Origin of the sequence: Paenibacillus sp. 2KB_22 (assembly GCF_052115745.1) — a bacterium.
In the GTDB taxonomy this organism is placed as follows: Bacteria; Bacillota; Bacilli; order Paenibacillales; family Paenibacillaceae; genus Paenibacillus.
Genome location: NZ_JBFRHG010000008.1, coordinates 115,343 through 173,013 on the forward strand (window position 1 = coordinate 115,343; position 57,671 = coordinate 173,013).

Consider the following 57,671-nt stretch of genomic DNA (forward strand, 5'->3'; position numbering starts at 1 on the left):
GTTCCATCGTTACAGACACGCGCATCTGCGACTGGGTCCTCGCCATCTGGCGTTCATGGTTGGGTTACTGGTGGCATTTGTCCTTGTGGATCTGGTCTACCAGGTTCCGGGTTATGTCATCATGGGCGAAGACATGTTATTCTTCCTGGTGTATGCGAAACTTACGACTTAATACGAGTCATCTCAAATGAAGAAAAGTCACGGACAACAGGCGTCCGTGGCTTTTTATTATGCAGCAAATTCTGGACAAGACTTAATAATATAAATAAAGCACAAATCTAATTTAATTTCTTCTATAGAATCTGTTAATATGAGACTATGTACAAGTGAATCTACCAGATCATATGGAATGGTCTTATTCGTTCGTAGATATGGGGATGACAATCAGGAGGGAAATCATTGAGCACACATCAAATCGGAGTTCCATTGGAAGGGTTTGCAGAGTTTAGTCGTACGGTTGCCGCTGAAGGAGCCGTTTTAGTCAGAAATGAAGGCCAAGTGCTTCCACTTCGTGAAAACGAAAACGTTTCAGTTTTTGGACGGATTCAAGTGAATTATTATCGCAGCGGCACGGGTTCAGGCGGTAGTGTCCATGTAGCCTACACAACGAATCTGCTCGATGGTCTGCGCAGCAAAAAGAATATAACGGTGAACGAAGAACTGGCAGCTGTCTATGAGAAGTGGATTGAAGAAAATCCATTTGATGATGGCGGAAAAGTATGGGCGGCCGAGCCATGGAATCAGAAAGAAATGCCTTTGACGGATGATCTGGTTGCACAGGCTAGAAGCAAATCTAGCAAAGCCATTATCGTGATTGGACGTACAGCAGGAGAAGATCAGGATAATGCGGATGCGCCAGGAAGTTACCAACTGACAGAAGATGAAAAAGCGATGCTGAAGCAAGTCACTGCGCAGTTTGAACACACAATCGTAGTGCTGAATGTCTCGAATATCATCGACATGAGCTGGTTAAACGAAACGTATCTACATCCAATCCAAGGTGTGATTTACTCCTGGCATGGCGGTATGGAGGGTGGCAACGCGATTGCTGATGTGCTGGCGGGAGACGTTACACCAAGCGGTAAACTGACAGATACGATTGCATATTCCATCGAGGATTATCCTTCGACAAGCAACTACGGTAATGAGTTCAAGAACCTGTATCAGGAAGATATCTATGTAGGTTATCGTTATTTCGAAACGTTTCGACCTGAGCGCGTTCAGTTTGAATTCGGTTACGGTCTGTCTTATACGACGTTCTTGGCTCAGCATGAAGAAGCGAAATCTGTGTCCAAAGACGGCGAAACCTACATTGAAGTTCGTGTCAATGTGACCAACTCAGGTACAACATATGCGGGCAAAGAGGTTGTGCAAGTCTATTATGAAGCCCCGCAAGGAAAACTGGGACAACCGGTGAAAGCTTTGGTGGCTTTTGGAAAAACAGGATTGTTGCAGCCGGGCGAGTCAGAACTTCTGACGATCAGCTTCCCGATCCATGCCATGGCATCTTACGATGATGCAGGTGTTACGGGTCATGCTTCCGCATACATTCTGGAAGAAGGCACATACCGATTGCATGTAGGAACCAGTGTGAAACAAGTGCAGCACGTCAGCGTTGATGGCCAGGATGGCTATATTATTGAATCTCTTCAATTGGTGGAGCAACTGCAAGAAGCGATGGCCCCAACGGAAGATTTTACACGGATGAAACCAGGTTCGCGCAAGGAAGATGGATCTTATGAACTGACTTATGCAGAAGTGCCGAAACGTAAGATATCCATGGCGAATCGGATTGAGCAGAATCTCCCGCAAACGCTGGAGCAGACGGGGAATCAGGGCCACAAGCTGAGTGACGTTAAGGCTGGCAAAGTGAGTCTGGAAACCTTCATCGCTCAACTGAGTGATCAGGATCTGGCAGCAATTGTCCGCGGCGAAGGTATGAGCAGTCCACTCGTTACTTCGGGAACGGCATCTGCATTTGGGGGTGTCAGCGACAGCCTGTTTAACTACGGTATTCCGGTAGCATGCACGGCAGATGGCCCGTCTGGTATTCGTATGGATAGTGGCGAGAAGGCAACACAGGTATCCATTGGTACGTTGCTTGCGGCGACATGGAACAAGGATCTTGTTGAAGAGTTGTATGTGATGGAAGGACAGGAATTGCTGAGAAATCAGGTGGATACCCTGCTCGGACCTGGACTGAATATCCGCCGGAGCCCGCTTAATGGCCGGAACTTTGAGTACTTCTCTGAAGATCCACTGATCTCGGGTGTATTTGCGGCAGCATGTACAAAAGGCATTATGAAGGGTGGTTCCAATGCCACACTGAAACACTTTGCCTGTAACAATCAGGAGAAACACCGCAGTAAAGTAGATGCTGTTGTCTCCGAACGTGCACTGCGTGAAATTTACCTGAAAGGGTTCGAAATCGCTGTAAAAGAGGGCGGAGCTAACTCCATCATGACTTCCTACAACCCGGTTAACGGACACTGGGCGGCATCCAACTACGACCTGAACACCACGATTTTGCGTGGCGAATGGAATTTCGACGGAATCGTAATGACCGACTGGTGGGCTATTATGAATGATGTGACCGAAGGTGGAGAAGCTGATCGCAAATACACCAACTGGATGATTCGGGCGCAGAATGATCTCTACATGGTTGTACCGAACTACGGCGCAGAGATCAATGGTTGGGATGACAACACGATTGAATCCTTGGAAAATGGAACATTGACTCGCGGAGAGCTGCAACGCTCGGCAATCAACATCTGCAAGTTCATCATGAATGCACCGGTGTCCGGCAGAAAGCACGAGATCGTAGAGAACGTCGCTTCGTTCCAAGCGAATGCATCTCTATCTTCTGCACAAGCTCAGGCGCTGGTGGAGAACGCACAGGTGAAACCAGCGGTAGCTGAACCCGTCTACATGAAAGTGGACGAGGCTGGCCATTATCGGATTATCGTACAGATCATGTCCCCAGAGCCGGAACTCGCTCAAAGTGCATGTAACCTGATCTTGAATGACCAGTTGGTAACCACCATCCAAACAAATGGTACGGAAGGCAAATGGATCAGACAGAAGCTTGTCAAAGTAGACCTTGAAGCAGGACTGTATGAATTGAAACTGGACTTCACGAAACCAGGTCTTCAGATTGATTGGATCGAATTCAAACAGGTGTAGGGTAATCAGAAATATCAGGTGATAGCAGCAGCAATCGAAAGGTTGTTCTGTCATCCAAAGCAGAATAGGTTGGTACATGACAAAGGACACTGCTCGCGGTGTCCTTTGTTGTAACACGGAATAGCTACTGTTATGATAGTGTTATGGGATTTTGGAGTTCTGAACAATGGGGTCAGGGGTGTTGCGAAGAATGAGAAATTATAATTTTATGAGTCCAATCCTGCTAGTTGTGGTGGCGCTGATTGTAAGAGGCCTGGTGACTAACCTGGGAGTTCTTTTTGGCTTATCACAAGAAGTGGCAAGTAATATTGCCATGATTGCCATGATCATTGCGGCACTGATTATGTTTAATCGAATGACGAAGGCTCGGCGTAAAAAATAGAAAAGCTCGGATAATCATAAGGTTATCCGAGACATGAAGACACCCTTGGGGTGTCTTTTTTTGTATTGACGTTCCGAACCTAACGTTTTAGACTATTGCTAATTGTTAATAACATTGTAGATAACAAAAATAACATAATGATTCAACAAAGCACGTAAAATACGTTGCACTCTCTATTTGCTAGTCCATTCTGGTACCCAAAGGAGAATCCATTCATGAAGATCATTGCCGACAAACAATATATCTTTCAGGAAGGTCAGCCTTTTCGGATTGCGCTCTGGAAGCTGACCGTTGCCCACAATGATGAAGAAGGACCGCAGGAGCGCTGATGAAGCGTTCAGTCGGTCCTTTATGTCATGGATCAGGCTGTGTGAAGTTCGAGTGATGGATATCGATACGGGGTAAAGGTGCGAGGGTTGGGTGAGAACTCAAGATTACACTTTAAGAAGTATCTACTTACGACTTCATGCCTGCTGATGATTACCTTATTACGCATGAATAATCTTCGATGAAGTGAAGGGAGCGATCCTTATGGAAAGACAGCCTGTATTGGAAGTCATTGCTGTGGATGTGGAAGATGCCAAGGCAGCTGAGGAGGGAGGGGCCGATCGGATTGAGCTGGTGTCTGCGATGTCTGAAGGGGGGCTTACTCCAAGTTATGGCGTTATGGAGCATGTCGTGTCCCAGGTATCCATTCCGGTGTATGTCATGATCCGTCCCCACAGCCGCTCGTTCCGCTATAGCGCAGATGACATCCACGCCATGACCCGTGATATTTGCGTTGCGAAGGAACTTGGAGCCGCTGGCATCGTGATCGGAGCCCTCACGGGAGAGGGTGAAGTGGACCTTCTATCCTTGCAATCATGTATGGCGGAAGCTCAGGGTTTGGGCGTTACGTTTCATCGTGCAATTGATGTGAGCGCAAGCCTGACTGAGGCACTCAAGGCCATTAACACATGGGGCAACGTGGAGCGTGTGCTTACATCGGGAGGGAAACGGACAGCGCCTGAAGCCATACTGGAACTGAAACAGATTCAGGAACTGGGGCAAACCTTGAACATCGCTGTCATGGCAGGGTCTGGGGTCACCATAGAGGGAATTGAAACGCTAGTGAGTCAGACGGGCATCACGGAGATCCATATGGGATCAGGTGTACGCCGTGAAGGAAGCTTTGACCATCCCGCAGATTCGCAGCTTATCGCTCAAGCCAAGCAGCAGTTATTGCACGCATCACAGCCATTCATGGACAGTAGTGCAATCCGTAACGGTCCAAAAAGCAAGGATGGTCCAGTGACATAGGAATGCACGAAATAAAAGGAGGGATAACACCATGAATCATGAACTGCAATCAGCCGAATGGATTACAACCGCAGCGCAGATCCGCCCATCCGAACGCCAGTTGAGATGGCAGGAGATGGAGTTTTACGGGTTTATTCATTTTACGGTAAATACATTCACGGATCGGGAATGGGGCACTGGGGAGGAAGACCCGTTGATCTTCAATCCTTCTGAACTGAACGCAGCGCAATGGGTGCAGGCATGCAAGGCTGCCGGGATGAAGGGGCTGATTTTGACGTGTAAGCATCATGATGGATTTTGTTTGTGGCCAAGCCAGTTTACAGCGCATACGGTCGCGGCCAGTCCATGGAGGAACGGTGCGGGGGATTTGGTTCAGGAAGTCGCCGATGCCTGCCGTGAGGGCGGATTAAAGTTTGGCGTGTACCTGTCTCCTTGGGATCGGCATGAAGCCACTTATGGAGATTCCGAGAGGTATAACGAGTTTTTCCTCCATCAGTTACGCGAGTTGCTTACGAATTATGGCGACATCTTCTGTGTATGGTTTGACGGCGCGTGTGGTGAGGGTCCGAATGGCAAAAGACAGATCTACGACTGGGACGCCTATTATGCGCTTATTCGTGAACTCCAGCCCGAAGCTGTTATCTCGGTATGTGGCCCGGATGTTCGCTGGTGTGGCAATGAAGCGGGGCATACGCGGGAATCGGAATGGAGCGTTGTGCCCGCACATATGCAGGATAATGAGAAGATTCAGGAGCAATCGCAGCAAGTGGATGATGGTGAGTTTGCCACAAGGATTAATACGCAGGACCGTGATTTGGGAAGCCGAGAGGTCATTCGTTCCCAAGGTGAGCAATTGATCTGGTACCCTGCCGAGGTGAATACCTCAATTCGTCCGGGATGGTTTTATCATGCCAGTGAGGATGATCAGGTCAAAACATTGGAAGAACTGCTCGCCGTCTATTACGGTGCAGTAGGGGGCAATGCCACCTTTTTGCTCAATCTGCCACCGGATACGCGTGGTCTCATTCACGAACGGGATGTGGAGCGACTACAGGAATTGGGAGATTCGCTACGCACCATTTTTCAGGAAAATTTGGCCTTGCAGGCGCTGGTAACAGCATCGGAGACGATGGATGAACAACATGTCGTATCGGAGGTGCTGACGGAACGACGGGATACGTATTGGTGTCCTCATGAAAGAACGGAGCGGGCTTGGATCGAGCTGGATTTGCAGGAGGAAACGACGTTTGACCGGGTGGTGCTGATGGAACATATCGAGACAGGCCAACGGATTGAGCGTTTTACACTGGAGTCACAGAGGGCAGATAGGGATTGGGAAGAATTCTACACAGGGACGGTGGTGGGGTATAAACGAATTTGCTGTTTCCCACAGGTTACATCGAGAAAGATGCGATTAACCATTCATGAATCCAGATGGTATCCTACGTTGTCCGGGTTAGGCATATATCTGAGCGAGCGGGGAGGGTTGTAAAATGGCGTTGCTAACGTATAAAGGTTCACAATTCATTTATGATGGCGAGCCCATTCGGATTCTGTCGGGTGCTATCCATTATTTCAGAGTGGTCCCCGAATATTGGGAGGATCGGCTACTCAAGTTGAAAGCCTGCGGTTTCAATACAGTGGAAACGTATGTGCCGTGGAATGTTCATGAGCCGCAGCCGGGGCAGTATTGTTTTGATGGCATGGCTGATCTGGAACGTTTTATCCGCATTGCGGATGATGTGGGTCTGCATGTGATTGTACGCCCAAGTCCTTATATATGTGCGGAGTGGGAATTTGGCGGATTACCTTCCTGGCTGCTTGCAGCTGATGATATCCGTCTTCGGTGTAATGATGCAAAATTTCTGGCGAATGTGGATCGTTATTACGATGTGCTTTTGCCCAAATTGAAACCCCTTCTTAGCACCCATGGTGGGCCGATCATCGCGATGCAGATTGAAAATGAGTACGGCAGTTTCGGCAATGACGCGAGTTACCTGCAATATTTACGGGATGGCATGGTGAACCGAGGTATGGATGTGCTTCTGTTTACTTCGGATGGACCGACAGATCACATGCTACAGGCAGGGTCGGTACCAGGGCATCTGGCTACAGTCAATTTTGGATCAGGGACGCAAGGAGCGTTCGCCAAGCTGCGTGAGTATCAGGCAGAAGAACCTTTGATGTGCATGGAATATTGGAACGGCTGGTTCGATCACTGGGGTGAGTCGCATCATACCCGGGAAGCCGCAGATGTGGCTGGTGTGTTTGAGGAGATGCTTCAGGCAGGTGCTTCGGTTAACTTTTATATGTTCCACGGTGGAACGAACTTTGGATTTTATAACGGAGCGAACTGTCAGCAGAAAGATCAATATGAACCCACCATTACAAGTTACGATTACGATTCACTGCTCAGTGAATCCGGGGAGCCAACAGCAAAATTTCATGCCGTACGTGATCTTATTGCTCGGTATATCAACGAAGATATGGGTGAGCTTGTGCTGCCAGAATCGAAGGGGACATTTGCCTATGGGCGAGTGGAATTGAACCAGCAGGCGTCATTACTTACACAATTGGACCGGATATCAGCCCCGGTGCAACGCACGAATCCAGAACCGATGGAGAAGCTGGGTCAGGATTATGGATTTATTTGTTATCAAACCCGGATATCCGGGCCCAGGGAGCGACAGGAACTGGTGGTTCAGGAGGTGCGTGACCGTGCGCTTGTGTTTGTTGATGGGCATTTTCAGGGCGTGTTGGAACGGGGGAATACAGCAGTATCGATTTCGTTTGAAGTACCTCCAGAAGGCGCAGATCTATTGATCTTTGTTGAAAATATGGGGCGAATCAACTATGGCCCGTACCTGAGAGATCCAAAGGGCATTACGGAGGGGGTGCGACATGGCTTTCAATTTTTATTCGATTGGACGATTCATTGTCTGCCATTAACCGATCTGTCGGGTCTACAATTTAGTGAGCAATCTTCGGCAGAAGGTGAAGAAAGAGAGAGATCAGGGGAAGGGCCAGCCTTTTACCGGGGAAGTTTTCAACTCACGGGTGTAAGAGATACTTTTCTGCGTCTGGACAGCTGGACCAAGGGTGTTGTATTTGTAAACGGATTCAATCTGGGACGCTACTGGAATAAAGGACCGCAAAAAACGTTGTACGTACCTGCCCCGCTCCTTCGCGAAGGTGAGAATGAAATTATTGTATTTGAACTCCACCAGACGGCTGATCTGGCCGTAACGTTGGTGGATACACCGGATTTGGGCTAGGAAAAGGAAAATAGGTGAGCCAAACGATTATTGAGAATTGTCGTGTCCGCCGGAAAAAGGTATACGTTGGGTATGGACAGCAACTACAGGAGAGGATGAGGAAAAATGAAAGTTGGACTCAGCACCTACAGTCTGCAACAAGCATTGGATCGTAAAGAATTAACCGTGCCCGATGCCATTCGCTGGATCGCCGATCAGGGCGGGGAACATGTGGAGATTGTACCGATGGGATTCAGTCTGATCGAACATCCGGAGTTGATTGATGAGATTAAAGCTGTGGCAAAAGAGGTTGGAATCGATATTTCCAATTATGCCATCGGTGCTAACTTTGCTGTGCAGGAGGACGCCGAAGCGTTGGAGCAAGAGATCCAGAATGTGATGCGACATGTGGATGTGGCTGCTGCGCTCGGCGTGAAGCAGATGCGTCATGATGTGGCTTTTCGCCCTGCACCAGAGGGAACCGTAGCCCAATTCGAGATTGACCTACCGGTACTGGTGAAGGCTTGTCAGCGGATAGCCGATTATGCAGCGGGTTTTGGAATTACAACAAGCGTTGAGAACCATGGGTACTATGTGCAGTCGAGTGAGCGAATTCAGCGTTTGCTCCACGAAACGGCGCGGAATAACTTCAAAACCACCCTGGATGTCGGCAATTTCCTCTGTGTGGATGAAGATCCGGTGAATGCTGTGAAAAATAACATTCCGTACGCGTCGATTGTGCATGCCAAAGACTTCTACTGGAGACCTTCCTACCGGAACCCCGGTGAAGGCTGGTTCGAAACCTCGCATGGCAATTACCTGCGCGGTGCCATTGTGGGCCATGGCGATATTGACATGCCTGAGGTATTCCGGGTGTTGAAACAATCCGGGTATGACGGATATATCTCGGTTGAATTTGAAGGCATGGAGGATTGCAAAACCGCCTCACGCATTGCCATGGATAACGTCCGCCGCCTGTGGGAAGAGGCATAGGGCTGAGTATTTGTTTTAAATGAAACATGACTTGTTATGTATGGCTCAAAAAGAAAGTTAATTCATTCAGAAAAGTATTGGAGGGGGCGAAATCGATTCTGAAGAAGCGAAGCGTGCGCCTTTATCCCCGGATTTCCCCTTTGCAAAAAGGTGAGTGAAGAAATCTGGGGATAAGAGTGATCGGAAGAACGATTCGCAACCGGAACGTCTACTCTGCAGAACTTTAATTATTTTATTTATGGAGGAATCAGCACTATGTCCAAATTGAAAGTCGCCGTCATCGGTGCCGGATCCATATCCGATTGCCACTTGCAAGCCTATGCCAGTAATCCTGACGTTGAGATATACGCTATCTGCGACCTGAATGCAGAACGTGCCGCAGAAGTCGCGAAGCAATATAATGCACCTCATGTGTTTACCGATTATAAGGAACTGCTCGCAATGCCCGAGATTCATTCCGTCAGCATCTGTACATGGAACGATTCCCATGCCGAGATTAGCATTGCTGCGCTGGACGCAGGCAAAAACGTGTTATGTGAGAAACCACTCTGCCAGACGGTGGAGGATGCCCTCGAGGTAGAGAAGGCCGTTCATCGCAGTGGGAAGCTGCTGCAGGTTGGTTTTGTTCGCCGCTATAGTGACAATGCACAGATTCTGAAGAAGTTTATCGATGAGGGTGAACTGGGCGAGATCTATTATGCCAAAGCCTCCAGTCTACGTCGTTTGGGCAACCCAGGTGGCTGGTTCTCCGATATCAACCGCTCAGGCGGTGGACCTCTGATCGATATCGGGGTGCATGTAATCGACATTTGCTGGTATCTGATGGGCAGACCGAAGGTGAAATCCGTCTCTGCTAACGTGTCCAACCGATTGGGGAACCGCTCGAACATTAACAATCTGTCGTTCTACAAAGCGGCAGACTATGATGCGGAACAGAACACTGTTGAGGATATGGCGAATGCCCTGATTCGTTTCGAGAATGGTGCGAGCCTGCTCGTGGATGTCAGCTTCACGCTCCATGCCAAAGCGGATGAGACTTCGGTCAAGCTATATGGTGACAAAGGCGGTGCCGAGCTGGAGCCGGAAATTTCGATTATTGGCGAGAAATTCAACACCATTTTGAACATGACGCCACAGGTGGATTTCAAATCATTCGACTTTATGGGCTCGTTCCGCAATGAAATCAACCATTTTATCGATAGTACCCAGGGCCGCAAAGAAACACTTAGCCCCGTCGAGGACGGTGTAGAGGTGATGAAAATGCTCTGTGCCATCTACGAATCAGCCCGTCAGGGACGCGAAATCACACTGTAAAGGTAGAATTGTATGGCGTTGAGACGCTGTATTGATACTTTACTGCTCCCGCGGCATTGAAAGTTATGGGCATTTTCGCTCCCTTCTCAATGAAAAGCTCCACTCCGGGCGAGATTCGGAATCGTCCTCTTTGCTTGCGGTTGGAGCAGAGAGCAGAGTAGGGAGCGAGTGCTAACGAATCTGAGGCGTCTTATTGAAGGATCTGAAGCCCCAGTAGAAATCTAAGGAACCTGACACACGCTATATGAGAATAAACAGCAGTTTACAGCATTATTTTCAGCTAATTTCGGGAAATAACGTGTCTGATGTTCCTTACAATTTAAAAAGAGGACCAAAAGGCTGAATAAGACGCCCTGAGTCTCTTAGAAAATTTTCTATCCATTCGCCAGGATCAGCCAGTTTACATTCCCCTAGAGGCAAGAGGAGAATGTGGGATTCATAGTAATTGGAGCCGGCACCATAATCGGACCGATGGACGGACTACGCCCTTTATATGTCGGAACTTACCATTTACGTCAAAACAGAGAGTACAAGAGCAATCCGAAGCAGCAAAGCGCGCGCCTTCCGCCCTTGGATTTCCCTATAGAAACGAGGGGATTAAGGTGTTCATAGGAGTTGGAGATGGCACCGCAATCGAAATAACAAAGTTACTACGCCCCTTAATAGATAAACTTACCGTTTACGCCAAAACGGAGAGTGCAGAACCAATCCGAAGCAGCGAAGCACTCATTCTTCTCCTCCCGATTTTCCAGAGGAAGAGGAGGAAATAAGGTGTTCATAGTGATTGGCGATGGCACCGCAATCGAAATAACGGAGTTACTACGCCCCTTAATAGATAAACTTACCGTTTACGCCAAAACGGAGAGTGCAGAACCAAGTCCGAAGCAGCAAAGCTAAAAGCTTCGGAAGATCCTATCACATTAAAAATGACAGGATTTAATATGTCCTTTTTAGTTGAACTAAACGTTTACACGATAACGGAGAGGGCAGAAAAAATCTGGAGAAGCGAAGTGTTCGCCTTTATCCCCGGATTTTCCCCTTGGGAAAATAATCAAAAAATCTGGGGATAACAGCGATCGGAAGATTATTCTGACCGCGCAGTGGCCGAGTGTAAATCTATGTGTTCAGCGTATGACATCGAATCCAAGGAGATGAATCAGGATGAGCGAAACCAAAGAAACCGTACTGGAGCAGGAAGAGCAGATTGTCGAAGCCGGGGTGCACAATTTTAGCAAAGAGGAAGAGTGGATCAGACCGGAGGAACCGCTGCTGAATGAACGGCTGGAGTGGTTCAAGGACCAGAAGCTGGGGCTGATGATGCACTGGGGGCCGTATTCCCAGCTTGGTCTCGTGGAGTCCTGGGCGCTGAGCGACGAGGATGGCGATTGGTCGCGTGATGACATCGACTGGACGGATGACATGGAAGACTTTAAACGGGAATATTTCGATCTCAACAAAACCTTCAATCCGATTCGTTTCCAGCCTGAGGAATGGGCACAGATGGCGGCAGATAACGGGTTCAAATACTTCCTGTTCACCACCAAGCACCATGATGGTTTCTGCATGTGGGATACGAAGACAACCGATTACCGGATTACGGGCAAGGACACGCCTTTTCATACCCATAAGTATGCGGACATCTGTCGAGCACTGTTTGACGCTTTTCGGGCTAAAGGACTCGGCATCTCAGCGTATTTCTCCAAAGCGGACTGGCATACCCCGTATTACTGGGCACCGGGTATGGAGCGTGGACGTCATATGTGGCGCGGCCCTTCGTATGATCCCCATAAGTATCCGTGGCTGTGGGAGAAATTCGTGGAGTTCACACATGAGCAGATCATGGAACTGCTGACCAATTACGGGCGGATCGAATGTCTGTGGCTGGATGCCGGCTGGGTGCGTGAAGGTCGCCATGGTCAGGATATCAGGCTTGGAGAAGTCGTGGACCGGGCGCGTCAGACCACTCAGCCCTGGCTGCTGTCCGCAGATCGCACTGTAGGTGGACCGTATGAGAATATTGTTACCCCTGAGCAGACCATCCCGGAACATCCGATGAACATTCCATGGGAGAGCTGTATTACCGTGGGCAACTCCTTTGCCTTCGGATTCGATGATCAGTATAAAACGGGAAGACAGCTGGCACATATTCTACTCGAAGTGGTGTCCAAGGGTGGTAACCTGGCGCTGAATGTAGGACCACAACCCGATGGTCGTCTGCCAAAAGGGGCAATTCGAGGCATCAAGGGCCTCGGTGAATGGCTGGGTACTCATGGAGCAGGGGTCTATGGAACCCGGATCTGCGGGCCATATTTTACGAAAGATTGGGCCTTCACGCAGAAGGAAGAGATCAATACCGTATATGCCTTCCGTTTGTACCGAAACGAACATGAGAGCGTACAACCACAGTTAGTCATTCCTTATCTGGAAAAGGTAGAGCGGGTCGAACTCATCGGTAGCGATGACGTACTTACGTATCAGCATACGGAAGACGGACTTCTCGTGGAACTTCCACAATCGGTTACAACCAGTGCATTACCCATCACACATACGTTCAGATTGATCACAAGCGCATAGAGATTGTTCCAGTGTGTTCCCCTTCTCGGTGCTGAATCGTTAACTTTTTGAACATGCATGCACAGAACGTCATGTTAATTCCGGGGGAGATCTAACCACCTCCGGGATTTTTTTATTGATACATAAGGAACATAATTTCCACCAAAAACAGCTCTTAATCGCTTGCCACACAAGGGTTTATGGAATAAAGAGAAGTCGGAGAAAATTGCAAATTGATAAAAGTTTACCGTGCGATGTACTATCAAATCAAGAAAGCGCTACCTGATATGAATGTTTACATCAATTATATTTAACAAGGGAATTAGATCAGAAAAAAGGATGTTTAAGGGATGTAAATGTAATGTATTATTACACTTGAGGTGTAGAAGGAGTGACGCAAATGAGTCGAGCCACGGAAAGCATATCCGCCAAGTTGGAACTCCAGCAGAGGAAACATGTGGAGCCCAAGCGGCAGCATCCATTCATCAGAAGCCTCAAGAAGCACTGGGAGCTCTACCTGCTCGTGCTACCCCCCGTGTTGTATCTGTTGATATTCAAGTACATCCCTATGGTGGGTGTCCAGATCGCCTTCAAGGACTTCAGTGTGGTCAAAGGGATCTGGGGAAGCCCTTGGGTTGGCTTCAAACACTTCGAAGCCTTCTTCCAGTCTCCAAACTTCTGGCTGTTAATCAAAAACACGATAGGCATCAGCTTCTATTCCTTAATTGCGGGTTTCCCCATTCCAATCCTACTGGCGCTGGCGCTGAATGAGATTCGAACGGGTTACTTCAAGAAGACCGTGCAGATGGTCACTTACGCTCCGCATTTTATCTCCACCGTTGTCATGGTATCCATTATCATTCTGATGCTCTCCCCACATGTGGGCGTGGTAGACAAGCTGTTCACACTGCTCGGCTTCCCGATGACCAACTTCATGGGCATTCCGGAATACTTCAAATCGATCTATGTCTGGTCAGGTGTGTGGCAGGGCATGGGATATTCATCCATCATATATATCGCAGCTCTTGCTGGTGTTGACCCATCCCTGTATGAAGCAGCGAGGATGGACGGCGCATCAAGACTTCGGAAAATCTGGCACATTGACCTTCCAACACTCGTTCCAGTCACCGTCATCATGCTGATTCTGAGTCTGGGCAGCATTATGGGCGTGGGCTTCGAGAAAATATACCTGATGCAGAATCCGCTCAACACAAGCGCTTCGGAGGTCATCTCCACGTATGTGTACAAGGTGGGTCTGATTGGTGCGAATTTCAGTTTCTCCTCGGCAGTAGGGTTATTCAACTCCATTATCAACTTGATCCTGCTGGTTATCGTCAACGGCATATCGCGCAAAGTATCCCAGAACAGCTTGTGGTAAAGGAGGAGCTTATCCATGTTCAACCTGATTAATCGTAACCGGATCAAGGACCCGCTCGGTGATCGCATTTTCATGACATTTAACTATATCTTTCTGTTTGCCATACTGCTAACGGTGTTTTACCCGCTCTTGTATATCATCAGTTCCTCGTTCAGCTCTTCCCGGGCCGTCACATCCGGTCAGGTGTGGCTGTTCCCGGTCGACTTTAACATTAAGGCGTACATCTCCATATTCAAAAGCCAACAGCTGATGCTCGGTTTCTATAATACGATCATCTACACCGTGGTGGGCACGTTCATTAACGTGGCACTGACTGTCATGCTGGCGTATCCCTTGTCACGCAAGTCGTTCTATGGACGAGGAGCCATTATCATTTTCATGATGATCACGATGTTCTTTGATGGCGGTCTGATTCCCACCTACCTCCTGATGAAGGACTTACACCTGCTGGATACACGTTGGGCGATGTGGTTGCCCGGGGCGCTCGCGGTGTTCCAAGTCATCGTGGCAAGGACTTTCTTCCAATCTTCCATCCCGGAAGAGCTTGGAGAGGCCGCAGAAATGGATGGTTGCCGGGATATCCGGTATCTGATCAGCGTGGTTCTTCCTTTATCGAAGCCCATTCTGGCGGTTATGACACTCATGTATGCCGTAGGTCACTGGAATGCGTACTTTGATGCACTGATCTACCTGCGCTCTGAGAAATTGTTCCCTCTGCAATACGTGCTTCGCAATCTGCTCATCCTGAACGCGGCTGATCCGGCGATGCTTGCCAATACCAGCCAACAGATGCGGGATCAAGGGTTTGAGCAGGTGTTGAAATATGCACTGATCGTTGTTGCGAGTATTCCAATTCTGATCATGTATCCATTTGTACAGAAGCATTTTGTTAAAGGGGTCATGGTTGGTTCCCTCAAAGGTTAATCCTTGTGAGTTAAGCCCGGTTGCCTCTTGAAAGGAGGTGGAAGGAACACGCCGGCTTCCGGGAGTGATTTGATACGTGTGCACTACAACCAATGGTTTGCCGTTATGAACAAAAAGGAGGAGTCAGATTGAGAAAATCTTGGATTTCGATGTTGTTTCTGGTCTTTGCTTCGATGGCTTTGTTGTCCGCATGTAGTTCATCCGAGGAATCGGGTGGAAGTAGCGACGGTAGCGGGGAGAGCGGCGGTCCTGTAACCATGACCTTCTTTGCTCCGCAAGGCAAAGCGTCCATGGAAGAGAATGAATTTACCCAATTTATCGAAGACAAGTTCGACGTTACCCTAAAATGGGATCTGGCCCCTACAGACGCCTTGCAGGATCGCAGACAATTGCTGCTGGCCAGTGGTGATTATCCGGAAGTGTTTCTTCACGGCAAGTTCACCACTTCAGACCTTCAAACCTATGGAAAACAGGGCGTGTTCCTTCCGCTACAAGATCTGATTAAGGAGTACGGTCCGAACCTGACCAAGATTATGGAAGAGAAGCCATATTTCAAAGAAGCCATTACGGCACCGGATGGCAACATCTATGCACTGCCGATCTTCAATGAATGTTACCACTGTACGTATGCACAGAAATACTGGATCAACACAGAATGGCTCGATAATCTGGGTCTGAAAATGCCAACAACAACCGATGAACTGTACACCGTTCTGAAGGCGTTTAAGACACAGGATCCCAACGGTAACGGGAAAGCCGACGAGATTCCACTTACGGGTGCACCGAACAAGTATGTATGGAATGGCAACATTGATGCCTATCTGATGAATAGTTTCATATACAATGACAACGACAAATACCTGATCGTGAACGATGGCAAGGTGAGTTTTGCCGCCAATCAGGAAGGATGGAAGAAAGGGCTGGAGTACATGAACAAGCTGTATGCAGATGGCCTGATTGATCCAGCTTCCTTCACGCAGAACGATCAGGCGATTGGACAACTGGGCAACAAAGAAGGCGATGAGGTGGTCGGCTCCATTACAACGGCGCTGGTCAGCTATCTCGTAAATACCTATGACAAAGACATCACTCGTCACCAACACTGGGATATTGTCCCTCCATTGAAAGGGCCGGATGGCGTGCAGACAACAGGCGCCACACAGAGCGTCGGTGAGTTTGAGTTTGCCATTACCAACAAAGCGACAGAAGCACAGCAGATTGCAGCCATCAAAATTGTGGACTACATGTTCAGTGAAGAAGGTGCACTGTACGCGGAGTATGGACCAACCGAAGGCAAGGGCTGGAAAAAGGCAGATGCCGATGAGAAAAACATCAATGGCGAGCCTGCCAAATACAGTTACTACAACCTGCCTGAGCGTGATCCAAACGTTGTTGTGAACGAGAGCTGGTCACAGATCGGAGCGCATGACTTGTCCAACACATTCCGTAATCTGTTTGCCGAAGGGCAGAACCCTTTGGAAGCAGAGGGTTATGGTACACGTCTGGCTCAAGCTACCAATGTGTATGAACCCTATGCACCAAAAGAAGTATATCCTGCGAACGTGTTTATCCGTCCAGAGGATACGGAATCAGCTGCACAATTGACTACTGCCATCAAGGATTATGTGCAGACGAATATGGCACAGTTCATTATCGGTAGCAAGAGCATTGATAAGGAATGGGATGCATATGTCAAAGGCTTCGATGGTCTTGGGCTGAGTAATTATCTTGAGATCTACCAGCGCGCCATTGAGAAGAATCAATAATTGTTGAAGGATTCCATATAGAGGCTGTCCCGTCTGTCACCCGTGACCGGGACAGTCTTCTCCTATGACAACCCCACGTCATCCGATATAATGTACTGAATATTTATGGAAAATTAGCGATCAGCACAAATGACTGTCGTCATTCAGCATGAACAGTAATGGTGGGGGGATCTCGGAGATGAACAACAATTGGTTTAGACGTTTGCTGTTATCGTATCTGCCTGTTTTCTTTATTGTGACGACCATTCTATTCTTTATTTTCTTCCAGGTCTTCAATGAACAGAACCGTAGAGAAGCGCTTAAGGCCAATGAATTCCTGGCCTCACAGGTCACACAATATCTGGACAACTCTTTGCGCTCCATTGACTTCAAGGTACTGCGTGAGATTTTGACCAACCCTAACTTGAAGAATTATTTCTCGGTATCTGGCAGCGATGATGTGTATGCCGGCATTCAGGCGGTCCAGGTAGTTGATGAATTGAAAATAGAGTATCCGCTGATCGATTCGATATATCTTGTTCGATATGGAGATGGCACGGTCTTCAGTAACGGGAAGGCTGTTCCGATTGAAGAGTTCCCGGATGCAGACTTTATTGCAGATAGCCGGACGAGGGATGAACAAAAGTGGGCAGGGGCACGAGCATTCCGGGCTTTCCCTTCACAAGCAACGGAGCAGGTGAGTACGATTGTGCGAAGTGTAGGGAACGGCAAAGGACTTGTAGTCACCAACGTGGACCTGAGTACCCTGAGGAAGTCCATCATGCAGATGTATGATCCGGAATTTACGTTTGTGAACATCTTCAACCGTTCAGGCGGCAATCTGTGGGATAGCAGCATGCCGGAAGGGATTACAGCTTCCACTAAAACCACGTCGGGAGAAGTCTTCTCTGAATTTACGTCGAGTTATAGCGGTTGGAAGGTGCAGACAGGTCTCAATAACGGCAAAATCGTCAAATGGGCTCTGCAATTTTATAATATCTGGTTTGCCTTTGCTGTAGTGGTTGTGTTGATTGGCGTGGTGTGGGTGATCTATGTGACTCGCAGAAACTACAAGCCGATTCAGCAGATTGTCACGTTAATTCAGACTGTCTCTTCGCAGAAACAATCCGGACTGAACTATGGCAAAGAGAATGAATTCCGTTTCATCCATACCACGCTGGAACGCATGATTGATCAGACGAGACAATATCAGGAGGAGCATGAAGAGAATCTGATTTTGCAGAAAAGGATGTTCTTTCAGGAGTTGCTTGAAGGCACACGAGATTTTACGAGCACGGATCTGACAGCAGAGATGAAAAAGTTCAAACTGCCTGAGCTGGAGCATCGTTGGGCCGTCATGGTAATTGAAATGGATCGGTATGATGCATTTGTGGCGGAGTATCATCATCAGGACCAATCCCTCCTGAAATTTGTGTTGTCCAGTATTCTGCAAGAGAGTGCACGCCATGAAGGAACGGAAGTATGGGCTGAATGGATCTCCGATCAGCGTCTGTACGCCATCCTCTGGATGCCGGATATGGAACAGGCCGAGGAGATGGAGCATCGATTGCTGGCTGGTTATCTGGATAGAATCGATCAGTATCTCAACTTCACCGTAACCATTGGTGTGGGTCGAGTTGCTGTCGATATTCGGGGATTGAGAGCTTCATTGAAAGAAGCTGTGCACGCGCTGGAGTACAAGGCTGTACTGGGGATAAATCGCATCATTCCGTGTAGCGATGTGCCGAATTCGACCAATGATGTGTATGAGTTCCTGAAAACCATCTCACTGCTGGTACAGGCAATGCGTTTATCGGACGATGTCTGGGAAAAGCATTTTGAAAGACTGTTTGAACAAATCAGTGAGTCCGTCTTGTCCCGCCAGGAGATTATGAATACGATCCAATTGTTATTCCAACATTACAATCGGGAATTTGCCGAACTTCCACGGGAATACCAGGATTCGTGGGCCGCTATATTCACCCCGCTTCTCCCAAGGCTTGAAGGCTGGGAGACGTTAGACGATTTGCGTGAGCTGTGCTGGGAAGGGTTCCGGGAACTGGCCCTGCAGATGAAGACGCTGCAATGTTCGCGTAAACACAGATCTCATATTCTAGAGATTCGCAAATATATTGAAGAGCATTACAATAATCCCGATCTGTCGCTGAACTACCTTAGTGATCGATTCGATATTAATCCGAAGTATCTGAGCAAGCTTTTCAAGGATGAGATTGGGGAGAAGTTCGTGGATCTGCTCATTAGTCATCGCATCGAAAAAGCCAAGTTGCTCATGCAGGAGACCGATAAGGCCATTCAGGAAATCAGTGAAGAAGTGGGATATACCAACTATAATTCCTTCAATCGGGCTTTCAAGAACGTGGTGGGTGTGGCGCCAAGTGACTACCGTAAGGCCATGTGACGCAAGTTCACGCGCCTAACTAATTCCGAACGCATAAGGAGAATGTGCATATGGACTACAAAGATGCTTCGCTTCCCATTCAGGAGCGGGTTCAGGATCTGATCGGACGGATGACAACGGCAGAGAAGATTGGACAACTCATACAGCCGATGGGCTGGAAGACGTATGTGAAGGCAGCAGATGGCACAGTACAGGTCACGGAAGAGTTCGAAGCGGACATGGAACTGGGCGGAGTCGGTTCTCTGTATGGTGTACTTCGGGCCGATCCATGGACTGAAGTAACGCTGGAGACAGGTCTGACACCACGACAAGGAGCCGTTGCCACGAATGTCATCCAGCAGTATGCCTTGGAGCATTCCCGACTGGGCATTCCCATTCTGTTCGGGGAAGAGTGTTCACACGGGCATATGGCAATTGGAGCGACAGTGTTTCCCGTACCGTTAACGGTGGGCAGCACGTGGAATATGGAGTTATACCGCAAGATGTGTGAAGCCATCGCTGTGGAGACCCGGAGCCAGGGAGGAGCGGCAACGTATTCCCCGGTGCTTGATGTCGTGCGTGACCCGAGATGGGGGCGGACGGAGGAATGTTTTGCCGAAGATCCATACCTGATTGGTGAATTCGCAGTAGAAGCCATGAAGGGATTACAGGGTGACCGTCTTGATTCCAACCAGACGATTGTGGCGACACTCAAGCATTTTGCAGCTTATGGCAGTTCGGAGGGTGGGAGCAATGCAGCACCTGTGCATATGGGATTACGTGAATTGCATGAAATAGATCTGTTGCCGTTCAAAAAGGCAGTGGAAGCCGGGGCTTGCTCTGTGATGACCGCCTATAACGAGATTGATGGCGTACCGTGCACGTCCAGTACGTATTTGCTGAATGACCTGCTGCGCGAGCAGTGGGGTTTTGATGGGTTTGTGATTACTGATTTTGGCGCCATTCAGATGCTGGTTCATGGACATAACACCGCCGAGAACGGGGAGCAGGCCGTAGCGCAGTCCCTCCAGGCTGGTGTGGACATGGAGATGTCCGGGTACATGTATCGCAAACATCTCGGTCAGGCGTTGGAGCAGGGACTGATCGAAGAAAAAGATCTGGACTTGGCTGTGTGGCGGGTGCTGGAGATGAAATTCAGACTCGGGTTATTCGAGCACCCCTTCGTTGATCCAGAATTTGCAGAGCAGGTCATCGGATGTGAGGATCATATTCAGTTGGCGAGGGAAGTTGCGCAAGAGGGGATTGTTTTACTGAAAAATGAAGGGGCGGTATTGCCACTCTCCAAAACTGGCACGAAGCTGGCTGTCATTGGTCCGAATGCGAACCATATCTATAACCAGCTCGGGGACTATACCTCGCCACAGCCGAGAGAACAGATCGTCACCGTACTGGATGGTATTACGCGCAAGCTTGGCGTGGATTCGGGTCAGGTGCTGTACGCACCTGGTTGCCGGATTAAAGGCGATTCCAGAGAGGGCTTTGCGCAAGCGCTCGCCTGTGCGGAACAGGCCGATGTCGTCGTGATGGTGATGGGTGGTTCCAGCGCCCGCGATTTTGGTGAAGGCACGATCGACTTGCGGACAGGAGCGTCTGTGGTAACCGATGACCCATGGAATGATATGGAGTGCGGCGAGGGCATTGACCGGGCTTCCCTGAATCTCATGGGTGTTCAATTGGAGCTGGTGCAGGAGCTACATAAGCTGGGGAAACCCGTTATCGTGGTCTATATCAACGGCCGTCCCATTGCTGAACCTTGGATTGATGAGCATGTTCAGGCCATTGTGGAAGCATGGTACCCAGGGCAGGAAGGTGGTAACGCGATCGCAGATATTCTGTTTGGCGATGTGAATCCATCTGGCCGTCTTACGGTTTCCATTCCCAAGCATGTTGGGCAGCTCCCGGTCTATTATCATGCCAAACGCACGCGTGGCAAGCGGTATCTGGAGATGGATCTTGCGCCGCAGTATCCGTTCGGATATGGACTGAGCTACACCGAATTCAAATACGAGAATGTAAGGGTAGTGCCGGAAGTGATCGGTCCGGAAGATGAAGCACAGGTGATGGTTGAAGTCACAAATACCGGAGCGGTTGCGGGAAGTGAGGTTGTACAGTTGTATATCACCGATGTATCAGCTTCGGTCACGCGGGCTGAAATGTCACTGAAAGGGTTCCGCAAAATCCATCTGGAGCCAGGACAGACCCAGACCGTTACATTCCCTGTGCAAAAAGAACATCTCGCACTGATCGACTCCCGTCTCCAGTCTGTTGTGGAACCAGGTGAATTCAGACTCATGGTTGGCCGCAGTTCTGCTGACTGGACCGCTTGCAGTCTGCACATTCAGAAGGTGGGGGTGGAGGTATGATTCGAATTCAACGATTCATTGAGGATATGAACCGGTCGCAGTGGCTGGATACGATCGAGCTTCCAGCGTGGGAGATGCAGAAGGCCAGATACATTCGGCCAGGGGAATACGAGTATGAGCAGGCGGACAAGGCAATGCAAAGCTTGAATCCGCTGAACAGTGTACACGGAACGACGTATTTTCTGAGTAAATGTGTGGAGATTCCAGCCAGTTGGCAGGATCAAGCCATTGGGTTGATTTTTGAGACTGGAGGAGAAGGGCTGCTGAAGGTGAATGACTTACCGTATCACGGACTGGATCGGAATCACGGATTCGTACCTCTTCCGAGAAGTCGAGTAGGGAATACGCCGCAGTTGGAGATTGAACTCTACGATCCGATCCCGGAGCCACATGATCCACTCAATCGACAAGCTGTGATTCAGCCGCCTATTCAGGGCATTCGTACAGCATTGGTTCATATCAATCAGCCCTTGCAGAGCCTGATGTACAGCGTGACGGTACTCGCCGAGTCGCTCCGGGCATATAACGAGAAGGAGCCCAAGCGGATGGCACTTGTTCAGGCCATTCACCAGGTGATGGATGAGATGTACAATAATCCGGACCGCTGGAGTGATGCAGCATGGATACAGAATTTTGAACATGGACTGGTACAGTCAGTGCAGCAGGAAGACCCGGAGGAATATCGAAGTGGCTTCATGCATCTGGTTGGACAATCCCACATTGATATTGCCTGGCTGTGGCCTGTGCGAGAGACGGTTCGCAAGTCCAGTCGCACGTTCTCGACCATGTGTACCTTGATGGACACGTATCCGGATTTTGTGTATTCCCAGAGCCAGCCGCAGCTGTATGCCTTCGTGAAAGAGCATTACCCGGAGTTATACGAGCGAGTGAAAGCACGCATTGCTGAAGGTCGCTGGGAGTTGGTTGGAGGCATGTGGGTGGAGCCGGATCTGAACATTCCGAGTGGCGAGTCGTTGGTCCGGCAGATTCTGTATGGACAGGACTTCTACCAGGCGGAGTTTGGCAAACGCTCTAACATCGAGTGGCTGCCCGATACCTTTGGCTACTGTGCTTCCTTGCCGCAGATGCTGAAGCTTGCGAATATTCCTTATTTTATGACCACCAAGCTGAATTGGAATGACACCAATGCGTTTCCTTATGACCTCTTCGACTGGGTAGGCATTGATGGTACTTCAGTGCTGGCCTATCTGAATCATGGGGTGAATGAGCATACGCGGCCCAAAGATGTGGATGAACATTGGCAATCGTACAAACAGAAGGATGTGCATCCTGAGCAGATGTTGCTCTACGGACATGGCGATGGTGGCGGCGGTGTGACGAATGAGATGGTGGAGTTTGCGGAGCGATCCCATTTGATGGTCGGGCAGCCAATCAGCAAATTCAGCACGGCAGGTGCTTTTTTCGAAGACATATCGTCCAATAATCCAACGTTGCCAAAGTGGCACGGGGACTTGTACCTGGAGTTACACCGGGGAACCTATACGACCCATGCGAGGAACAAACGTAGCAACCGAAAGGCAGAGGTATTGTACCGGGAAGCGGAGATCTGGGGGCAATTTGCCGGAGCTTGCGCTGCACACACGAAGAATGATCTGGATGAAGGCTGGAAGCTGATCATGCTTAACCAGTTTCATGACATTATTCCGGGAACATCGATTCCTGAAGTATATGTAACGTCCACGGAGGAGTACACGAAGGTATTTTCACTCGGTACATCCGCACTGCGAGAAACGCTGGATATCCTTGCGGAGAACATTGTAACCGATGAAGTTGATGGTCTTCCCTACATTATATTTAACAGCCTCGGCTGGGAACGTGGAGAAAATATCACCATTACAGGCGATGAACACCTCGCCGGGATGGCTGCATTCGATCGTCAAGGAAACCGTCTGGCCAGTGATCTGGAGCAAAAAGAAGACAAGTATACGTTGCTTGTGCATGTTCCATCGATTCCTGCTTTTGGGTATACAACCATATGGCTGCGCGAGGCACCGGATGTTATCCTTCCAGGAAGGGAAGAAGAACCCTTCCCTTCCACATGGGAAACTGAATTTTACACGCTTGAGTTCAATGACTTGGGAGAGATCACCCGATGGTATGACAAAGCGGTAGGACGCGACTGGCTGAAGCCCGGTGATCGGGCGAATGAGTGGCAGTTTTTCCATGATAAACCGACGTACTGGGATGCCTGGGATATCGATCCGCGGTTTGAATCCCAGCGGGCAGGTGCGGTGCAGTTAGTCTCCAGAGAGGTTGTACAGCGCGGAGCTACGCGAGATGTGCTGCGTTATGTGTGGAAGCTGAATCAATCGGAGATCAGCCAGGATATCATTTTGCATCGTCACCAGCGGCGTGTTGATTTCCATACGAAAGTGAACTGGAATGAGAGTCATAAGCTGCTCAAGGTGGCATTTCCGGTGGATCTGGTGGCAGCGAAAGCAGCCTATGAGATTCCGTTTGGAGCATTGGAGCGTCCAACCCATAACAACACCAGTTGGGAGCAGGCGCAGTTCGAGGTCTGCGGGCATCGCTGGGCGGATATCTCAGAAGGCAATAGTGGTGTCAGTTTGCTGAATGATTGCAAGTATGGATACGACATCAAGGATCGGACGATTCGCCTGTCCCTGCTTCGTGCCCCGAAATGGCCGGATGAACATGCTGATCAGGGCAACCATGAATTCACATATTCGTTCCTGCCACATCAGGGGGATTGGCGACAAGCTGCTGTCGTTCGCCGCGCAATGGAGCTTAATCATCCGGTGGAAGTTGTTGCAGTGAGTCCGTCTTCGGGTCACTTGCCGTCTGAACACGCTTGGGTTCAGTTCCATAGTGAGCATGTCATTCTGGATGCAATCAAGCCCGCAGAAGATGGCTCGGGAACGGTGCTGCGTTTCTACGAATCTTCAGGAGGTCGGGAAACGGTACATGTCGAATGGGTTAAAAGGGAAATTAAGGCGTCTGTCATTAATCTGCTGGAGGATGAGATCCATCCGTTGGCTTGTCCGAACGGTACATTCGAACTGACATTCAAACCGTATGAAATTAAGTCAGTGAAACTTGTTCCAGTGAATCCAAATACGTAATCTTCAGGAGGTATGACATGAAATTAACGAATAAGATCGGTGTCATCGTGGATAGCTTTGGCGTAGGTGTACGGGAAGGGTTGAACAAGGCGAAGGACGTAGGTGCAGAAGGTGTGCAGATATACGCCGTCAAGGGAGAGATGGATCCTGAAAATTTGTCACCTGCGGCGCGCAAGGCGCTGAAGAGTTACATCGATTCATTGGGCCTCGAAATTTCAGCACTGGTTGGTGACCTTGGCGGACATGGTTTTCAGGTGAAGGAAGATAATTCGTGGAAAGTGGAGAAATCGAAGCGGATTGTGGATCTGGCCCTCGATCTGGGTACGAACATCGTCACAACACATATCGGCATTGTTCCACATGACCCTTCATCGGAGGTTTATGCCACGCTGCATGCTTCTTGTGAGGAACTGGGCCAATACGCCAAAAGTGTTGGCGCATATTTTGCCATTGAGACAGGACCGGAAACGGCAGCTGACTTGAAAGGATTCCTGGATACACTGTCGACCAACGGGGTATCGGTGAATTTTGACCCGGCAAATATGGTGATGGTGACTGGAGATGATCCGGCGCAGGGCGTTCGTCTGCTCAAGGATTACATCGTACATACCCATGTGAAGGATGGTGTACGGTTGAAGGAAGTCGACCCACGAGATGTATACGGTGCAGTCGGTTATGCGCCTATGGATCACGATAAGATCGCTGAGATGGTCTCATCCGGGACGTTCTTCCGTGAGGTTCCACTGGGCGAAGGTGGTGTTGATTTTGACGGATACTTTGCAGCGCTTCAGGAGATTGGCTACACCGGTTATCTGACGATTGAGCGCGAGGTAGGCAATCAGCCGGAGGAGGATATTCGCAAGGCGGTTCGATTCATCCAACAATATCGATAGGGAGCTGAGTAGATGAAAGTGGGCCTAAGCACGTATAGTTTGTTGAATGATTTGAATTCCGCTGAGATGACGGTGCTGGATGTAATCGACTGGATTGCGGCAAACGGCGGAGAGCATATGGAGATGGTACCTTACGGTTATACCGTGGAGGATAATCACGATCTGGCGGATGCGATTCGGGAACGGGCAGCGTCTGCGGGGATTGAACTGTCCAACTATTCGATGCCAGCCAATTTCGTGCAGGAGACGGAAGAGGCGTTTGAAGAAGAGATGGCCCGGGTCAAAAGGCATGTGGATGTCGTACACCGGATGGGTGTAAAACATCTGCGTCATGACGTCACGGCGTTTACCCTGCCAAAGGAGAAGATGACCATCGCCTGGTTCGAGGAACATCTGCCTCTGATGGTACGGGGAAGCCAGATCATTGCGGACTATGCAGCGCAGTTTGGTATCACCACAACTATTGAGAATCACGGCTTCAGTGTGCAGGCGAGTGATCGGGTGCAGCGTGTGCTGCATGCTGTGGATCGTCCTAACTTCAGAACAACACTCGATATTGGCAACTTCATGTGTGTGGATGAGAACCCGATCATCGGTGTCATGAAAAATCTGCCGTACGCTTCCCTGGTCCACTTCAAAGATTTCTACTTCCGTCCTTATGATGAGCACCCAGGTGAGGGTGAATGGTTTACGACGGCCTACGGCAACTTCCTGCGTGGGGCCATCGTTGGGCAAGGGGATATTCCGATTCGCAAAATTGTAAAGTTGATCAAAAACTCCGGCTATGATGGTCACATTACAGTGGAGTTCGAAGGCATGGAGGAATGCAAATCCGCATCCAAAATCGCCATGGATAACCTGCGCCGCTTCTGGGAAGAAGCGTAACGAACATCATGGGGAGATAGTTAAGGGCCGCGTCCAGACGTGGCTCTTTTTCTCATACTATAGCAAGCAAAAAAGCCTATCAGAATATGGTTCTGTGCAAGGATTAAGTTACGAGCATCACAAGTGTGGTATAATGAATATATTCAGCCTGATAATAACTGGCTATGGATAGGAGATGTCACTGATCTATGCAGGTATTCGAGGACTGGAATCAGAAGGTAAAGAAGACGTTTAATGCTACGAACCCAGAGGTAGTGTTGACGGTATCGGAAGCTGGAAGTTTGCTTGGTTTGACCAAAGACCAGATGAAACTGTACGTGGACAAGAACAAACTAACGAAGGTCCCGATCATGAGAAGTGTTCACCGATACCTCTTATTGAAAAGTGAAATAGATAACATCGTTCAAGCACGATAACTTCATAGGATTGAACACAACCATTTTACCGACAGGATTCGGGAGAGTGGTCTTTTTTTTATCGGGAAAGGGGACAGAACGTGCTGAATAAAGCGTCAGACTGGTTCTATCAAAGGGTAAATTGGAGATGGGTTGTGGCTGCGGTTATTGTATTTGCCTGTTTTATTGCATTTATTCTGCCGCGTCTCTGATCATGTATCGTTATCCTGAACGTACGCCTGTGCTTGCTGAACTCACTCCGATATTTACCTTGTTGAAATGGTGTCTGATCTATGCCAGTTTTGCAGCACTGGTTCCGGGTGTTCTGATCAGTATTCTTTACTATATACGCACGCGAAAGAACTAGTGTAGAGAGGGATGGATTATGAATATGCTGGTAACCCTAATCGGGTAACGGTCCACAGAGATGAGTGCAGAAATATAAGCTTGTCAAAGGACAACTTGTTCATATATACTCATGTCGCAAGTAGCGTGAATCGTATAATTACATGAGCCCAAGGAGATGAAGAACGCATGTCGATCAGCTTGAATGTGTATCTGATAACAGACGGTAATGGACGTGAAGCGGTAGATTTTTATCAAAAGGCATTTGGAGCGGAAGTGCTTGCGCTTCAAACATTTGGTGACGGTCCATCGGACCCGAATCATCCCATCCCGCCAGAAGCGAAAGACCGTATTATGCATGCTTCTTTGCAGATTGGCAGCTCGGTATTAATGTTGTCCGACACATTTCCAGGCATGCCGTACACCATAGGTAATCATGTTAGTATTACTGTGAACACGGATACTGTGGATGAAGCCAAAGCTATTTTCAGCCAACTGGAAGATGGTGGCGTAGTGGAAATGGCGATACAAGAGACGTTCTGGAGTCCAGCCTACGGCTCGATAGTCGACAAATTCGGCGTACATTTTCAGATCAGTGCTAAACCGGGACAAGCTTAAGAGCGTACTCTTCGCTAATATAGCCTACAAACGGCAAAACCTCCGCGATCTGCTTTGAGCAGTTCTGGAGGTTTTTTGTTTTTCCCTATACGGCGTGGGATTACCCTTCCTTCTGAATCTTGGAAGGGTTGTTGATTTTATAAGGAACCGGGTTACGTGTCAGCTTCTTCTTGATGATTTTGGCTTCAAATGTGATAACGTCTCCCACTTCCAGTTCTTGTTTCTTAACCGTAGCACTGTGGCTCGACCAGGCTTCCCCAACGTCGATGACGTCTGGCTCCGTGATGGTAACTGCTTCATAGATGATGACTTCATCGTCATTGTCAGAGAAGTGATTCGGCACAGTGGTGAATTCTTTGACAACGGCACTCATCTTCACTTTACCTTCGGGCAGATCAATCTTAACGGCCTTGGCCTTACTCGCTGTTTTGGCTTTGGGTTTGGCTTCACTGGCTGCCCCCGACTGAGGTCCAACATACGCTTCTACTAGCCCATCCGGATCACCCTTCATCCCCGAGGAGAATTCATCTGTGTCCGTGTCGTCTGAATCATCCAGATCCGCCGGAATTTCATCCGGGATAACCAGGGCATCTGGAGTTGGCGTAACATCAGCAGAGACTGGTGCGACTGTATCCGAAGTTGTCGATTCTGTGCTTCGATCTGACCCAGCATTACTTATGCTTCTGGCGCTGTAACTGGACGCTTGCATTTCCTTCAGATACGACGGGTGAATGCAATGTTTTTGTCCATTATCCAGTTGAATAACGGCCGCCATATGATCGACATATCCAATGATGGTGCACGGCATGTTTAATCCGTTTCCTTTATAATAGAACGTTTTGAGTTTGGTCGCTTTACCAGAAAGCAGGCCCCACTCCTGACATTTCTCAATCAGCTCATCTTCGTTATCCAGCGCAATAAAATCCTGTGGTTCAATCATAAACGCGTATGTCATATGGAATTTCCGCCCTTCCAATCCATTCTTCATGTTCATCGTTTCCAAATTACAACCAGTGTATCACAAATGAGCATTTTGCTTAAATTCAATCACTGAAATCTGTACCTACAAATGAAGATTAACGAAGCTTGCTCACACAGGGCTATGCTATAATTTGATCAGAATATAAGGTTGGAAAACATAAAGCATTGATATACATACTTTGGGAAGGGAAGATCTGTATGGAGAAAAAAGTAAACCATCAGGCCGTATGGCTTGCCATAGGTACGGTTATGGGGGTCAGTATTGGCGCAGCTACACAGCAACTTGGACTCGGGATTGCTTTTGGCTTGGCGCTTGGCATTGTCATTGGTTCGGTGGTTAGTAAACGTACGGGTTCAGACTCGGAACATATGCTCAGCGAACATGTCCATGAATTGCACAAAACGGGTGACTGGCAAGACGCGCTTCAACGCTCGCAGGATCATCCGGTGCTTATCCTGAAGCATAGCACGACGTGTCCGATAAGTGCGAGAGCCTACAGAGAGTTTATCGCGTTTGTGGGCACCAATGCGTCAGATCCCAAACATCCCATGGATTACCGCATCGTCAAAGTGATTGAAAATCGCTCATTGTCCCGCCATATTGCGGAAGAGACAGAGGTTCACCATGAGTCACCGCAGGTACTTCTGCTCGATCAGGGGCAAGTTGTCAAACATACATCCCATGGCAAAATTACAAAAAAGAGATTATTGCAGTGGGCACAGCATCCGTTTGGATAAATAGATATCCTTCATAGACCCGTCCTTTTCAGCCCATAGCTGAGAAGTGCGGGTCTTTTTTACGCTTTTTTTACACCCGTGGAGGCATTTCTTTACCCCTTTTTTACAGTGTTTCATATTACGATTTTACATGTAGCAGGTGCAGAGAACGGTAGAGAGAGGGAGGAAGGGCGCATGGTGAATGATGCCACGATGATTGGATTGGTTGTGCTGCTGTTTGCGGTGTTTTGGGGATTTGTGAAATTCTGCGAAAAGGCTTGAGGGTAGAGAGGGGGAGCGGAATGATTGCCATCGGCATAATTGTACTCGCACTGGTGATTTATCTCGGTTATGTGCTGGTGAAGCCAGAGAAATTCTGATGCTGACACTGTACGTAATGCGGAACAAGGGAACGTCGAATAGGGAGGAAATGCGGATATGGGTATCGGTGTAGTGCAAGTAGCGGTAACGCTGCTGATCATCCTGCTGTTGGTGAAACCGGTGGGAAAATATGTAGTGAACGTGTTTGATGGACAGCGAACGGGGCTGGATCGGGTTTTTGGCGGGCCGGAGCGACTGCTCTATCGCGTGATGGGGGTACGGGAGAATGAGTCCATGGGGTGGAAAAAGTACCTCACGGCCGTTCTCCTCTCCAACTTTGTAATGTTGGTATTGATGTTTCTGGTGCTGCGACTGCAAAAATATTTACCGCTCAATCCGGATGGGATTGACAATATGCCAGCGGCGCAGGCATTTAATACAGCTGTTTCGTTCATGACCAATACGAACTGGCAGTCTTATACGGGCGAGAACGCCCTGTCGTACCTGTCACAGATGCTGGCAGTGACATTCCCGATGTTTACGTCGGCAGCGACGGGGTTCGCGGTAGCCATTGCGTTCATTCGCGGGCTGATAGGCCGCCGGGATAAACTGGGGAACTTTTACGTCGACCTTGTACGGTCGATTACACGTATTTTTTTACCGCTGAGCTTCATCGTGGCACTATTCCTCGTGTTCCAGGGTGTGCCACAGACGCTCGCGGGAGCGGTGAACGCAACGACGCTCGAAGGCGCGCAGCAGACCATTACACGTGGATTGGTCGCCTCACTGGAGTCGATCAAACATATTGGCACCAACGGTGGTGGCTGGTTTGGAACCAATGCTGCACATCCATTCGAGAATCCAACAGCCCTGAGCAATCTGGTGCATATCGTCTGCATGATGCTACTGCCAACTGCGTTAGTCTACGCTTTCGGCTTGATGGTCAATAACCGGAAGCAAGGTTGGGCCTTGTTCGCAGCGATGAGTTTTCTTTTCCTTGTGATGTTGACCACGGTATTTTTCTCCGAATATCGCGGTGTACCTGCGCTGGATGCAGCAGGTCTGCAGGGCAATATGGAAGGCAAAGAGGTCAGGTTCGGCATACCCGAGTCTGCTTTATTCACAGCAGTCACGACGGCAGCCACAACAGGTTCAGTCAACAATATGCACGAGTCGCTCACTCCACTTGGAGGCATGGTATCACTGGCCCAGATGATGCTCAACAACGTGTTTGGCGGCAAAGGGGTAGGGCTGATCAACGGACTGTTGTATGTGATTCTGGCTGTGTTTATCTGTGGATTAATGGTGGGACGAACACCTGAGTTCCTGGGCAAAAAAATCGAGGGCAAAGAAGTGAAGCTCGCATCCATCGCCTTGCTCATTCATCCTTTGATTATTCTTGCGCCAACGGCACTCGCACTTATGCGGCCTGAAGCAGTTGCGTCCATCTCGAACGGGGGCATGCATGGCCTGACCGAAGTTCTCTATGCTTTTGCCTCGGGTGCAGCCAATAATGGATCGGCCTTTGCCGGACTGAATGCCAATACAGACTTTTACAACATCGCGATTGGTATCGTTATGCTGCTCGGAAGGTACGTTTCCATGATCGCCATGCTCGCTATCGCGGGTTCACTTGCTACGAAACGGGTTGTACCTGTAACCACAGGCACATTGCGGACACACACACCTCTCTTTGCTGGCATTCTGGTCATGATGATTGTTGTTGTCGGCGCACTCACATTCTTCCCTTCACTTGCCCTTGGACCGATCGCAGAACACTTGGCAATGATTCAATGAGGGATACGACAGGGGAGTTACAGAGAAATTGGTGTAAGGACGTAACGTATGGAGGTGGCAGTGCACGATGAATGCAGTCGAACGAAAGAAGGAGCAGACGATGCAACACATGGATACAGAAATGTTTAGAACGAAGGGCAATGAGCCGGATAACAATCGCGGTCATATTCAACGTGATCCCGGATCGAAACGGTCGTTAAGCAAGGATATGATACTTCAGGCTTCACTGGATGCGTTCAAGAAGCTTAATCCAGTGGTCATGATCAAAAACCCGGTCATGTTTATTGTCGAGGTGGGTACATTCATTACGCTCTTGTTATGCATTAATCCCGATCTGTTCACCGCATCCGAAGCCGGGCGCGGGTACAACATCGCCGTATTTTTCATATTGCTGTTCACCCTGCTATTTGCCAACTTCGCGGAGGCACTTGCAGAAGGTAGAGGTAAAGCGCAGGCGGATACGTTACGCAAGACGAAGTCGGACACCATGGCCAATCTGGTACAGAAGGATGGAACAATCCGACACGTGTCTTCGACCCAATTGAAAAAAGGCGATATGGTACGTGTGGAAGTTGGTGAACTGATCCCCACGGACGGTGAGATTATAGAAGGCTTGGCCTCTATTGATGAATCGGCCATTACGGGAGAATCTGCCCCGGTCATCAAGGAAGCGGGAGGCGATTTCTCATCGGTTACCGGAGGTACACGTGTCGTATCTGATTACATCGTCATGCGTGTACAGACCGATCCGGGGGAGTCATTCCTTGACCGGATGATCTCTCTGGTTGAGGGTGCACAGCGCCAGAAAACACCCAATGAAATAGCACTGACAACCCTGCTCGCCGTATTAACGCTGATCTTCCTGATCGTCATACTCACGATGGTTCCGATGGCGAATTACCTGGGTATTCGACTGGATCTGGCGACCCTGATCGCATTGCTCGTCTGCCTGATCCCAACCACCATTGGTGGATTACTGTCTGCCATTGGTATTGCCGGGATGGACCGTGTTACGCAGTTCAATGTGCTCGCCATGTCAGGTAAAGCGGTGGAAGCAGCCGGGGATATCGACACGTTGATTCTGGACAAAACAGGAACGATCACATACGGAAACCGCATGGCATCTGAGTTTATTCCCGTTCAGGGCATTACTTCGTCAGAGATGACGCAAGCTGCTTTACAGGCTTCTGTGCGAGATGAGACCCCGGAAGGGCGTTCTGTTGTAGAACTGGCAGGCAAACAAGGCCAGAGCTGGCCGGAGACGGAGTATGCACATGCGGAAAATGTGGAATTCACGGCAGAGACCCGGATGTCCGGTCTCAATCTGAGTAGCGGAATAAAGATCCGCAAAGGTGCGGTGGATGCGATCAAAAGATATATCACTTCCGAAGGAGGCCGTATACCGGGGGATCTGGATGAGATCGCAAATAGAATTGCAAAGGCTGGGGGTACGCCGCTTGCTGTAGCTATCGATGGACGCATCTACGGTTTGATCTATCTGAAAGACACTGTGAAGCCCGGGCTGAAAGAGAAGTTCGCTGAGATGCGCGCCATGGGTATCAAGACCATTATGTGTACAGGCGACAATCCGTTAACCGCAGCGACCATCGCGCTGGAAGCGGGCGTGGATGATTTTATTGCCGAAGCGAAGCCCGAGGACAAGATTGCTGCGATCAAAAAAGAGCAGCAGGAGGGCAAACTCGTCGCCATGACGGGCGACGGTACGAACGATGCTCCTGCTCTGGCACAGGCCGATGTGGGCCTGGCGATGAATTCGGGCACCATGGCGGCCAAGGAAGCGGCCAATATGATTGACTTGGACTCTGACCCAACCAAGCTATTGTCGGTCGTCTCCATTGGCAAGCAGCTGCTGATTACACGCGGTGCACTTACAACCTTTTCGATATCCAATGATATCGCGAAATATTTTGCCATCATCCCAGCCATGTTCATTCTCGCCATGCCGCAGCTTCAGGCACTGAATATTATGAATCTGTCTTCACCGCAGTCTGCGATCCTGTCGGCGCTCATCTTCAACGCCATTATCATTCCGCTACTCATTCCTATCGCAATGAAAGGGGTCAAGTATCGGGCGATGTCAGCCGAACGGCTGCTTGGGCGCAATGTGTTCATCTATGGCGTAGGTGGTGTGATTGTACCTTTTATCGGCATTAAGCTCATTGATATGGTTCTGTCGGGGATTCTTTGAGAAACGATGTCATTTCGTAATCCTGAACTAAAGAGTGGGTACACCGCCACGCTTATCAACATTATTCTTTTATCCTAATGAATTCAGGAAGTGATCTGTATGAACATGTTCTTACCCGCCGTACGGCTATCCGTCGTGCTGATGCTGATCTGCGGTCTAATCTACCCGCTTGTAACGACTGGCGTAGCCCAACTTCTCTTCCCTGCGCAGGCGAATGGCAGTCTGATTACGCAAAATGAGAAAATTATCGGCTCGTCACTGCTGGCGCAGGAGATCCAATCGCCGGGGCTGTTCCAGCCCCGGGCATCGAATGCCGGTTATGACCCAACGGCTTCAGCCGGTTCGAATCGTGCCGTAGCTTCGGATGAGTATATCAGTGAGATGAAGGAAAAGATTACTCAGCTTAGGCAGGAAAACCCGGGATTGCAGCAGATCCCTGCTGATCTCGTGACGGGTTCAGGTTCGGGACTTGACCCTGATCTCTCTCCTGAAGCCGCTGAGGCACAGATCCCGCGCATTAGCGAAGCTACTGGGCTTAGTGAACAGCAGCTTGTGCAACTTGTAAATGAGCATACGGAAGGCCGTCAGATGGGTATATTCGGGGAACCGCGTGTGAATGTAACGGCTCTGAATCTTGCGCTGACAACAGAACTGAACTAACGAGTTAACATATTAGCCTACTCACGACATATCGTGAGGGGCTTTCTCCATTTTTTTATTTTATTTTTTAAGGGAAGGGGGAGAGGGACGTATGGAAGACAGTTTTAAGCGCAAGTCTCCGGAAGAGATGTTGAAGATGATTACGAAGCTACAGCAGGGTACACTCAAAATCTACATCGGCCCAGTGAGTGGATCGGGTAAAACGTATCACATGTTACGAGAAGGGAATACGTTACGCGAGCAGGGCATTGATGTAGTCATCTGCGCCGTCTCCACAATGCGCAGACCGGAAACGGTGGAACAGCTTGGCGCACTCGAACGGATTCCAAGCATTCACTGGTTACGCCAGAGTGATGATGCAGAGATGAAAGATCTGAACTTGGATGCACTGCTGGAGCGTAATCCGGAGGTTGTGCTGGTGGATGGTTTGGCACATCGCAACAGAGATGGCGCTCGATATGCTACCAGGCTGGAGGACATTCAGTTCTTGCTCCGAAACAACATCAGTGTCATGACAACGGTGAATGTATATGAGCTGGAAGGATATACCGATCTGGCCCGGCAGCTCACCGGTATCGCAGCAGAACATACGGTACCTGCGGATACACTGGAACTTGCGGATGAAGTCAAACTGATTGATGTCACGCCGGAAACCATACTGAGCCGGTTGGCAGAAGGTCATCTGAAGGGGCATGAGGGAGAAGCTGTATTTCGTCAAGGCAATCTGGGTATTCTGCGCGAACTGGCCCTGAGATTGGTTGCAGAAGGGGTCAATGAATCTCTGCGCGAGCATCGGGAGGAGATGGGAATTACCGTCACAACGGGCATCCTGGAACGGATTCTGGTGTCCACGCAATATCATTGGAACGGCTCGATCTATATCCGGCGCGGACAACAGATTGCCAAACGGCTGAATGGTGATCTGTCCGCGGTGGTTTTTCGGAATATGAAGCAGCCATTAACCAAGGAGGCAACCGTATTTCGGCGCAATATGATCAAGCTGGTGGAGAAGTTTGGCGGCCATATGGAGGAGCTGTCTGTATTACACCGTCGGAACATCCCGTCTACACTGGCACGTTACGCAATGGAGCACCAGATTACCCGGATTGTGATGGGGCACTCTCGGCGTACACGCTGGCAGGAATTGTGGCAAGGGTCCGTTGTGAACTCGCTGCTACGCAGATTACGTGGTGTTGATCTCTTTCTGGTTGCTGATCGAGCGACTCGGGAGGGTGAACATGTGGTACCGGTACCGGCCAAGGTAAACGATGTGGAGTCACTGACATACCGCAGACTAAGCGAGCAGGAAATGAAGGAACAGATTGGCCAGATTCAGCGTGGCACATTCAAAATATATATCGGAGCCGCACCAGGTGTAGGCAAAACCTACATGATGCTGCGGGAAGGCAATGATTTGCTCCGAAAGGGCATCGATGTGCGGATTGGCTTGCTGGAGACTCATGGGCGGGCGGAAACCGTCGAGCAGATGGGTCACTTATCTGTGATCCCCCGCGTGCAGCGAGTTTATCAGGAGACCCGTCTGGAAGAGATGGATACGGAGGCTATTCTGCGTCTCTGTCCGGAAGTGGTGCTGGTGGACGAACTGGCGCATACGAATATACCCGGAAGTGTCCGGCAAAAGCGTTATGAAGATGTTCTGCTCCTGCTGAATGCAGGCATCTCGGTGATTACCACAATGAACGTACAGCATCTCGAAAGTCTGAATGATGCCGTTGAACATATTACAGGTGTTCGTGTCCGCGAGACCGTACCCGATCGGATCATTCAGATGGCGGATGAGGTGCAGCTGATTGATGTGGCGCCCCAGGCCTTGCGGCAGCGCATGAGGGAGGGTAAAATCTATGCAACTGCCAAGGTCGAGCAAGCCCTTGCGAATTTCTTCAAAATCGGTAATCTGATTGCCTTGCGTGAACTTGCCCTGCGAGAACTGGCGGACGACGTGGATGAACGGCTTGAAGCACAACAAGCCAAAATCACACTTCGAGGACCTTGGCGCAGACAGGAAGCGGTCTTTGTATGTGTAAGCAGTGATCATCATGCCGAGCGGCTGATCCGGCGCGGATTCCGCATGGCTTTCCGTCTAAAAGCCATCTGGCACGTACATCATATCCACATCGGTGAGTCCATGAGTGACGAAGTGAAGTGCCATCTGGAAGTATTGGAGCAGCTGACGATTCGGCTTGGTGGTCAATTTCATATTCATCATAGTCCGAGGCTGCGGAATGTACCTGAAATTCTGGCAAGAAAGGCATCGGAGGCGAGAGCAACCCAGTTGGTGGTCGGGCAGGCAAGACGGGTGTGGTGGCTGAATGGCTACCGCGGCTCAGGTTCGGTGGTCAACCGACTTGTACGGTTGTCGCGGCATCTGGATGTATTAATCGTTGCAGATTACGATTATGAACGGAACGGGATGTGAATGGATTTTGTCTGAACGAATAAGAAAAGAAACGCAGGCATCCCATGGAAAAAGGGTTCCGGCATATGTATGGGTGACGCTTGGGGTGACGCTGCTAACTTTGCTGCTTCATGCCATTGGCATGAGTGGTGATCTGGTTAACGTAGCTCTTGTATACCTGTTTCCCGTTCTAGTGAGTGCTGTGTATTGGGGAATGGGTCCAGCTGTATATGCCGCGAGTTTTAGTGTCATTATGTTTGACTTCTTTTTTGTACCGCCATATCTGAGCTTTACGGTTGAGGATTTGAGATATCTCATCTCCTTTGTCGTGTATCTTGCGGTGGCGATCCTGACAGCAAGTCTTGCAGGTCGGTTGCGACAACAACTGGAGATGGTAAAAGCACGTGAAGCCACAACTAATTCCCTGTACGCATTGAGTCGTCAGATGACAGCCATTACGGATCTGAACACGTTGCTGGTTAACATTGCAACTCAGGTTTCGCTCACCTTGGGCAAACCAGCAGCTGTGTATCTTCCCGATGGTCAGGGGGACCTACTGGTTACAAGTTCTTCTTCACCCGCATCAGAAGGGGAAAAGGATAGCTGGGGGGATGGAGAGTCGGAGATTGCCATTGCCAAATGGGTGTATCATCACGGACAGATCGCAGGTAAGGGATCATCCGCTTTACGGGAATCTCCCGGACTATATGTACCTCTATGCACAGAGGAGCAGACACATGGCGTACTCGCCGTGAGCATGGACGCTGGCGAGTCTCATGAGCAGCAAGAGCAGCTTCTTCTGTTGGAGGCATGTGGTGGACTGGCGGCAGGTGCCATTGCCCGAGTGAAGCTGGCGGAAGAGGCCCGATTGGCGCAGATCACTGCTGAATCAGAGCGTATACGCACAGCGCTGCTGGACTCTGTCTCTCATGAATTGCGTACGCCCCTAACTGCCATTATCGGTTCGGCTACGGGATTGTTGGAGAATGATACTCTTTTTACACCCGAGGATCGGAGAGAATTAACAGGCAACATTCGGGATGGAGCCTTGCGCATGAATCGTCTCGTCACGAATCTGCTGGGTATGGTTCGGCTGGAGAGCGGCATGTTGCAACTGAACCGGAAATGGTGTGACGTGGGAGACATAATTAGCGTTGTACTGACACAAGTTCGGGAATTCAGTCCGCATCGCAACATTCAAGTTGAACTGCCTGATGATCCGGCCTTCATCTACGGAGATGAAGTATTGCTGGAGCAGGTGCTGGTCAATATCGTCAGCAACGCCATCAAATATTCGCCTGATGAGAGCCAGATTGTCATCACTGTGACGAGTAATAAGAGTCCAAGTCAATTGACGATCTGGGTAGCTGATCAAGGTGTCGGTATACCGGAAGCGGAAAGAATACGTATATTTGATAAGTTCTATCGCTCAGAGTCTACTCAGCATGTCACAGGAACAGGGCTTGGTCTGGCGATCTGCAAAGGCATTGTGGAAGTCCACGGAGGTACCATTGTGGCAGAGCCGAATCCGGGCGGGGGAACGAGAATGCGCATAGAACTCCCCATGGAGGCTCACGGATCGCGGTTTCCCTATTCAGAACAAGGAGAGGTTGAAGAATAACATGAACGCACCACTAGGGGCTCGTATACTGGTGATCGATGATGAGCCGCAGATTCGCAAATTGCTCAAGGTCACTCTTCAGGCACACCAATTCGAACTCCACGAGTGTGGAGAGGGCGAAGAGGGTGTTATTCAGGCGAGTATTGTACATCCGGATCTGATCATCCTTGATCTCGGTTTGCCAGGCATGTCTGGCATGGAGGTACTTCGCCGCATTCGCGAATGGTCGCAAGTCCCGATCATTGTGCTGACAGCGAAGGATCAGGAGGGAGACAAAATTGCCGCGTTGGATGGTGGTGCAGATGATTATGTGACCAAACCATTCGGAATGGGTGAGTTGGTCGCCCGTATTCGGGTGGCGCTGCGTCATGTAGCCAAAACGACGGATGAGCCAATACTGCGCTTCGGAGCACTGACGGTTGATCTGGCCCAAAGGCAGGTCGAACTGGAGGGGAATTTGGTGAAATTAACCCCAACGGAATATGAGATGCTGAAGGTGCTCGCCTCGAATGCGGGGAAGATAATCACCCAGCGTCAGCTTTTGCAGCAAGTATGGGGAGGGCATCATCATGAGTCCGACAGCCATTATCTTCGGGTATATGTGGGACATCTGCGCAAGAAATTAAATGAAGATCCAACCAAGCCCCGATATATTCAGACGGAGCCTGGCATTGGTTATCGCTTTTTGCTTCCTGCCGAATAAGGTTTAAGGGAGCAGCGAGACATTTCTTAATAGTGATGTGATGCACGCCTCAGCGGGTGAGCGTCATTGAAGAGCAAAACACCGTCCCCTTTGGCTGCAAAGGAACGGTGCTTTTATATTATGACGTGTATTTTGGCAACCAGTCGCCGTGAGCCTCAATCAACTCATCACACATCGCTACGATGTCATCGATAGACAGCTCGGCAGCCGTGTGTGGATCAAGCATTGCCGCATGATAGATATGTTCCTTTTTGCCCGTGATTGCCGCTTCAATGGTCAGCAGTTGCGTATTGATGTTTGTCCGGTTCAATGCCGCGAGTTGTGGAGGCAGATCTCCAATGTACGTAGGGCTGATCCCTGATCCATCGACCAGACAAGGTACCTCAACACATGCCTCACGCGGCAGGTTCGTAATCAGTCCGTTGTTCATGACGTTGCCGCCAATCTTGTACGGGTTATTCGTCTCCATGGCTTCAATAATATGCGATGCGTATTCACGGCTGCGGGTATGTTCAATATTTTCGCTGGCAAACAGCTTGGTACGCATTTCTTTCCAGCCTTCAATCTGGTTCACACAGCGGCGTGGATACTCATCCAGTGGAATGTTGAAGCGTTCAATCAGCTCCGGGTAATTCCGCTTGATGAAGTAAGGGTGGTACTCGGCATTATGCTCGGACGATTCCGTTACATAATAGCCAAATCGCTGCATCAACTCAAAACGGACCATGTCGTCATGCTGTTCTTTCTGCTTTTCCTTCGCCAGACGTTTAATCTCGGGGTACAGATCCTGCCCGTCTTTTGTAACTTCGAGCAGCCACGCCATGTGGTTAATTCCTGCAACCTTAGCCACAACACCTGTCTGATCCATTCCCAGTGCATCGAACAGATGTGGTACACATACCTGCACACTATGACACAAACCTACGGTTTTGATCCCACCATGCACATTCATGACGTTGGTAAGCACGGCCATCGGGTTGGTGTAGTTCAGGAACCATGCATCCGGACACACTTCCTGCATATCCCGGGCAAAATCCAGCATGACCGGAATCGTCCGCAAATTACGGAAAATTCCACCGATACCTAGGGTATCTGCAATCGTTTGACGTAGTCCGTATTTCTTCGGAATCTCGAAGTCCGTAATGGTACATGGATCATATCCACCGACCTGGATGGCGTTGATGACATATTTGGCCCCGCGCAGCGCTTCTTTGCGGTCCTGATATACGTTAACGACGCAACGACTTCCGAGTGAACGGGCCAGACTGGTCAGCAAACGCTCGGAATCGCTCAGACGTTCAGCATCGATATCGAACAATGCCAGCTCAAAATCCTGCAGTGCTTCGGTCATCATGACATCACCCAATACATTTTTGACAAAGACGGTGCTTCCCGCACCGAGAAACGTAATTTTGTTCATCTTAAGTTAAGCCTCCCTGAAAAATGTTGTACCCCAACTATAGGCCGATTCGGCACATATAACTATGGCTCAACCCCTCTCAAACATGGCATAATCCCATTTTTGTTTCCGTTTTCAACTAATATTTATGTCCTTTAGCTGTTATAATTTAATTAGACATACAGATGGTGAGCCTCGGAAGGAAACAAGGAGGGAGGGCATAAAATGAGAAAAATAGAGATGAATGTGGTAGCCACGGACTGGACACAGATGGAACTGGTCTTGTTGTTCTTCGGGTGGGAGGCGTGTGAACCCGCCCATTATTGGGGACCGGGTGTACGTGATTCCTATATTGTGCATTACATCCATGAAGGACGGGGCATCGTGTACATGGGGGATCAGGAATACAAGCTTAGCGAGGGACAGGGGTTTATCATTTTCCCGGACACGCTTATTCATTATGAGGCAGATCCGCAGGAGCCCTGGACGTATTCGTGGTTCGGCTTCAAAGGTGTACAAGCCAAAGCATTCATGCAACGTGCCCAACTGAGCCCGGAGCGCCCGATATATGATGCCCATGATACGATTACGATGGAACAGTTGTATACGGAGATGGTCCAAGCTTCCACGCGATCGGAAGGCGATGTGTTGAACCAGAGTCTCTTGTACCGTTTGATGGCAGAACTCATCTCTTCTTCACCTGTGAAGGAAGATATAGGGCAGCTCCTTTCGAACAAAGAAACGTACATCCGGCAGGCGGTGCAGTTTATGGAGAACAGGTACAGTCAGCGAACTTCCATTTTGGATATTGCCCAAGCTGTGGGGTTGGATCGCACGTATCTATCAGGATTGTTCAAAGAGCGATATGGCATGTCGCTACAGTCATTTTTTCTGGAGTACCGTATGAATAGGGCTGCCGAACTTCTCCAGAATCCAGGGCTGTCGGTCAGTGAAGTGGCCCATTCTGTCGGTTATACGGACCCCTTATTGTTTTCCAAGATGTTTAAGCGTGTGACGGGCGTATCTCCGAAGGGGTCGAGAATTCGCGATTAGACGCACCTAGTGTTTCAAATTTAAAAGAAAAGTTTTGATCATTAAACGTTGTCCCGCTATACTGATACAGAAGTGTAATTGAATATGTGGAACTTGGTGCTTTGCCCGTCAGGGTGGAAGCTTAATAGGGAAGTCCGGTGTAATACCGGCGCGGTCCCGCCACTGTAACAGAGGAGTCAGGTAGCGATAATCCACTGGTTTAGACCGGGAAGGAGCTGCAAGTGACGATGATTCTGGAGCCAGGAGACCTGCCAAGTTTAACAAACACAGTAGTACCCTACGGGAGATAGGAAGGTGTTTAGAGAGCATGATTTTTTCTGAAAATCTGTTTATTTAAGGCGTCCTCATCCAGTAACACGGAGAGGGACGCCTTTTTTGTTATGGGCGAAGAACATCATGACACATACATAGAGTTTTGGGGAAGGACGTTAGAGCACTTGAGCAGATATATCGTTAAACGATTAATACAACTGGTAGTCGTATTGTTCGGCATCACGTTCTTGACGTTCCTGCTAACCTACCTGTCTCCTGGAGATCCAGCCAGACTCATGCTTATGTCTACAGGGGTAACGCCATCCGATGAGCTGGTCAGGCAGGTGAGGTCGGAGCTTGGATTGGACGAGCCCTTTCTCTACCGATACGGGACATGGTTGGGACAGGTGCTGACTGGAGACTTCGGTACATCATATAAATACAATCGTCCAGTACTGGACGTGTTGATGGCACGTCTCCCGGCAACGCTTTGGCTAACAGGAAGCGCCATGTTTCTGGTTATACTGGTTTCCTTTCCATTGGGGATGCTGTCGGCTGTCTATCGTAACAAATGGCTTGATCACGTCATTCGTCTGTTCTCTTTTGCCGGATTATCGATGCCCAGCTTCTGGTTGGGTATGCTGCTCATGTTGGTCTTCGGTGTACAGCTGAAGCTGCTGCCGGTAATGGGTAATTCCGGATGGTATAGCCTGATTCTGCCTGCATGTACACTCGCGATTCCACTTGTTGCCCAGTACAGCAGACAGATTCGTGCGGTCCTGCTTGAGGAGACAAGCCAGAACTATGTGATCGGAGCCATATCCAGAGGTGTGAAGGAATCGATCATTATTTTGCGTCATATTCTTCCCAATGCCCTGCTGCCGATCGTTACCCTAATGGGCATGACAACAGGTGCTTTGTTAGGTGGTGCAGCGATTGTGGAAAGTTTATTTGTGTGGCCGGGCGTTGGACAGATGGCTGTAGATGCGATTTTCACAAGGGATTATCCGCTGATTCAGGGGTATGTCATCTGGATGGCGATCATATATGTCACCCTGAATCTGCTGGTCGATATATGGACTCATCTTCGTGATCCCCGAATCCGACTGGAAGTGGATATATAGATGAGAGCCTTCAGACTTGTATTACTGCAGAATCGCTGGTTCACCTTCCTGCTGTCTCTGACCGCCTTCTGGATTATTCTTGCCATGGTTGCACCGCTGCTTGCACCACACGATCCACTTGCAACGAACTTTGCCAAAGTGTTGCAGCCATCCAGCGCCGAGTATCCTCTTGGAACCGATCAACTGGGCCGCTGTGTATTATCTCGTCTTCTGTACGGTGCACGTACCTCGCTGCTGCTCACCTTTATGATGATTGGCATCGTGTTTGTGCTAGGTGTAGCGATTGGAGTCATCGCCGGTTTCGCTCGGGGTGTGACGGATATGGTGCTCATGCGCCTGTCTGATACATTAATGGCATTTCCGGGACTAATTTTTGCGATCGCTGTGGTGGGGATGCTGGGGCCGGGATTGTTCAATACGGTGCTGGCATTGTCGGTTGTCTGGTGGGCGAAGTATGCACGGATGGCCAGAAGCCTGGTGATATCCCTTCAGCAAAAGGAATATGTCGCTGCCGCTGCTTTCAGCGGAGCACGTAAAATACAGATCATTGGCAGGACGATCCTGCCCAATATGATGTCTCCAATCATCGTCATGGCGATGATGGATGTGGGTGGTATGATGCTGTCGATCTCGGGGTTGTCCTTTCTTGGGCTTGGCGCGCAGCCTCCGAACCCCGAGTGGGGGGCCATGTTAAATGAAGGCAGAAGATATCTGCAGACTGCACCATGGTTGTTAATTTATCCGGGTCTGGCGATATTTAGCACCGTCATTATTTTTAATTTACTGGGAGACAGCCTGCGAGATGTGCTTGATCCCAAGAAAAATACAGCTTAACTGGAGGAACCAGAATGAAGAGGAATATTCAAAAATCAATGCTGCTCACCCTCATATCCATGTGGGTTGTGTTCTTGCTTGCAGCTTGTGGCACCGCCAATAATCCATCGACCTCGTCTGGTGCAACGGAGAAGTCGGCGGGTGCGGACAAGGGTACTACAAGTGCACCAACTCATCTCAATGTGGCCTTGTTCTGGCTTGGCAGCAACCTGGACCCGGCAGAAGAATGGAACGGCTGGACACTCACGCGTGCAGCGATTGGGGAGACACTGATCCAGTTTGACGAGAATATGAAGCTGGTCCCTAAAATTGCAGATTCTTGGGAACGAGTGGATGACACGACTTGGCACTTTCATATTCGGGAAGGTGTAACTTTCCATAACGGAAATAAGGTAACTGCCGACGCGGTGAAAAAATCGATAGAACGCTCCATTGAGTTAAACGAGAGAGGACAAGCGACTGTACCTGTAGCCTCAATGACTGCTGAAGGACAAGATCTGAAGATTAAAACGAAAGAGCCTTATGCGTCCCTGCTTGGTAATATTGCCGAGCCACTGTTTGTCATTGTGGATACGAGTGCAGATACATCCAAATTCAAGAGCGAGCCTATTGCTACGGGGCCATTTATGGTGACAGGATATACGCCGGATCAGGAGATCCAGGTGAAAAAGTATGACGGGTATTGGGGCGGTGCGGCAGATGTGGACACATTGACGTTGAAATATATCAAGGATGATAGCACACGTGCTCTTGCCCTGCAGTCTGGAGAGATTGATGTAGCCAGTAACGTGGGACGCAGCAATTTGACGTTATTCCAGGACAAGAGTCAATACACCATTGATGAAATTCCTAGCCTGCGTACCCAGTTTGTATGGTTTAACACAACCAATCCACTGCTGAGTGATCCAGAGGTTCGCCGGGCGATCTCTTATGGTGTAGACCGGGAGATGTATGCGAATACGCTGGTGGGCGGTCAGGCGGCCAAAGGTCCATTTACCTCAGCGCTGCCTTTTGGCTACGACAAGATCAAAGGATATGATTACGAACCGGAGAAAGCCAAACAGCTGCTGGATGGGGCTGACTACAAGGATGCAGATGGGGATGGCATTCGTGAAAAAGATGGCAAGAAGCTGTCGCTACAGCTGATTCTGAACTCCGCTTACGAGTCTGATTCGATTGTGGCTGCTGCAATGCAGTCCCAGCTTAAAGAGATTGGCGTTCAAGTGGAGATGACCTCCTATGAGGACCTAACCGATCATCAGAAGAGCGGAAATTACGACCTTGCTTTGACAAGTATTAATACAGGCATCACGGGTGACCCGCAATATATTCTGGATTTCTACTTTATGACGGGTGCGGAATGGAATGTGGGCGGATATAGCAATCCGAAGCTGGATGAGGTAATTACTCGACTTCATTCCGAGTTTGACGTGGAGAAAAGGTATGCCCTTGCAGCAGAGGCCCAGCAGATGATTCTGGATGATGCAGCCTATATGTTTTTGACCTATACCCCGATTAATATTGTGAGTAAAAGTAACGTGCAAGGCGCGACGATGTATCCCATCGACTTCTACCTGCTGGATCGTAATATCAAGGTTGGGCAGTAATGGAGCCCTTGCTTAGTGTCAATCATCTGTCCGTAACCTACAAGGGAAATTCTCTGGCTCTACGGGACTTGTCCTTCTCCATGAATAAGGGAGAGATTATCGGGATTGTAGGTGAGAGTGGCAGCGGAAAGTCGACCCTTATTCGGGCTTTGCTTGGCCTGTTACCAGAAGGTGGTCAATACATCGGGGGAGTGATCTCTTTTCAGGAAAAAGTGCTATTACGTGAGTCACAGTCTGATTGGGGCGGAGTACGCGGGAAGCGGATCGCTATGGTGTTTCAGGACAGTGGATCGTATCTTAATCCGATTCGCAGCATCGGTAGTCAGTATATTGAAGCAATTTGCACTCACTTCACCGTGTCCAAAAAAGCAGCTTATACCCTGGCTGTGAGTATGCTCGCGAACATGGGACTGGATGATCCCGAACGAATTATGCGCTCCTACCCCTCGCAGCTCAGTGGAGGCATGAAACAGCGAACAGCGATTGCCATGGCGGTTACGATGGAACCAGAGCTTCTGCTTGCGGACGAGCCGACGAGTTCGCTGGATGTGACGACACAGAATGAAGTGATGAACCGATTGAACGAGCTTCGTTCCCGTCAAGGGACAGGCATGATTATCGTAACACACAACATTGCCGTTGCAGCTCATATGGCAGAACGAATTGGTGTGATGCAGGACGGTACATTGGTTGAGATGGGAGATACTTTCCGTGTCATATCCGATCCTCAGCATGAATACACTCGCAAGCTGCTGAGTGCTGTGCCTGAATTGGAGGGAAGCGTTCATGGCTCATGAGAGGTTACCGATTCTGGAACTGAGCAATCTGTGCAAAACATATGAGTTAAAGGGACACAGGGCAGTGGATGCCCTGAAAGCTGTTCATTTGCAGCTGTATCCCGGGGAATGTCTGGGGATTGTCGGGGAGAGTGGTAGCGGGAAGAGCACACTGGCCAGATGTGTAACCCATTTGGAGCGAGTGACTTCAGGACAGATTCAATATCGTCAGCATGATATTACCCGATTGAGTGGGAAGGCGTTACGCCAGCAACGAAAGCAGATTCAGATGGTCTTTCAGGAACCTTCGGCTATCTTTAATCCGCGAATGAAGATTGGAGCATTTATTCGGGAGCCGCTCATTAATTATAAAGTAATGAAGGGCCAACAAGCGGATCGGGAAGTGCTCAGGCTGTTGGAACGGGTAGGATTGTCTGCCGCAACGGCGGATAAATATCCGCATGAACTGAGCGGGGGAGAGCAGCAAAGAGCAGTCATTGCTCGTGCGATTGGAGTAGAGCCAGACATCATCCTGTTCGATGAGGCCACCTCCGCATTGGATGTTTCCATTCAGCAGCAGATCCTGGATCTGTTGGTGGAGTTGAGAAAGGAAACAGGGATCTCTTCTATTTTCATATCGCATGATCTTGCAGTAGTGCAACAGATCAGTGATCGGATTGCCGTGATGTACCAGGGTGAAGTGGTTGAGGTTGTGGAGAGTTCACAGCTGACAAGTTCAGCGAATCATCCCTATACCCGGAGCCTGATGGCCTCAGTGTTGTCCGTGAGAGAAATGAAACATAAGATGCAGGAGCGGGACGAGAAACTGGAACAGGAACGGGATCAAGAGCAGGAGCTGGACGAGAAACAGGATCAAGAGCAGGTGGAGGTTTTTCAGGAAAGTCTGTCAGGATGAAACCGATGCCGTAGATCCGTTAAAATTCGATTTTTACAAAAAGAAAGAAAATAAAAGGGTTACCCCGGAAGTCCATAGATGACTTTCAGGGTAACCCTTCGTTGATAACAGGTATGTTGTATGACACGTATGTTGTGTATAGCTGGGCCGTAATACCGGAGGGGCTTATTAATGCCTCATCGTATGTCATTCAGTTCATCATAGTTTTGCGTAGGCCGGATAGTACTTTGTCTCGTACTTCATACTTATTTCATCAGCATCGATAAATTGTTGGTTAATTGGTGTTATCTCTATATGCACTGTCGGTCTAATTTGGAGATTAACTCCCTACATAGATCTTCTGTCCACATGTAGTTGTCTACCTCTGCTTAGCCAGTTCATTGACATGAGCAGTGTAGTACTAGTGTGGTACCTGGGATTGGAAATCGTTCCGGCTGGACTGATCAGCATGGTAAAAGACAATATCACCATCCTTCAGAGGCCAGGTTCTGCCTTGGCTGTCTGTTGGCATTTTGTTGAAACCTTCCATCTGCCATTGATTCATCAGTGGTGCATGAATATATTGCAGATGGGGGGCAGCCGTATTTCCATTCCGCAAGCTCTCCATATTGAAGTTCACCACGATGTAACCATTCTTTAGAAAAATACTCGATTTCTCATCCAGCTGATTTTGTCGGGCGAGGGGCTCCAGATCCGTACCTTTTGGTACGGCATATACATCCGCAGGCAAGCTGTACTCCCCGTACCAGCGCTGGATTGCTGCATTAGCCCGGTCTACATTCACCCCGGAAGGAATGTCCGTTTTGGGCCCAATGAGTGTTCGAATCGGAGCAGACAGGATCATCCAGTCATAACGACCGACCCATGTTTTTTGATGGGAAGTCTGATCGACCAGGCGAACCATATGTTCCGCCAACGTACGTTGGTTGCTTTCTTCCGCTGACAGTTCATAAGTATACTGATAACGCGCGGTATCGCCTAACTCTGTGCCCGGTACATTCCGAAGGCGTGAGTTCAGGACAACAAATCGTTTCTCCAGATCCTGTACCGATCCGATGCGGATCAGGCGTTCCTGGCCTCGATGGTAGTACAGATCTACTTCTTGCCGGGAAGAACCGTCTTTACTCACAAAAGCAAAAGTGGGTGTAATTCGAATACCATCCTGTTTGCCAAACATATTGCCCTTGGTCTTCAGATCGAACTTGAAATGGTATCCTGTCTTTACAGTCGCGTTAGCGAATCCCTGCACTGGATGGCTTCCTGGTCGAATGGGTAATACAAATGGAGCCAGGTTACCCCGCGGATCACCATCGATGCTATTCATTCCAGCCCAGTAGCTAAGGCCCGTTGGTTCGGGACTGCCCAGTCGCTTGCGAAATACATTTTCCCAGTTGTAATCAGAGATATCCGTGACATGAAAATCATATAACCTACCGATGATATCTACCGGTACGGTGTCTGCTGCAACATGATGTGCCAAATTGGTATTAGCATCCTGTTGCTCGGTAAAGTTTGCAGGTGCATTCTCTGCAATATTGCGGAATGTAATGTGATATTTTCCTTCGTCTACCCATACAGGGAGATAGAATGTGGTATCCAGTTGATTGACCGGAATATCGACCCATGTCTTGGCAGGGATAAACTGACTCCGGTCTGCGTTGTAGACATCAAACGGGAATTGCACCTGTTTGATTCGAAAATATTTGGCATAGTCCCGATTCCCATAACCGGGATAACTTGCTGCATCCAAGTGCTGTCCCGATGTGGGAATTCGCACAATGAACGGACGTTCCAGAATGAGCGCAGCGCTGGTTGGGTCCGGTATGGTCTTCTGATTATGCGGCTGATCATCCGATACCCAGGCGTAGTTAACGACAGGGGTGTGTACCGTGACGGTGTTGATGCCGTTAATCGGTAATATTTTATTGGCGCCGCCATTCACGTTGCCTGGTAGCAAATCATAATAGATCTCACCAGAGCTTGTGGTGTTTGCTTTATTCAGCAGGGAATTGCTGATCATATTACCCGGTTTGTACAGCACATCGCGACCGATCGTCGTTGGATTAGGGATGTTGGATGGTGTTGGGCCATCTTTGGTTGCTTCTACATCATTCATAATGGTTGTACTATTGAATTTCACTAAATCATTATTCACTTTACTTTGAGGTGTGTTGGATTCAGCCATCCCTTTTAACCGTGATGTATCATCAGGCACACTGGGAGGTTGGTTCAAACCACCTGTTAATTTGGGTGGAGTATATGAGATTGAAGTGGTTTGCCCTGGTCGTACATGGCTTTCTACGGATTCATCATTTTTAGACTCCAGTGTTGGTGGTGTGTATCCTGATGGATTCATCGTAACGGTCTCACCGGGCAAAGCGTAATTGTTCATGGTTGCTTTAGCGATCTTATATACTTCCAGGTTATTAATTTTCCAGTAGGAGTAGTCCCTTGTGATTTGGAAGTTGTATGGCTTGGGTACTGTGTCGTTTGCAGGTACAGGTGTCCCTGGTCTACAACCATCATCATCACATTCCTCTGGTCCGGGTACTGTCCACTCTCTGTCATACGAGATTGTGACATTACAGTTGTATGTAACTTTACCGCTCATTTTCGCCCAGGCTTGTTTAAACAGATAATTGTCAGCAAAGGCATTTGTGTAGAGGGATTCGGAAGTAGGTATTCCTTTTAACACATTGAATGTCTCATTGTCCCTGTTATCTGACTTGATAACACCGTTGGTATTTGGATCGAGATCATTCATGCTCATGATGGTTCCAGCAGAAGGTGGTCCAATCGTTGGTGTGCAACCTCCACCGCCTCCGTTACCGTCGCCCTCGCCAGTACCTGGGCTCTCTTCAACACCGATGTTGGTTGTGGTAGTTAGCTCAAAATCATCCTTCTTCCATAATACGGTGATGGTTGTGGTTCCTCTGCTAACGGCTTGAACTACTCCGGAGTTACTCACGGTAGCGACACCAGGATTGGATGATTCCCATGTCGTTGTACCCCCGCTGCCAGTGTTTACATTGGTCTCCGCTCCAAAGTTCCCATCACCATTTTTCGTTTTGACCGTTGCATTCAATTGTTTGGACTGGTTCAGGCTAAGTTGCCCGCCAGCGGAGAGGTTGATCTCTTTGGTTATTTCGGCAACGGCCCGCCAATATAAATCTGTGTTGAATTGATAGTCAGCATTCCATTTGGAAGGGTAATATTCTTCCGTTTTGATAGGTGGAATAGCACCACCAATTTGAGTGGTGAATTTTGTGTTACGACCTGTAAATGATTCAACAGAAACCAAAATGGGCAGCCCTGGCTCATAGTAAGCTGTATTATCCATGTAGTGAGGTTCTTTAGATTTATCAGTTATTTCCGTAGAAGAATGTGATTCACCTCCTTTATCAAAGTACTCAGTCGGAATATAAACATCTTTATCCAAATCAAGGTCGACACAGATTGTTGAAGATACCGGAAGATTTTTGGTAGGATCGTTTTCTAGCTCGATGTTATTACACTGGCCATCAACCTTCCATTTTAGATTGTTAATTTGGTAAATATATACACCTATATTGGTTTTCTTTTTCCCTTCAACAGGGATTACCTTTTTTTGTGACTTCGCAGGTGTAGAAGGCTCCATATGGAATGTGTTTATTTCAGGTTTAATTCCAGGTCCTCCACCTGCAGAGGCCTGAGTTACTGATGATACAAGTAATACGAGTGATAACACGAACAACACCATTTTTTTAACAGCTTTTTTTCCTCTCAAATTTAATCCCTCTAATCTGTGGCTATTACGCTGTAAGCAGGGCCTTCTTTGGTTACAAGACTGACAGCAAAAATCAGCTCTTTATCAAAATGTAAAAGTCCTCTACTCCAGTAGACTGGATTATTAACAGCGAATACCCCTCTACTTTTTGTGAAATCATTAATTACAGGCCCAGCATATGCAGCAAAGGCTTTCGAAGTTGGAGAATTCATAGGATTAATTGTTGCTGAATTTAGTAAACTTCCGGCTTGTAGTGCATTCATGGTAGTACTTTTCACGTTCAATTCAAGTTCCGCAAAAGAATAATAAGCTCCTCGTACCAAGGTGTATCCTTCATCTACAAAAACAGGGTAATAAATACTCCTTTCAGAACCCTTTGCAAAGGTATTAACAATAATCCAATTTTTTATCTTGAGATCGGCATATTTAGTATCTGTAATAATATTTTTATTACGAACTTTCGAGAAGTCGTCTGTAACCTCACTGTAGTCAACGTTGGGTCCAACCTTTTTCTCAGGTGTTTTTTTGTACGATGGCGCAATAATACTCAAATTCGTTCCCGTCAAACCCACCGCTCGAAGCTCATTCAGCCCCTGAAAATCAGCAGGCTTTGTCTTCGCAACTGCTGCATAACGTGCGATCAATACAGCTACTTCAGCTCGTGTTGTCGTACGATCGACACCAAATGTTTTATCGTTTGCTACACTCATCAGTCCCGTTCCCAGGGCTACAGCTACTGCATTTTTTTGAGCGCTTGCGAGTTTACCTGTGAAATATTCCTTTGCAGGCACAACGCTGTTGGTCACATCAGAGAGTGCTTGTTTGTACTCAGGATCAACCACGGTTAGCCCTTGCGTCAGCCAAGTAGCCATTTCCCCTCGTTGAAGAGCACCTTGTGCATCCAATTTTCCCTTGTAATTAGAAGGGCTGATAAAACCTTTTGCAATAGCAGTAGAGACACCGCTTTTTGCCCACTCGGGTATGTCCGTAAAATTATTTTGTTCCTGTGTCGATGCATTAGGCTGGTCGGCTAAACGGCCAAGGATACTTGCCATTTCAGCTTTGGTAACCGGTGAACTTGGTTTAAATGTCCCGTCGGCATACCCCTTGAAATAACCTTGTTCCACGGCCAAATTAATCGCTGAGGATGCCCAGTGTGTAGCCGGAACGTCTTTGAATTTAGTTGTAGCTTGTGCAGCTTCTACAGGATTGCCAATGCTTCCAAAACCTACGATCCCCCCTGTTAATATAGCCAATGCCGTTGCGCCGGAAATCATCATTTTTTTCATGAATTTTACTCCTCTCCATTGTAGTTTGTTGTTTTTGATATGTACGAGTTAGGCTACTAGATACTAAATTTGTAATAATAATGAATATTCTACCATGTAATACTAGGCTGTTGGTATGATTTATCAATATGTTTTCTCCTCTCCACACAACTCTTACTAATTCTCTAGACCTATATTCCCTCAAAAAAACACAAAAAAAGGCCACGAATCCGCAGATTCATAGCCTTATGCTTTAAGGTCTCCAACATATGTAGTTCCTTCATCAATAATCAATACCTCAAGAATACTCGATTTCCAAACATTTGAAAAGCCCATATTCTTTTTACTCAACATAAAGTCAGGCTATCGGTGTTCCATTAGGCAATGGGCTATCCGGTGTAAGCAAGACAACATCGCCTTCACCAGGCACACCGCCTAGCACGAGTACTTCAGAGACAAAACCGGCAATCCGGCGGGGTGGAAAATTAACTACCGCAACGACCTGTTTGCCGATGATCATGTCAGGCGTGTATCGTTGGGTAATCTGAGCACTAGAGCGTTTAAGACCAAGTGGTCCGAAGTCGATCGTCATTTTAATAGCGGGTATACGAGCCTTGGGGAAGGGTTCGGCTTCCACCACTGTACCAACCCGGATATCATGCTGCATGAACTCTTCAAAAGTAGCCATAGGGAGAGATCTCCTTTCAATTATGGAATTATTATAAATGAAGAATCAACAAAAAATCCAGATTACGCGGTATCATAACCTGGATTTCTGTTCTATTGCTTTGCAGCATATTAAGCGCCGTTCCAATTTTCCCCGGTGAGATATTTCTCGGTGAGGATGGATAACATCTGAATACCTACTTCATTATGTCCGCCTTCTGGAATAATGATATCGGCATACTTTTTGGAAGGCTCGATAAAAGCATCGTGCATCGGTTTTACCGTTTCGAGATATTGTTTGTACACGGATTGGATCGTGCGTCCGCGTTCTTCAATGTCCCGCAGTACTCTGCGCAGAATTCGCACATCGGAGTCGGTATCAACAAATACTTTGATGTCCATCAGACTGCGAAGATGTTCGTCAATCAACACATGCAATCCTTCTACAATGACAATATGGTTCGGTGCCAGTTCAACCGTCTCATTGGCAGCACGATTATCTATGGTGAAGTCATATACGGGAGCATACGCCGCTTGGCCTTTTTTCAACAAAGTGAGATGCTCAATCAACAGATCATTATCGAATGCAAACGGGTGATCGTAATTGGTGAGTCGACGTTGCTCAGGTGTGAGCTGCGACTGGTCTTTGTAATAATTGTCTTGGGATATAAACGTGACTTTACCTGATCCCAGACGGTCTATGACGGAGCGAGCTACCGTCGTTTTACCGGAGCCGGTTCCTCCGGCGATACCAATAATGAGCATGGTTGTTCCATAAGCCTCCCTAAAATGGCAGCATGATGAATGGATAAAAGCGCATCAGAAATCCTTCGTTCATGGCCTTTATCCACATGTCTGTCTCTGAATACACAATTCCTTCATTGTACCATAGCAGACGGCTTTTTTCATCTTGGTGTATGGACCATGTTTTGCCTTCAGGGGCTTTTTGCTTGCTTGTTCATATTCATTTTACTGCATGTCTTTGGATGATACTCCCCGCGGTGACTCCCATAGGGCCAGCAGGCGCTGTCCGATGGAACTTTTTGTGAACATATTCAGGATGATATAACCAAGGACACATCCTGTTGTATTGGCTATCAGATCGTTCAGATCGGTACTGCGACCGTTGCCTAAGGTTGCTCGAAGCAGCAACTGTGTTATTTCAATGAGGAAACTTACGCTCAATCCTGCGAATGCTGCTGTTCGTATCGAGTGAATCCAAGGCTTGATGAAAGGAAGCATGAACCCCAGTGGCATAAACAGCACAATGTTGAGGAGAAAGCTTGGTGCATCCGCAGTCAGAAGCGGAATCCATTGAATGCTCTGATACCATGGGGTCTGATTGGCATAGATTCCGATGTTCACGTCGATAGGGAAAAATACAAAGTGCATAACGCCCAACATATATATGGCAAATGCGAGCATCGACACATATTGTCTGACCGTATATCTGGTTTTGCTCACCCTGACATGGAGCATCAGGGCGAGCAGGATCAGAACGAATAATGGACCAAGTACGATGGGAGATGAGATTGAATATTGGATGGACATGGGATGGCTCCTCCACAAGGAAATGAGATCAGGCTATTGAAGCTGAATCTTCATTTCCATTCCCTTGATGAATTGAGTGTCTTTAACCTCTTCCGTAAAATCATCCTTGATCTCGAAAGGTTTCACTATCAGATATTTTACATCCTTGGCAGTTGTGGCATATATGCGTTCCGATTTCAGTTGGTTACCCTCATAGATGCCATCGCCGCTGAGAGCGGTTAGCTGCCGCCCCTGATCATCATAGACGGCGAATCCGATGTGACGCAGCTGTTCTTCCTCTTTTGCCGTAAGTGTACTCTTATCGTTCAACCCAATCACGGTAGTTAAGCGGGTGGTGACAGGGGTAACCTCCGCTTCCGTAACAGCGGCCGTATACAGATCGTTAGTCATGGCTGTGTTAGGCAGAACCTGATGAACGTTTTCTGTTGATTTGGCAAAAGGAACTGTCAACTCGAACTCATGATCGATGCCCTGCAACGTCAATTGAACCTTGGCCTCGAACTGATCCGGCAATTGTGCCGTTCCCTGATCTGAGGAAATGACCTGTTCAAAGAGCAGTGTATTTGGCTGCGTTTCTCCTACCGAACTATAGAACAGTCCGCTATTCGAAAGGGACCCGTCGACTTTGAAAAAGACATTCTCAATACCACTGCTCAGTTTCACGATATCCTTGCCATTGTCATATTCACCCTGATTCAGATTCGGCGCAGTGAAATGAACCAGAAATGCAGCACGGGTACCATCATAAACTGTTTCAAGGACTTCCAGCTTCACATCCTGGTAAGCGACCTTGCTGTTAACAGGGGTAGTCAAGCCGTCGTTGCCCGCCGTTCGCAGACCCATATCGGCTTCGATTGAGCTGAAGAGGCTTCCTACAAGTGGGATGTTGCGCAAGGAGGCGGCCATGGCCGGTGATACAAAGCCGGATGCAAATACGGTCATGCCCAATACTCCGGCTGCGATCGTCGCAGCTGCAGCCTTGTTCCATCGCTTGTTCCGGCGACTGGAGCGCAAAATTTGTTCGGTTTTCAATGTGTTTGGGGACGCCGGCAGAGAATCCAGTGTGGCATCAATCCGGTTACGCACAAGTTCAGACATCAGAGGACGCTCCTTCGCTTGGTTCTTTAATTCCTGATCGATATTAAACGGGTTTGACATGTAAGTTTACCTCCCGAAAATTTTTGAATTTCTGATATAACTCCTGCCTTGCCCGAGTAAGTCTCATTTTCACTGCACTTTCGGAAATATTCAGCGTATCGGCGACTTGACGTAGGGACAGGTCCTCAAAATAATGCAAAACGACTACAATTCGTTTCGATTCCTCCAGACGGTCTACCGCTTCTCGCATATCGACCTCATCGTAGGGACTAGAATGCTCCCGCTTTTCTGAAGGTACCTCCGCATAAGCGGTGGATAGAGAGCGGCGGGACAGTATCGTGTTGCATTCATTGATGAGGATCCGAAACAGCCAGGTTTTGAAATACCGGGGTTCCCGGAGCGTGTGCATCGATTTATATGCGTTCAGAATGGTCTCCTGAATGGCATCGGCCACGTCCTCCTCTTTTCGCAGCATGGATTTTGCCGTATTGTACAAAGCGTTTTCAATGTCTCGAATAAGCCGGATAAAGGCTTCACGATCTCCTTGGATGGCCTGGTTAACGAGATCGGTTGAATCCATAGATAACAGCTCCTTTCGTATTGGAGGGATGAAGTCAGCACTTGGCTGGTTTTGATATGAATTAGACTGGCGGGTAGGGCATATGGTCACATTTTCTTTTATAATTTTTTAAAAAGAGCGTTGTTATATATGACGTATCGGTTCTCTACGATCCCTTCAATGCTAAGAAAGGTTGATTTTTCCTGAAGATTGCATGATTGACTTTTTCGAAAACAGCACTATAATAAACTTATATTCATAACACGGACTGTTACTGGGGAAACCAGGCATGACCGAATTCGATTGCTTAACTGTAATCGCTTTCGGTCTTTTTTTATTTTTGTTGGGGGGTGAGAACATTGAAGGTTATCAAGAAAGTAAACAATAACGTGGCCATTGCTATTAATGAACATAACGAAGAGGTATTTGTTGTAGGTAAGGGTGTAGGATTCCTGAAGACGCCCTATGAGTTGACGGAGACGGACTTGGTGGAGAAAATATTCGTAGCTCCGAAGAACATTCGGATGTATGATCTGCTGAACAGTATCCCAATTGAGGATATTTATCTCGCGGAGGAAGTCATCAAGCTGGGCAGTCAGATCCTGAATAAAACATTTAACCCGAATCTGCTTCTCACCCTATCTGACCATATCAGTTTTGCATTAACCCGAACCAAAGAAGGCATCCGTATCAAAAATCCGCTGGAATGGGAAGTGCGGACACTCTATCCGGACGAGACCCGGGTGGGGGAGGCTGCCCTGAAACTGATTCAGGAAAAAACGGATATCGCTCTGCCGACAGCCGAAACAACACTGATTGCTCTGCATTTTGTTAATGCACAGGTGGGCTCTGGAGAGATGACGGATACCACCAAGGTAACCACAGTTACGGGCGAGATCCTGTCCGTGATCAAATATGCTCTCAAAATTGACTTTCAAGAGGATTCCATCCATTTCATGCGTTTTGCCACACATATTCGGTATTTCATTCTGAGGCAGATGAGCGGTAAATCGCTTAAAGACGAGAATGAATCGCTGTTTCTAATGGTGAAGGAGAAGTTTCCGAAGGAACTCGCTTGTGTGGAGAAGATTGCGGACTTTCTGAAAAACAACTATGGCTGGACCTGTTCGGATGATGAAAAGCTATATCTGATTCTGCATATCCAACGATTGATTTCGAATGAACCAACGGAATGAATGAACTAGTGAAGAAACTAACCGAATAATCCATATTGGACTGTTACTGATTCGATCAGGCATGACCAAGCGTAGGGAATGACGATTCCCCGGCTTGGTCATTTTTTATATATCCAATTATTCATGTAGAGGAG

The 57,671-nt window shown here is 48.6% G+C and carries 44 protein-coding genes and 1 riboswitch (1 of these 45 cut by a window edge); of the genes, 35 read left to right on the plus strand and 9 right to left on the minus strand.

Going from position 1 to position 57,671, the window contains the following annotated elements; genetic code table 11:
- The 20 genes from AB4111_RS28000 to AB4111_RS28095 all read left to right on the plus strand — a co-directional run.
- Window positions 1-172, plus strand: partial view of a low temperature requirement protein A gene (locus tag AB4111_RS28000; protein WP_442034362.1) — the 3' end only. It extends 917 nt beyond the left edge of the window; only the last 172 of its 1,089 coding nucleotides appear in the window; the start codon falls outside the window, past its left edge; the stop codon is at window positions 170-172.
- A 227-nt stretch (window positions 173-399) separates the two neighbouring features.
- Window positions 400-3,183, plus strand: a complete 2,784-nt coding sequence (locus AB4111_RS28005; RefSeq protein ID WP_442034364.1) for a glycoside hydrolase family 3 C-terminal domain-containing protein — start codon at window positions 400-402, stop codon at window positions 3,181-3,183.
- Between the two features lie 190 nt (window positions 3,184-3,373).
- Window positions 3,374-3,565: a hypothetical protein gene (locus AB4111_RS28010; protein WP_339239064.1), complete on the plus strand. Its 192-nt coding sequence runs from the start codon at window positions 3,374-3,376 to the stop codon at window positions 3,563-3,565.
- A 531-nt stretch (window positions 3,566-4,096) separates the two neighbouring features.
- The gene (locus AB4111_RS28015) at window positions 4,097-4,864 is read left to right on the plus strand and encodes a copper homeostasis protein CutC (protein ID WP_442034366.1); all 768 of its coding nucleotides are present in this window, start codon (window positions 4,097-4,099) and stop codon (window positions 4,862-4,864) included.
- A gap of 31 nt (window positions 4,865-4,895) precedes the next feature.
- A complete protein-coding gene (locus AB4111_RS28020; protein ID WP_442034368.1) occupies window positions 4,896-6,356 on the plus strand; it encodes an alpha-L-fucosidase in 1,461 nt (486 codons plus the stop codon).
- Between the two features lies 1 nt (window position 6,357).
- Complete coding sequence (locus tag AB4111_RS28025; RefSeq protein ID WP_442034370.1) at window positions 6,358-8,139, plus strand: glycoside hydrolase family 35 protein; 1,782 nt, start codon at window positions 6,358-6,360, stop codon at window positions 8,137-8,139.
- 105 nt (window positions 8,140-8,244) lie between these two features.
- Entirely contained in the window at window positions 8,245-9,111 is an 867-nt protein-coding gene (locus AB4111_RS28030) for a sugar phosphate isomerase/epimerase family protein (protein WP_442034372.1), read from the plus strand.
- A gap of 255 nt (window positions 9,112-9,366) precedes the next feature.
- Complete coding sequence (locus tag AB4111_RS28035) at window positions 9,367-10,425, plus strand: Gfo/Idh/MocA family protein (RefSeq protein ID WP_442034374.1); 1,059 nt, start codon at window positions 9,367-9,369, stop codon at window positions 10,423-10,425.
- 771 nt (window positions 10,426-11,196) lie between these two features.
- Window positions 11,197-11,322 (plus strand): hypothetical protein, encoded by a 126-nt coding sequence (locus AB4111_RS28040; protein WP_442034376.1) that lies wholly within the window; start codon window positions 11,197-11,199, stop codon window positions 11,320-11,322.
- A gap of 264 nt (window positions 11,323-11,586) precedes the next feature.
- Window positions 11,587-12,999 carry an alpha-L-fucosidase gene (locus AB4111_RS28045; protein ID WP_442034378.1) on the plus strand — a complete coding sequence of 471 codons (1,413 nt, stop codon included), beginning with the start codon at window positions 11,587-11,589 and terminating at the stop codon, window positions 12,997-12,999.
- A gap of 379 nt (window positions 13,000-13,378) precedes the next feature.
- A complete protein-coding gene (locus AB4111_RS28050; RefSeq protein ID WP_442034380.1) occupies window positions 13,379-14,356 on the plus strand; it encodes an ABC transporter permease in 978 nt (325 codons plus the stop codon).
- A gap of 15 nt (window positions 14,357-14,371) precedes the next feature.
- The gene (locus AB4111_RS28055) at window positions 14,372-15,280 is read left to right on the plus strand and encodes a carbohydrate ABC transporter permease (protein WP_253429122.1); all 909 of its coding nucleotides are present in this window, start codon (window positions 14,372-14,374) and stop codon (window positions 15,278-15,280) included.
- A gap of 128 nt (window positions 15,281-15,408) precedes the next feature.
- The gene (locus tag AB4111_RS28060) at window positions 15,409-17,046 is read left to right on the plus strand and encodes an ABC transporter substrate-binding protein (RefSeq protein ID WP_339239076.1); all 1,638 of its coding nucleotides are present in this window, start codon (window positions 15,409-15,411) and stop codon (window positions 17,044-17,046) included.
- A gap of 178 nt (window positions 17,047-17,224) precedes the next feature.
- The gene (locus AB4111_RS28065; RefSeq protein ID WP_442034383.1) at window positions 17,225-19,444 is read left to right on the plus strand and encodes a helix-turn-helix domain-containing protein; all 2,220 of its coding nucleotides are present in this window, start codon (window positions 17,225-17,227) and stop codon (window positions 19,442-19,444) included.
- Between the two features lie 50 nt (window positions 19,445-19,494).
- Entirely contained in the window at window positions 19,495-21,807 is a 2,313-nt protein-coding gene (locus tag AB4111_RS28070) for a glycoside hydrolase family 3 N-terminal domain-containing protein (RefSeq protein WP_442034385.1), read from the plus strand.
- Entirely contained in the window at window positions 21,804-24,911 is a 3,108-nt protein-coding gene (locus tag AB4111_RS28075) for an alpha-mannosidase (RefSeq protein ID WP_442034387.1), read from the plus strand. Before AB4111_RS28070 ends, AB4111_RS28075 begins: the two co-directional genes overlap by 4 nt.
- Window positions 24,912-24,928: 17 nt before the next feature.
- The gene (locus AB4111_RS28080) at window positions 24,929-25,804 is read left to right on the plus strand and encodes a sugar phosphate isomerase/epimerase family protein (RefSeq protein WP_442034389.1); all 876 of its coding nucleotides are present in this window, start codon (window positions 24,929-24,931) and stop codon (window positions 25,802-25,804) included.
- A 12-nt stretch (window positions 25,805-25,816) separates the two neighbouring features.
- Window positions 25,817-26,689: a sugar phosphate isomerase/epimerase family protein gene (locus AB4111_RS28085; RefSeq protein ID WP_442034391.1), complete on the plus strand. Its 873-nt coding sequence runs from the start codon at window positions 25,817-25,819 to the stop codon at window positions 26,687-26,689.
- A gap of 188 nt (window positions 26,690-26,877) precedes the next feature.
- The gene (locus AB4111_RS28090; protein ID WP_062837704.1) at window positions 26,878-27,105 is read left to right on the plus strand and encodes a hypothetical protein; all 228 of its coding nucleotides are present in this window, start codon (window positions 26,878-26,880) and stop codon (window positions 27,103-27,105) included.
- A 513-nt stretch (window positions 27,106-27,618) separates the two neighbouring features.
- A complete protein-coding gene (locus AB4111_RS28095; protein WP_442034393.1) occupies window positions 27,619-28,047 on the plus strand; it encodes a VOC family protein in 429 nt (142 codons plus the stop codon).
- A 100-nt stretch (window positions 28,048-28,147) separates the two neighbouring features.
- Here AB4111_RS28095 and AB4111_RS28100 read toward each other — a convergent pair whose 3' ends face one another.
- Window positions 28,148-29,002, minus strand: coding sequence for a hypothetical protein (locus AB4111_RS28100; RefSeq protein ID WP_442034395.1), 855 nt, complete (start codon window positions 29,000-29,002; stop codon window positions 28,148-28,150).
- Between the two features lie 224 nt (window positions 29,003-29,226).
- Here AB4111_RS28100 and ytxJ point away from each other — a divergent pair, with 224 nt between their 5' ends.
- From ytxJ to AB4111_RS28140, 8 genes are all read left to right on the plus strand, one after another.
- On the plus strand, window positions 29,227-29,766 hold the full coding sequence (gene ytxJ / locus AB4111_RS28105) for a bacillithiol system redox-active protein YtxJ (protein WP_442034397.1): 540 nt from the start codon (window positions 29,227-29,229) through the stop codon (window positions 29,764-29,766).
- A 281-nt stretch (window positions 29,767-30,047) separates the two neighbouring features.
- The gene (locus tag AB4111_RS28110; RefSeq protein ID WP_442034464.1) at window positions 30,048-30,125 is read left to right on the plus strand and encodes a potassium-transporting ATPase subunit F; all 78 of its coding nucleotides are present in this window, start codon (window positions 30,048-30,050) and stop codon (window positions 30,123-30,125) included.
- Window positions 30,126-30,183: 58 nt separating this feature from the next.
- A complete protein-coding gene (gene kdpA, locus AB4111_RS28115; protein ID WP_442034399.1) occupies window positions 30,184-31,863 on the plus strand; it encodes a potassium-transporting ATPase subunit KdpA in 1,680 nt (559 codons plus the stop codon).
- Window positions 31,864-32,071: 208 nt separating this feature from the next.
- Window positions 32,072-34,072 carry a potassium-transporting ATPase subunit KdpB gene (gene kdpB / locus AB4111_RS28120; protein WP_442034466.1) on the plus strand — a complete coding sequence of 667 codons (2,001 nt, stop codon included), beginning with the start codon at window positions 32,072-32,074 and terminating at the stop codon, window positions 34,070-34,072.
- Window positions 34,073-34,171: 99 nt separating this feature from the next.
- Entirely contained in the window at window positions 34,172-34,732 is a 561-nt protein-coding gene (kdpC, locus tag AB4111_RS28125) for a potassium-transporting ATPase subunit KdpC (RefSeq protein WP_442034401.1), read from the plus strand.
- Between the two features lie 91 nt (window positions 34,733-34,823).
- Complete coding sequence (locus AB4111_RS28130; RefSeq protein ID WP_442034403.1) at window positions 34,824-37,169, plus strand: histidine kinase; 2,346 nt, start codon at window positions 34,824-34,826, stop codon at window positions 37,167-37,169.
- Between the two features lie 7 nt (window positions 37,170-37,176).
- On the plus strand, window positions 37,177-38,769 hold the full coding sequence (locus tag AB4111_RS28135) for an ATP-binding protein (RefSeq protein ID WP_442034405.1): 1,593 nt from the start codon (window positions 37,177-37,179) through the stop codon (window positions 38,767-38,769).
- A gap of 1 nt (window position 38,770) precedes the next feature.
- Entirely contained in the window at window positions 38,771-39,472 is a 702-nt protein-coding gene (locus tag AB4111_RS28140; RefSeq protein WP_253429161.1) for a response regulator, read from the plus strand.
- A 118-nt stretch (window positions 39,473-39,590) separates the two neighbouring features.
- Here AB4111_RS28140 and AB4111_RS28145 read toward each other — a convergent pair whose 3' ends face one another.
- A complete protein-coding gene (locus AB4111_RS28145) occupies window positions 39,591-40,892 on the minus strand; it encodes an alpha-glucosidase/alpha-galactosidase (RefSeq protein WP_442034407.1) in 1,302 nt (433 codons plus the stop codon).
- A gap of 204 nt (window positions 40,893-41,096) precedes the next feature.
- On the opposite strand from AB4111_RS28145, the gene AB4111_RS28150 reads away from it, so the two are divergent.
- The 6 genes from AB4111_RS28150 to AB4111_RS28175 all read left to right on the plus strand — a co-directional run bounded on the left by AB4111_RS28150 (window position 41,097) and on the right by AB4111_RS28175 (window position 47,433).
- Entirely contained in the window at window positions 41,097-41,924 is an 828-nt protein-coding gene (locus tag AB4111_RS28150) for an AraC family transcriptional regulator (protein WP_442034409.1), read from the plus strand.
- A gap of 77 nt (window positions 41,925-42,001) precedes the next feature.
- Window positions 42,002-42,194, plus strand: a riboswitch (cobalamin riboswitch).
- Between the two features lie 167 nt (window positions 42,195-42,361).
- The gene (gene nikB / locus AB4111_RS28155) at window positions 42,362-43,300 is read left to right on the plus strand and encodes a nickel ABC transporter permease (protein ID WP_442034411.1); all 939 of its coding nucleotides are present in this window, start codon (window positions 42,362-42,364) and stop codon (window positions 43,298-43,300) included.
- Window positions 43,301-44,134: a nickel transporter permease gene (gene nikC, locus AB4111_RS28160; protein ID WP_442034413.1), complete on the plus strand. Its 834-nt coding sequence runs from the start codon at window positions 43,301-43,303 to the stop codon at window positions 44,132-44,134.
- Between the two features lie 14 nt (window positions 44,135-44,148).
- The gene (locus tag AB4111_RS28165) at window positions 44,149-45,741 is read left to right on the plus strand and encodes an ABC transporter substrate-binding protein (protein WP_442034415.1); all 1,593 of its coding nucleotides are present in this window, start codon (window positions 44,149-44,151) and stop codon (window positions 45,739-45,741) included.
- A complete protein-coding gene (locus AB4111_RS28170) occupies window positions 45,741-46,538 on the plus strand; it encodes an ABC transporter ATP-binding protein (RefSeq protein ID WP_442034417.1) in 798 nt (265 codons plus the stop codon). Before AB4111_RS28165 ends, AB4111_RS28170 begins: the two co-directional genes overlap by 1 nt.
- The gene (locus tag AB4111_RS28175) at window positions 46,528-47,433 is read left to right on the plus strand and encodes an ABC transporter ATP-binding protein (protein WP_442034419.1); all 906 of its coding nucleotides are present in this window, start codon (window positions 46,528-46,530) and stop codon (window positions 47,431-47,433) included. Before AB4111_RS28170 ends, AB4111_RS28175 begins: the two co-directional genes overlap by 11 nt.
- A gap of 400 nt (window positions 47,434-47,833) precedes the next feature.
- On the opposite strand, the gene AB4111_RS28180 is transcribed toward AB4111_RS28175, so the two are convergent.
- From AB4111_RS28180 to AB4111_RS28210, 7 genes are all read right to left on the minus strand, one after another.
- A complete protein-coding gene (locus tag AB4111_RS28180) occupies window positions 47,834-50,773 on the minus strand; it encodes a DUF5704 domain-containing protein (protein WP_442034421.1) in 2,940 nt (979 codons plus the stop codon).
- A 437-nt stretch (window positions 50,774-51,210) separates the two neighbouring features.
- Window positions 51,211-52,488: an S-layer homology domain-containing protein gene (locus AB4111_RS28185; protein ID WP_442034423.1), complete on the minus strand. Its 1,278-nt coding sequence runs from the start codon at window positions 52,486-52,488 to the stop codon at window positions 51,211-51,213.
- Between the two features lie 337 nt (window positions 52,489-52,825).
- Window positions 52,826-53,155, minus strand: coding sequence for a chaperone CsaA (csaA, locus tag AB4111_RS28190; RefSeq protein ID WP_062837691.1), 330 nt, complete (start codon window positions 53,153-53,155; stop codon window positions 52,826-52,828).
- A 110-nt stretch (window positions 53,156-53,265) separates the two neighbouring features.
- Window positions 53,266-53,898 (minus strand): uridine kinase, encoded by a 633-nt coding sequence (udk, locus tag AB4111_RS28195; RefSeq protein WP_017691162.1) that lies wholly within the window; start codon window positions 53,896-53,898, stop codon window positions 53,266-53,268.
- A 204-nt stretch (window positions 53,899-54,102) separates the two neighbouring features.
- The gene (locus AB4111_RS28200; protein WP_442034426.1) at window positions 54,103-54,684 is read right to left on the minus strand and encodes a VanZ family protein; all 582 of its coding nucleotides are present in this window, start codon (window positions 54,682-54,684) and stop codon (window positions 54,103-54,105) included.
- Between the two features lie 33 nt (window positions 54,685-54,717).
- Window positions 54,718-55,842: a DUF4179 domain-containing protein gene (locus tag AB4111_RS28205; RefSeq protein WP_442034428.1), complete on the minus strand. Its 1,125-nt coding sequence runs from the start codon at window positions 55,840-55,842 to the stop codon at window positions 54,718-54,720.
- Entirely contained in the window at window positions 55,826-56,362 is a 537-nt protein-coding gene (locus AB4111_RS28210) for a sigma-70 family RNA polymerase sigma factor (RefSeq protein WP_442034430.1), read from the minus strand. Before AB4111_RS28210 ends, AB4111_RS28205 begins: the two co-directional genes overlap by 17 nt.
- A gap of 329 nt (window positions 56,363-56,691) precedes the next feature.
- Here AB4111_RS28210 and AB4111_RS28215 point away from each other — a divergent pair, with 329 nt between their 5' ends.
- On the plus strand, window positions 56,692-57,537 hold the full coding sequence (locus AB4111_RS28215) for a PRD domain-containing protein (protein WP_442034432.1): 846 nt from the start codon (window positions 56,692-56,694) through the stop codon (window positions 57,535-57,537).
- Window positions 57,538-57,671: the final 134 nt, after the last annotated feature.

What these genes read in the sequence shown, in the direction of transcription:
- AB4111_RS28010 (WP_339239064.1), top strand. Translation starts at nt 3,374, where the DNA reads ATGAGAAATTATAATTTTATGAGTCCAATCCTGCTAGTTGTGGTGGCG.
- AB4111_RS28015 (WP_442034366.1), top strand. Translation starts at nt 4,097, where the DNA reads ATGGAAAGACAGCCTGTATTGGAAGTCATTGCTGTGGATGTGGAAGAT.
- AB4111_RS28020 (WP_442034368.1), top strand. Translation starts at nt 4,896, where the DNA reads ATGAATCATGAACTGCAATCAGCCGAATGGATTACAACCGCAGCGCAG.
- AB4111_RS28025 (WP_442034370.1), top strand. Translation starts at nt 6,358, where the DNA reads ATGGCGTTGCTAACGTATAAAGGTTCACAATTCATTTATGATGGCGAG.
- AB4111_RS28030 (WP_442034372.1), top strand. Translation starts at nt 8,245, where the DNA reads ATGAAAGTTGGACTCAGCACCTACAGTCTGCAACAAGCATTGGATCGT.
- AB4111_RS28035 (WP_442034374.1), top strand. Translation starts at nt 9,367, where the DNA reads ATGTCCAAATTGAAAGTCGCCGTCATCGGTGCCGGATCCATATCCGAT.
- AB4111_RS28045 (WP_442034378.1), top strand. Translation starts at nt 11,587, where the DNA reads ATGAGCGAAACCAAAGAAACCGTACTGGAGCAGGAAGAGCAGATTGTC.
- AB4111_RS28050 (WP_442034380.1), top strand. Translation starts at nt 13,379, where the DNA reads ATGAGTCGAGCCACGGAAAGCATATCCGCCAAGTTGGAACTCCAGCAG.
- AB4111_RS28055 (WP_253429122.1), top strand. Translation starts at nt 14,372, where the DNA reads ATGTTCAACCTGATTAATCGTAACCGGATCAAGGACCCGCTCGGTGAT.
- AB4111_RS28065 (WP_442034383.1), top strand. Translation starts at nt 17,225, where the DNA reads ATGAACAACAATTGGTTTAGACGTTTGCTGTTATCGTATCTGCCTGTT.
- AB4111_RS28070 (WP_442034385.1), top strand. Translation starts at nt 19,495, where the DNA reads ATGGACTACAAAGATGCTTCGCTTCCCATTCAGGAGCGGGTTCAGGAT.
- AB4111_RS28075 (WP_442034387.1), top strand. Translation starts at nt 21,804, where the DNA reads ATGATTCGAATTCAACGATTCATTGAGGATATGAACCGGTCGCAGTGG.
- AB4111_RS28080 (WP_442034389.1), top strand. Translation starts at nt 24,929, where the DNA reads ATGAAATTAACGAATAAGATCGGTGTCATCGTGGATAGCTTTGGCGTA.
- AB4111_RS28085 (WP_442034391.1), top strand. Translation starts at nt 25,817, where the DNA reads ATGAAAGTGGGCCTAAGCACGTATAGTTTGTTGAATGATTTGAATTCC.
- AB4111_RS28090 (WP_062837704.1), top strand. Translation starts at nt 26,878, where the DNA reads ATGCAGGTATTCGAGGACTGGAATCAGAAGGTAAAGAAGACGTTTAAT.
- AB4111_RS28095 (WP_442034393.1), top strand. Translation starts at nt 27,619, where the DNA reads ATGTCGATCAGCTTGAATGTGTATCTGATAACAGACGGTAATGGACGT.
- AB4111_RS28100 (WP_442034395.1), bottom strand. Translation starts at nt 29,002, where the DNA reads ATGACATACGCGTTTATGATTGAACCACAGGATTTTATTGCGCTGGAT.
- ytxJ (WP_442034397.1), top strand. Translation starts at nt 29,227, where the DNA reads ATGGAGAAAAAAGTAAACCATCAGGCCGTATGGCTTGCCATAGGTACG.
- AB4111_RS28110 (WP_442034464.1), top strand. Translation starts at nt 30,048, where the DNA reads ATGATTGCCATCGGCATAATTGTACTCGCACTGGTGATTTATCTCGGT.
- kdpA (WP_442034399.1), top strand. Translation starts at nt 30,184, where the DNA reads ATGGGTATCGGTGTAGTGCAAGTAGCGGTAACGCTGCTGATCATCCTG.
- kdpB (WP_442034466.1), top strand. Translation starts at nt 32,072, where the DNA reads ATGATACTTCAGGCTTCACTGGATGCGTTCAAGAAGCTTAATCCAGTG.
- kdpC (WP_442034401.1), top strand. Translation starts at nt 34,172, where the DNA reads ATGAACATGTTCTTACCCGCCGTACGGCTATCCGTCGTGCTGATGCTG.
- AB4111_RS28130 (WP_442034403.1), top strand. Translation starts at nt 34,824, where the DNA reads ATGGAAGACAGTTTTAAGCGCAAGTCTCCGGAAGAGATGTTGAAGATG.
- AB4111_RS28140 (WP_253429161.1), top strand. Translation starts at nt 38,771, where the DNA reads ATGAACGCACCACTAGGGGCTCGTATACTGGTGATCGATGATGAGCCG.
- AB4111_RS28145 (WP_442034407.1), bottom strand. Translation starts at nt 40,892, where the DNA reads ATGAACAAAATTACGTTTCTCGGTGCGGGAAGCACCGTCTTTGTCAAA.
- AB4111_RS28150 (WP_442034409.1), top strand. Translation starts at nt 41,097, where the DNA reads ATGAGAAAAATAGAGATGAATGTGGTAGCCACGGACTGGACACAGATG.
- nikC (WP_442034413.1), top strand. Translation starts at nt 43,301, where the DNA reads ATGAGAGCCTTCAGACTTGTATTACTGCAGAATCGCTGGTTCACCTTC.
- AB4111_RS28165 (WP_442034415.1), top strand. Translation starts at nt 44,149, where the DNA reads ATGAAGAGGAATATTCAAAAATCAATGCTGCTCACCCTCATATCCATG.
- AB4111_RS28170 (WP_442034417.1), top strand. Translation starts at nt 45,741, where the DNA reads ATGGAGCCCTTGCTTAGTGTCAATCATCTGTCCGTAACCTACAAGGGA.
- AB4111_RS28175 (WP_442034419.1), top strand. Translation starts at nt 46,528, where the DNA reads ATGGCTCATGAGAGGTTACCGATTCTGGAACTGAGCAATCTGTGCAAA.
- AB4111_RS28180 (WP_442034421.1), bottom strand. Translation starts at nt 50,773, where the DNA reads ATGGATAATACAGCTTACTATGAGCCAGGGCTGCCCATTTTGGTTTCT.
- AB4111_RS28185 (WP_442034423.1), bottom strand. Translation starts at nt 52,488, where the DNA reads ATGAAAAAAATGATGATTTCCGGCGCAACGGCATTGGCTATATTAACA.
- csaA (WP_062837691.1), bottom strand. Translation starts at nt 53,155, where the DNA reads ATGGCTACTTTTGAAGAGTTCATGCAGCATGATATCCGGGTTGGTACA.
- udk (WP_017691162.1), bottom strand. Translation starts at nt 53,898, where the DNA reads ATGCTCATTATTGGTATCGCCGGAGGAACCGGCTCCGGTAAAACGACG.
- AB4111_RS28200 (WP_442034426.1), bottom strand. Translation starts at nt 54,684, where the DNA reads ATGTCCATCCAATATTCAATCTCATCTCCCATCGTACTTGGTCCATTA.
- AB4111_RS28205 (WP_442034428.1), bottom strand. Translation starts at nt 55,842, where the DNA reads ATGTCAAACCCGTTTAATATCGATCAGGAATTAAAGAACCAAGCGAAG.
- AB4111_RS28210 (WP_442034430.1), bottom strand. Translation starts at nt 56,362, where the DNA reads ATGGATTCAACCGATCTCGTTAACCAGGCCATCCAAGGAGATCGTGAA.